Below are 54893 nucleotides of genomic sequence, written 5' to 3' on the forward strand. Positions count from 1 at the left end.
TTATTCATAGCAGTGATACCTTCGTTGTTATATTGGGTGGCGTGTTGTTAGGCGCGAGCAGTCAAGCGTTGAGTAATCAGCGACTCTAATGTTTGTTGGTCGCTGGCGAAGCGTCGGATCCCGTCAGCCAACATCTCGTTGGCCATTGCATCTTGGTTATGCTGCCAGCGAAAACCAGCTTCTGATAGCGGTGTGGATGGTTCATGGGTGACGGATGTCTGTTGGATTTTGGAGGCCGCTTCTCCCTCCATGCTATTAAGCTGCTCTAGCAGTGCGGGAGAGATGGTCAGGCGATGGCAGCCCGCCAACGCTAAGACCTGATCGGTGGTACGAAAACTCGCCCCCATAACGACTGTGTCGTAACTACCAGCGGCAGCCCTCTCGCAAATCCCTTTTACAAATAGCACGCCAGGATCTTCTTCTGGGGTGAACTGCTTACCTGTTGTTTTTTGGTACCAATCGCTAACGCGGCCAACGAAGGGGGAAATCAGATACACCCCTGCATCAAAGCAGGCCTGCGCCTGAGCATCGCTGAACAAGAGCGTTAAGTTGCAGTTGATACCTTCCCGCTCTAGTTGCTCGGCCGCACGGATCCCCTCCCAGGTAGACGCGAGCTTGATCAGCACACGGTTGCGGTTAATCCCCTGTTTTTCGTAGCGCTCAATCAACTCGTAGGCCTTGTGGATACTCGCTTGAGTGTCAAAAGAGAGGTGTGCGGACACTTCTGTCGATATTCGTCCAGGTATCACGTTGGAAATTTGCCCGCCGATGGCAACCGAAAGTTGGTCAACTATCCGGCTCGGGTCGCTCTCATCACGACATGTTTCAGCAAGCACTCTATCGATCATCTCTTGATAACGCGGCAGTTTGAAGGCCTTGAGAATCAAAGAGGGGTTAGTGGTGGCGTCCTGTGGTTGATAGCGCTTGATGGCATCCAAGTCGCCCGTGTCGGCCACGACCAGTGAGTGTTCGCGTAATCCATTCAGAAGCGACATTGTCTACTCTCCATAGAAATGAACATCGTGTGTTCAAATGATTGACCATTTTTATCGATTTAGTCAAATCTGCACGCCGATTGAATCGAATTTAAGGCCATTGCACAAAAGTATAATGCCCTCTGAGTAATGTTCTATTTTCAAATATTAATAATTTAATCAACTATTTATATTTAGAATCTGAATTTTTCGTCTTAATTCGCTCATAAAAAACAACATGATCTTATGATCGATGTGTTTACAAATGCTCGGTTGGTGATAGATTGAATAGCGTCAGTAGACGGCTGGCAACTGCGTAGTGGTGTTCGCCGTTGTTCGTCGTCCGCATTTCTATTGTCTGAAAAGGGAGAGCATGAATGTCTAATACGACGGCTTCTCTCAGAGTCGCCATTGGCGGTGATGAGGCCGCTTACGACTTGAAAGAGATTCTTATTGGTTATATCCGGGAGTTAGGCTACGAAGTTGAAGATTTCGGCACTTTTAATGCCCAACCGGTGCTGTACCCGGACATTGCCTTTGAGGTGGCCACGGCTATTAAGGAGGGGCGCTTCGACCGTGCAGTGCTGGTTTGTGGCACGGGGATCGGGGTAGCTATTTCTGCCAATAAGGTGCCCGGTATCCGCGCTGCGCAGGCACACGATACTTACTCAGCAGCTAAGGCGCGCACCAGCAATGATGCTCAGATTGTCACGCTGGGGGCGAGGGTGATTGGGCCTGAGTTGGCTAAATCAATAGTGGCAACCTTTTTGGGCAGCCACTTTGCGGGTGGTAATTCCGAATTAAAAATCGCAAAAATTGACGAATATGAGTCCCGGCTGAATACTCAGTGACCGTGGTGTCGCTAATATTCGTTAACGCTGATTAATAAGATCGCATTAAAAAAGCATTTATAACAATTCCATGCAAGCTGTAATACGCAGTTTGGCCTCACTCCAGAGGATATAATAATGACACGCCTATTTAATGACCCAAGTGATTTCCCTGAAGAAGCCCGTTTAGGCTTAGTCGCTGCACATCGCGATAAACTGATGGCTGTGCCGGGAGGTGTTGTGCGCAGTACGCGCAGTCAGGCAGGTACAGTTGCGGTTGTGATTGGTGGTGGTAGTGGCCATTACCCAACCTTTGCGGGATTGGTTGGGCAGGGGCTGGCCCATGGCGCAGTCATGGGAAATCTGTTTTGTTCGCCTTCTGCACAGCAAGTTTATTCCGTCGCCAAAGCTGCCAACAACGGCGGTGGTGTGCTGCTCTCTTTTGGGAATTATGCTGGGGACGTGCTGCATTTTGGCGAGGCGCGAGAGCGTTTGATCGCGGACGGTATTCCCTGTGAAATCGTGCTGGTCACTGATGATGTCGCCAGTGCACCCTTGGCGGAGATTGATAAGCGCCGCGGCATCGCAGGTGATCTAACGGTTTTTAAAGCCGCAGCTGCTGCCGCAGAAAAGGGATTATCACTGGAAGAAGTGGTTCAAGTGGCGCAGGAGGCAAATCGCTGTACGCGCTCTTTTGGGGTGGCGTTTGAAGGATGCATGTTACCAGGTGCAGCCGATTCGCTCTTTCATGTGCCTGAAGGTCGAATGGCCATAGGGCTGGGGATTCACGGCGAGCCGGGTATTAGTGAGACGAATATTCCTTCCGCAGATGGCTTGGCAGACATCCTCGTTACCCGATTATTGGAAGAAGTGCCAGAAGGTATCAATCTTAAAGGGGCCCGGGTGGCGCCGATACTCAATGGCTTGGGTACCGTTAAGTATGAAGAGCTGTTCGTTATTTATCGCAAGGTTGACGAGTTGCTGCAGGAAGCTGGATTAATCATTGTGGAGCCCGATGTGGGCGAGCTGGTGACCAGTCTTGATATGGCCGGGGTTTCGCTGACGTTGTTCTGGCTTGATAAAGGCATGGAACCGCTGTGGACTGCCGCTGCGGATGCGCCGGGCTATCGAAAAGGCAGCGTGACGCCCGCGCAGGCGCTGGATCCTGCCGAGGTAGAGGTGGTTGCTCAAGATGAGGTTCCCGAGGCGAGCGATGCCTCGCGGGCATTGGCGAGCGGCGTCGTTGAGGCGCTCGAAGTGCTCGCCAATACGGTCAATGAAAACTGCGAGATGCTGGGCCAGATTGATGCGGTGGCGGGCGATGGTGATCACGGTATTGGTATGCAGCGGGGTAGCAAGGCTGCGCTTGAAGCTGCCAAAGAGGCTTTCGATAGAGGGGCGGGTGCGGAGACAGTGCTGCAGTGGGCTGGGCAGCGCTGGTCTGATAAAGCGGGCGGCACCTCTGGCGCTATCTGGCGGGTTATCTTAAAAGCGATGGGTGAGTCGCTTGGCAATGAGCAGCCGCTCTCAGGGCAGCGTCTAGCGGCTGGTGTGGTCAATGCCCGCCAGCAAGTGATGGCATTCGGTAAGGCTGAGTTGGGCGATAAAACGCTTGTTGATGTGTTGGTGCCTTTTGCCGATGCCCTGTCCTGTGAGGCTGAGAAAGGCCAGGGAGCTTTGGCTTGCTGGGAATCCGCTGCACGCGTAGCGAGTGAGGCGGCTGAGGCAACCAGGCAATTAACTCCCCGTGTTGGCCGCGCACGCCCATTGGCTGAAAAAAGCGTAGGTACGCCTGATGCTGGTTCGGTTTCATTGGCGCTGATTATTCAAGCGCTGATTCCTGTGTTGAAAAAGTGTCAAGCAAGCTGACATGATACATGCCCTTCAACAACCCCTGGATGCCGAGGATGAATGGTCAAGACGCCGCAGATATAGACTTAATGACGGAGATTTCAACGCTCTACTATGTGCAGGGGGAAACGCAGGAGGCGATCGCAAATAGGCTCGGGCATTCGCGTGTGCGAATAGGGCGGCTGCTCAAGCGTGCACAGGCAGAAGGGATCGTGGATGTCCGAGTGCGCCTGCACCCCGCCGTTAGTGTTGAGATTGAGCAGGAGCTCAAACGGCGCTTTGGCCTGAAGCGAGCGTTGATTGCTCTGGATAATGCCGACCCGGATGTGCAGCGCTCGTCGGTTGCGAGTCTAGTGGCAGATCATCTGTCGCGTAGTTTGACCGATGGCCAGATCGTGGCCGTTGGCATGGGGCGTAACGTGGCCGCCGTAGCGGATAACGTTTTCCTGGCGGAATCGTTAAAGGTTTCATTTGTTTGCGCCATTGGCGGCTCGCTGCGCGCAGGCGAGCACATGAATCCTGACCATATTTGTCGACGTTTGGCGAGTCGGTTTGGCGGTGACAGTGAGACGCTTTATGCCCCTGCGCTGGTGCAGAATGGTGAGCTTAGGGATGCATTGTATGAAAACTCCACCGTGCGCCAGACACTAGACCGGGCTCGCCGTGCGGATACCGCTCTGATTGGTGTAGGCGATGTCAGTGAAGACAGTAATATGGTGCGTATGGGGTGGTTTTCCGCCCAGGAGATTGCTGAAGCACGGCTCTCTGGAACCGTGGGCGATATGATGGGGTATGACTTTATCGATATCCATGGAAAGCCTTCTGCCACGCAGATGCAGGGGCGTGTGGTGGGGCTTAATATCCAGGATCTCACGCGTATTCCCGACGTTATTGCTATCGCCAGTGAGAATACTAAAGCGGTCGGCATACTGGGGGCGCTGCGTACCGGGGTTATCGATACCTTGGCGACTAGTGTCACTAACGCGCACACCATTCTGCGTCTTGATGAAGCGACTGCCGGGTAAGTGCGCGCTTAATTTGTATTCAAAATCTAGGATTTCTCGGCATCTTAAGCTTAGGCCGGCCCAACTTTATCTGTTGCATTTATTGGCTTTCCTTAGGCATGTGGGCGCTCTTTAGCATGCCTGGTTTCTCCCTTGTCTCCCGCTCCGATGCCAGTGGTATTTGGCAGGTATTTGTACATTTGCGCGATGCTGGAACATATAGAATGGCTTAGAGCGATGTTTTCACATGGCTGAAATAATAAATAATTTCCATTTTTAAAATTTAAATATAAAAAACAAGCAATTATGTTATTGGTCTAAAGTATAAGATTAGAAAATTCCATTATGGATTGACTCAGCTATGCTTAAAGTAGTTAATTCATATGTACACAACAAGATCTTTTGTAAAGCGTGCGCCGCTAGCCAAGCAATACAAGATATATTAGGAGTGAATAATGCATAACGCCGATAACAACAATCACACCGAACTGCCACTAACCATGCAAGCCGTCGTAGCCTACGCGCCTGGTGATTATCGCCTTGAAGAGGTGGACGTGCCGCAAGCGGGAGAGGGTGAAGTACTGATTAAGGTCGAAGCATGCGGAATCTGCGCAGGCGATCTCAAAGCCTATGAAGGCGCCCCCAGCTTTTGGGGAGATGATACTCAGCCTGCTTATATCAAAGCGCCAATGATTCCAGGCCATGAGTTTATTGGCCATGTGATGGCTTTGGGAGAGGGCGTTAAAAACCTTGAGGTCGGTGATCGCGTTATTTCTGAGCAAATTGTACCTTGCTGGGGGTGTCGTTTCTGTCACCGTGGGCAGTACTGGATGTGCGAAAAGCACGATGTCTATGGGTTTCAGCATAACGTGAATGGCGGTATGGCCGAATATATGGTCTTCCCCAAAGAAGCCATTAATCACAAGTTGCCCGATGAGATTCCAATGGAAAAAGCGGTTCTTATTGAACCCTATGCGTGTTCGTTACACGCCGTTAAGCGTGCGCAGATTGAACTGGGCGATGTGGTTGTACTCTCCGGTGCAGGCACTTTAGGGCTAGGGATGATTGGCGCGATCAAAAAGTCCGGGCCTTCCAAGCTGGTCGTGCTGGATCTCAATAACAAGCGATTAGAGCTTGCTAAACAGTTTGGTGCTGACATTGTCCTGAATCCCGCTGAAGTCGATGTTATTGACTACGTTAAAGGCATAACGGAAGGCTATGGTTGCGATATCTATATTGAGGCGAGCGGTGCGGTACAGTCGGTAGAGCAAGGTCTTTATATGATCCGTAAATTGGGTCGCTTTGTCGAATTTAGTGTATTCAAAGAGCCAGTGACTGTTGATTGGAGCATTATTAGCGATCGTAAAGAGCTGGATGTACTGGGTGCGCATCTAGGCCCTTATTGTTACCCACCTGTCATTGAAGGCATTGGTAATGGTGATTTCCCAACGGATCATGTGGTGACCCATAAGCTGCCGTTAGCCGAATTTCATCAAGGGCTAGAGCTAATGCGCAATGACCCTGATGCGTTAAAGGTTGTGCTTATACCTGAAGGGAAGTAAGTGGCAGCCGTTTGTTATTTATAACTTTTTTATAACTACAATGATAACCGGAGTGATTATGTCGGCGACATTAAATTCGGTGCCCGGTGATAAGCGTATAAAGGTCTATGTGGCAGCTGCTTTTGCGTTAGTGCTGTTTGCACTCATGGCGTTTGATACCAAAGTCATTAGTCTTACTGAACTTGAGAGCGAGGTGGGGTTTTCACCCCAGCAATTTGCTCAGGAAGCATTTCCCGAGATTCAAGCCTATGTCGAGAATAACGCCGTAGATGCATCGGTATTGGCGCCAGAAGTGCTTCAAGATGCCAGCGCGGCAGGTGAGAGGTACGGTGTGGCTGCTGGCATTGGTCATATTGTCCCACTCTCTTTATCCGGAGTTGCCGTAGAAGGCCGGGGGGGCGTTTACACCCTTGAGGTTGCTGATGTGCCTTCAGATATCGTCATTCGTGTGCAAACAGGCCCAGCCATTAATGGCACTACGCTGAGAGATACAACCGGCAATATTCAATTTGGCGACTTTACCAATCAGATTGAGTACCAAGATGTCGGCGCAGCGCTCAATGACGAAATGAAGCGTCAAGTGCTGGCGGATATTTCCGGCCAAGATTTAGCCGGAAAAACGTTAGAAGTAGTCGGCTCCTTTACCATGATAAATCCCAAAAACTGGCTAATTACTCCTGTGAGTATAGCGATCATTGAGTGAGGGGCGGCTATGAGTATCGATACATCAACAGTGAAAATGGCTCCGCCCGAGGTGATTCTTTCTGCACACAATATCGAAAAACGTTTCGGTGCTGTGCAAGCTCTCAAAGAAGTGAACTTCGATATATATCGAGGACAGGTGACAACGCTGTTTGGCGAAAATGGCGCGGGTAAATCTACGCTGATGAAAATTTTGTCTGGCGTCATTGCTCAGACGGCTGGGGAGATTGTATTGGAAGGAGAGAGCGTCAGCTTTTCTTCGCCGTCGGATGCTGAAGTGCTGGGAATTACCATTATTCATCAGGAGTTGAGCTTGGCCCCTAACCTGAATGTGCGTGACAACATTTTTATGGGTCGTGAGCTGACTAAAGGAAGAGGCAGCGTCGACTATAAGGAAGAGGCACGTCAGGCTGAATTGTTAATGGAGGAGCTGGATGAACCGATCCACCCTCTCACCCTGGTTGAAGATCTGCGGGTGGGGCAGCAACAAATCGTTGAAATCGCTAGAGCTCTGTCCAAGAACTCCCGCATTTTGATTATGGATGAACCGACTTCCGCATTGAGTGCCACGGAAGTCGAGACGTTATTTAAAGTCGTCCAGGATCTCAAAAACAAGGGTGTGTCGATTGTTTATATTTCTCACCATTTGGAAGAGGCGCTGCAGATTACCGATCATGCTGTTGTTCTCCGCGATGGGGTCATGACTGCTTACGCTCCACGTAGTGATATCGACCTGCAGTGGATCGTCAGGCATATGGTAGGAGAGAGTTTCGATCTTGGCTCACCGCCCACCGGGTATGAGCAGGGCTCCACCGCGCTCTCTATCCAGAACCTTTACGTAAGCGACGATAAAGTGGCTGGTCGCTATGTTGTTGAGGATCTTTCTCTTGATGTGCGCGCTGGCGAGATTGTTTGTATTTATGGGCTAATGGGCGCTGGAAGAACTGAGTTATTGGAGTGTGTGGCAGGACGAACCCGGCAGTCCAAGGGAGATATCTTGCTCAACTCAACTGACGTATCCCATTACAACATTGCACAGCGAATCGAGAGAGGGTTGGTGTTAGTGCCTGAGGATCGCCAGCGTGATGGGCTAGTACCCACCCTGTCAGTCGGTAGAAATCTGTCGCTAGCCAGTATCCCTGCGTTTACTCGCAAGGGGCTTACTTCATCCAGCTTGGAGGCAGAAATGATTAATTCAGCTATCGATAAGGTGCACATTAAAACAGACGGTGGGGAGGCGGCCATTGGTTCACTGTCTGGCGGTAACCAGCAAAAAGTGGTGATCGGTAAGATGTTGGCTACTCATCCAGATGTCATCATGCTTGATGAACCAAGCCGTGGTATCGATGTGGGCGCCAAGGCCGAAGTGTTCAAGTTATTGAGCCAAGGGGCTCGGCGGGGGGTGGCGGTTGTCTTTACAACATCTGAAGTAAGCGAGTGCTTGAGTATTCCACACAGAGTACTGGTGATGAGCAAGGGACGAATCTCCGCTGAATTCAAACCGGGTGTAACGAAAGATGAAATTATGGCTGCTTCAGGCGAATCAGTGGCTGCATGATTATTCAATCGGATAGGTAATGACTATGTCTCATCACAACAATAGCGCGTTACAAGTTGAAAAAGGCAGTATCGATATCGTCAAGATTTTGCTGGAAGGGCGGGCTTTTTTTGCATTAATCGTGATCATTATTGTCTTTTCCATGCTCTCGCCTGTTTATTTTTCAACGGGTAATTTTTTAACCATGTCTTCGCATGTGGCTGTTTTTGGCTTGCTAGGCATCGGCATGCTGTTTGTCATTCTGACTGGCGGTATCGATTTATCGGTTGGCTCTACGTTGGCACTTTGCGGCGTGTTCGCGGGTATGTTGTTAGAAGGGGTGGAGATTAAAGCGTTTAATTTGGCTTTCTTTCCTTCAGTGTGGGTCGTCGTGGTACTTACCTGCTTACTGGGCGGCCTCGTGGGGGCTATCAATGGCGTATTAGTTGCCTACTTCAAAGTGCCTGCTTTCGTGGCCACGCTGGGCATGTTGTACGTCGCGCGCGGAGCCGCACTGCTGCTAACCGATGGGTTAACGTTCAATAGTTTAAGTGGTGACCCTACATTAGGTAATACTGGGTTTGAATGGCTTGGGTTTAATAAACTATTCGGTATTCCTGTAGGTGTTTTGATTCTCTTTTGTGCTGCGGTTATTTGCATGTTGGCGCTCAGTCGTACGCCGTTTGGCCGGTGGATTTACTCTACCGGTGGCAATGCGCGTGCTGCAGAGCTATCTGGGGTGCCCGTCAATCGCGTTAAACTCTCCGTCTACATTATTTCTGGCGTATGTGCTGCCATGGCTGGAATTGTGCTCGCCTCACAGTTGACGTCGGCTGGGCCTACCGCAGGTACTACCTATGAGCTGACAGCGATTGCTGCGGTTGTGATTGGGGGTGCTTCACTAATGGGGGGGCGCGGCACGGTTCGCAATACATTATTGGGTGCTTTTGTGATTGGTTTTCTAGCTGATGGTCTGGTCATCATCGGTGTGTCTGCCTACTGGCAGATGGTATTCACGGGCAGCGTTATCGTCTTCGCTGTCATGCTAAATAATGTCCAATACAGCGCTAAAAACAAGTCCTCGAAAAAAGCTGAGAAAGCTGCAGAAATTAAGCGCGAAGGTTCTAGGGCAAGCGCTACTTAACGTGGCATTGCTTAGAAGTGTGACCTGCTCAGGTCTACCTATTTAAAGACTAACAATCATAACGATGAGGTAATAATCATGATTCCAAAAAGTAAAAAAATGCTTTTTACAGCACTCGCCAGTGTCTCGATGCTCTTTAGTAGCTCTATAGTTGCTCAGGATAAGGGGATGATCTCAATTATTGTCAATGATATGTCAAACCCCTATTGGCAAACGGAAGGAACCATTGCTGAACGCACAGCAGAAGAGCTGGGCTATGACGCAAATGTAAGCTCCCATGTGGGTGATACCAACACTGAGAGTAATCAGGTCGATACGGCAATTACCAATGGTGCTAAAGCAATCATTCTCGATCCTGCTAATGCGGATGGTTCCATTGGCGCTGTGCGAAGAGCAATCGATGCGGGAATTCCGGTATTTATTATTAATGCTGAGATTAACCAGCAGGGCTTGGCCAAGGCGCAACTGGTTTCCAATAATGCACAGGGTGCCGCGCTAGGCGCGCAACAGTGGGCAATGCAACTAGATGGCGAGGGATCCTATATAGAGTTAAAGGGCCCACCTTCTGATAACAATGCAGCGACAAGGTCCAATGGCTATGAGACGGTGCTTAGCCAGTATCCCGACCTCACCCTGGCAGCATCTGATATCGCTAATTGGGATCGAACCGAAGGGCGCAATAAAATGCAGAGCATGCTCCGTTCTCATCCTGATATTCGAGGCGTTATCAGCGGTAACGACGAAATGGCCTTAGGCGCCATTGTGGCCCTAAAGCAGGAGGGGCGGCTAGACGATGTAATAGTAGGTGGTTTTGACGGTTCACCCGATGCTGTAGATGCGGTCCGTTCTGGGGAGTTGGCCTACACCGTGCTACAGCCGGTCGCCGTATTTGCAGAACATGCGGTAAAAATCGCTGATCATTACATCAACACTGGTGAAACGGGATTGGATAGTGAAAAGCAGCTTTATGACTGTATCCTTATTACGTCGGATAATGTTGATAATTATACCTCTCCTTTCGTTCTAGAAGAGTAGGTTTTAGAAGAGCAAGGATTTGAAAATCCTGATGAGAAGCCAGCCAGCGTTAACGCTGGCTGGCTTTTTGAATAAGAGGAAGTGGCAATGATATTTAATTTTGGTTCCATCAATATTGATCATACTTACCGCGTCCCCTATTTTGTTCGCCCTGGCGAAACGCTGGAAAGCAATCAATACAGTGTCGGCTTGGGTGGAAAAGGCGTCAATCAATCGCTGGCGATAGCGCGTGCCAAAGGAGCGGTGAGTCACTGGGGGCGAGTGTCATCGATAGATGCCTGGGTGGCCCATGAACTTAAGTCGGCGGGGGTCGGTGTAAAAGATATCGAATTGACCACAGAGCCAAGTGGGCATGCGATTATTCAAATTGATTCATCTGGTGAAAACGCGATTCTTTTATTCTCTGGCGCTAATCATGGTTTTACGCAGGAGAGAATGGTGGCGCTGATTGCGCAAACCGCGCCTGGCGACACACTACTTATTCAGAACGAATGTAACGGGCTTGATCAGCTTATCCCACTGGCAGTAAGCCATGGCTGCAAAGTGATATTTAACCCTGCGCCAATGACCGCCAAGGTAGAATCACTGCCTCTAGAGCAATGTGAACTACTTTTCTTTAACCGTACAGAGGCCGCCGTTTTATTACAAATGCCGGTAGAGTCGAGCGCTGCAGATTTGCTAAGACGTTGTAAAGAGACGCTTGACGATGTCGAAGTAGTGCTTACCTTAGGTAGCGAGGGGGCTTGGTATCAGCGCAGTAGCGAGACCCTTTTCCAACCGGCTTTAAAGGTAAAGGCCATTGATACAACGGCCGCAGGCGATACCTTTGTGGGTTACTTCCTTGCCGCTAGGCAAGCTGGCCTTAAACCTTCTCAGTGCTTGAAAAGAGCAACAGCGGCGGCTGCCCTGGCGGTTCAAAAGCGCGGTGCCGCTAGTAGCATCCCGATGGCGGAAGAGGTTGATAGGTTGATGTGCTGCCAACAGGAAGAGCTGTAGAGCTGGTTTTTTTGTAGCTTGCATGAGGCTGACGGCCACCACTCCCACTAGCTGGCATTGCACGGCCAGCATCTGACGAAGTCAGCGCTATTTGCGTATGCCTATATGCTTTTCCACTCCATTAGAATCCCGCCTTTTAAATAGCAGTGATTGACCGCCGTGTTTGGCGTTTTTTCTCGCTCGCTGCCTCATGTCCTGTTCAGTCTGCGTTATTCGCTAGGTCTGGTATGCCTCTATCGCTGCACAGCGGATAGGCGCGCTACTTCGTGCTGAAATCCTTTGAATTGGTCAACCATTTGGTTTTTGAAAAGGGTTTTTGTATCAGTTTTATCTTGATCTATAATATTTAAATATTGTTTTGCGGTATTTTATTTTTTGGCTTTTTATTTCATAAGTATTTGAATTATAATGTTAATTAATTGATTTTTGCATGTTTTTGGATTTCCCTATGGAGCGTTATTAAGCTGCTCATTTTTTCTTTAGACTAAAGTCACGTTTAAAAAACAGAAAATTATCTCTATCTTCAAATGGTCAACCATTTGGAGGTGACTGGAATGAATCAAACAGCTACCGCGTCGAGCGCTGGTGTTATTGAGGTGCTTCGGCAGCGGGCTTACAAAATTCGCCGCCATGCCCTGCGGATGGGTGAGGTGCAAGGGCAGGGATACGTTGGTCAAGCGCTCGGGATTGCCGATGTTTTGGCGGTGTCTTACTTCCATGCTCTAAAGCTGGATCCCAAGAACCCTGACTGGGAAGAACGAGATCGTTTTTTGCTTTCTATAGGGCATTACGCTATCGCGCTGTATGCCGCGCTGATTGAGGCTGGCGTTATTAGCGAGGAAGAGATCGAAGACTACGGCAGCGACGACAGTATTCTGCCCATGTCAGGTATGGCCGACTACACACCGGGCATGGAAATCACCGGTGGCTCGCTAGGTCACGGTCTGGGTATCGGCGTAGGAATGGCGCTGGGCCTCAAGCGCAAAGAGAGTACTTCACGGATTTTTAACCTGCTTTCAGATGGTGAGCTAAATGAAGGCTCGACCTGGGAAGCTGTCGCCTCCGCAGCCCACTGGAAGTTGGATAACCTGATTGCCATTGTCGATGTCAACGATCAGCAAGCCGACGACAGATCCTCCACCGTACTCAACTACGAGCCGATCGCTGATAAGTGGGTTGCGTTTGGGTGGGAAACCTACCGTGTTGATGGCAATGATCTTGAAGCGCTAGTCGAAGCCTTCGACAGTGCGCTAGCCAGTGACTCAAAGAAGCCCCGGGTGATTATCTGCGACACTCTGATGGGGCGCGGTGTGCCTTTCCTCGAAGAACGTGACAAGAACCACTTTATTCGTGTTGATGAGAATGAGTGGAGTGTGGCGCTCAAACAGCTTGATGACGTTTACGGTGTCCAGTAAGGAGGAAATGAAATGAGCGCCAAAAAGAAGCTAAAGACCTCGGCAATGATTGCGTCCATCGCGGGCGAAGACCAGCCAACGACCGCTGCGCCCTTCGGCCATGCATTGGTAGAGGCTGCTGGGAAAAATCCCAAGATTGTGGGTATGACGGCAGATCTGGGCAAATATACCGACCTGCACATCTTCGCCCAGGCCTACCCGGATCGCTACTACCAGATGGGCATGGCTGAGCAGCTACTCATGATGGCTGGTGCGGGTATGGCACGCGAAGGCTTTATCCCTTTCGTGACGACCTATAGCGTTTTCGCCTCACGCCGTGCTTACGACTTTATTTGCCTAGCGATTGCCGAAGAGAAACTCAACGTCAAAATTGTTAGCGCACTTCCCGGGCTTACCACGGGCTATGGCCCGAGCCACCAGGCTACCGAAGATATCGCTATCTTCCGCGGCATGCCGAACCTGACCATCATCGACCCTTGTGATGCGGTTGATATCGAGCAGTCAGTTCAAGCGATGGTCGATTTTGATGGCCCCGTCTACTTACGCCTACTGCGTGGCAAGGTGCCCCGTGTTTTAGATCGCTTTGAAGGTTACCAATTCGAGATCGGCAAGGCTAAAAGGCTGCTAGATGGAGAAGATACTCTAATCATCTCTTCTGGGCTGATGACGATGCGTGCGATTGAGGCTGCCGATGAGCTGAGAGAACAAGGCACCAACGTGGCGGTTTTACACTGCGCCACAATCAAGCCGCTAGATACCGATACCATTCTGGCGGAGGTTCGTCGCTATCCTGAACGTCCCGTCTTCGTGGCCGAAAACCACTCAATCATTGGTGGCCTGGGCGAAAGCATCGCATCGCTGCTGATGAAAGAGGGTGTATCCGTCAAATTTAATCAGATCGGCCTTCCTGATGAATTTCTGGATGCCGGTGCTTTACCCACTCTGCATGACCGTTACGGTATTTCCACCAAGGAGGTGATCAAAACGCTAAAGCAGCACGTTGCCTGAATAGACTAACTAAATCAAAAAACTAAGACTCCAGCTACGTTTGATAACCGCTATTTCTAACAACAAATATTTTAATAGAGAGAAACGTCATGAAAAAAACAGTCCTTGCTTCTGTCATTGCCAGCGCCTTTTTCATTAGTGGTAATGTCGCCGCTCAGCAAACCCTGCAACTCGCCCACAATGCGGCGGAAGGTAACCCCAAGTGGGATGCTTCAGAACTCTTCGCAGAGCTCGTCGAAGAAGGAACCAATGGGGAATTAATAGTCGATGTTGGTGGTAATGCGCAGTATGGCGACGATATGGAAGCCATCACTCAGATGAGAATGGGTACCTTGGCGTTTAGTACCAATAGCCAGGGCGCGACATCCAGCGTTGTGCCGCAGTTTTCCGTTCTGGGGCTACCGTTTCTGTTCAACTCTCTTCCCAACGCTTGGGAGGTTATGGACGGCGAAGTCGGCGATGAACTGAAAAGGCTTTCTGAAGAGAAGGGGCTTGTACTACTGGCGCTGTGGGATAATGGCATTCGTCATGTCAGCAATAATGTTCGCCCCATTGAGACCCCTGATGACCTGGAAGGCCTTAAGATTCGAACCCCTCCCGATGAGATGACGGTTGATATCTTTGAGGCGCTTGGCGCAAACCCCACCCCAATGAATTTCTCTGAACTCTATATTGCTCTTGAACAAGGGGTCGTTGATGGTCAGGAAAATCCATTAATGAATATTTACTCATCCAAGCTTCACGAGGTGCAGGACTATATTTCCTTAACCGGCCACAAGTATGAGTCAACCCCGCTACTTATGAGCAAGATGGTCTGGGATACGCTTTCATCCGAGTACCAAGAAGTGATTCAGCAAGCGGCCGTTGAGGCGGGGGAGTTCAATCGACAAGCGTCACTTGAGGCCGACGATGCGCTGAGAATTAAGATGGAAGAGACGGGTGTCGCTTTTAACGAAGTAAATCCTGAACCTTTCGTCGAAGCCACTTCATCCGTTTATGACCAGTGGGCAGAAGAGTACCCAGAATTGGTCGAGATGGTCGTCAATGCGGCTCAGCGTGAAGCGCAATAACGGAAGGGGCTTTTCATGACGCTCTCAATAGAGAGCCGCGACAGTGGAGTGGGCGGGCCCACTTCACTGTTAGCGAGCTCAAAGCGTGTGATTTATCACACCTTCAAATGGGTATCCATCGTCGCTGTTGTGGCTATCTTCGTGTCGCTATTACTGGGTGTGGGGGTTCGGTACCTTTTCTCTACTAACTTGGGCTGGGTAGCGGAAGTGCCCAACTTGGTTTTTCCCTGGTTAACCATGTGCGCCATCGTCGCCGCTGCGGCAAGGAACGAGCATATCGGCGTCGAGCTGGTCGTCGAAAAGCTGCCAAGACTACCGAAGAAGTTAGTGGTATTGGCCGTCAACCTAATAGCAATGATCGCTTTTAGCTTCATGGCCGTTAACGGGTTGGATGTCGTTGAAATTGCAGGCTCCCAGCGATTGCCGATAACCCGGATTGGTATGTCCTGGGCTTATTGGTCAGTCGTCGTTGGTTTTATGGGGTTAGCTGTTATTTCGTTCATCAACATCGCAATGGTGCTCACCGGGGGAGATCAATCCTCTGAACCTCAAGTTTCTCACGGGGAGGAAGGGATATGACGGCCCAGATGCTCATTGGCTTTGTCTTGTTGCTGTTAATGGCGATGCCGGTTGGTTACTCGCTGGTGATAAGCGGATGGGCGGCACTATCCGTTTTTGGCCCTATGCCATCCAGTATGGCAGTCATGAAGATCTTTCAACCGACGCAAAGCTTCCCTCTGCTGGCGATCCCCTTTTTTATACTCTCTGGTGGGCTGATGATGTCCGGCAAGCTAGGACAGAAGCTAGTGGGTTTAGCCTCCATGTTGGTGGGTAAATATCACGGCGGGCTTGGTCAGGTCACCGTGGTGGGTTCAACTGTCTTCGGTGGAGTCTCAGGGTCTTCGGTAGCAGAGGCGTCCGCACTGGGTTCCATGCTTATCCCTTGGCAAAAGAGAGAGGGGTATCCTGGCGCTTTCGGTGCTGCTGTTACCTCAGCCTCTTCTGTGATTGCTGGCCTGATGCCGCCTTCTATCCCACTCATCCTGTTTGCTACTGTCTCGAACACCTCCATCGCATCACTGTTCATTGCCGCTGTAATTCCAGCGTTAATGCTTGCGGGTGGCATGATGCTGGCCTGCAATATCATTGGCAGACGACGCGGGTTCCCACGTCTTACCCTCAAGTATACGGGCGCTGAAATAAGAAACACGCTGTTCTCAGCGCTCCCCGCGTTGCTGATGCCGGTATTTATCGTTGTGTTACTACGTGCGGGGATTGCCACACCCACAGAGGTGAGCGTCATCGCCGTTGCCTATGCCTTGGTAGTCAGCAGTGTTATCTACCGTGACCTGACGGCTGAGCGCGTCATGAGCGCGCTGACAAACACCGTGATCACCACGGGCATTGTGATGCTCATTATCGCGGCAGCCAACATTATTGCTTACATCCTGACGTCTGGCGGTGTCCCGCAGGCCGTCGCTCAATGGGCTGTCGAGTATCTAAAACACCCTATCTTGATCATTTTGGCGATCAACTTGCTGATGCTCTTTATCGGCATGTTCCTCGATTTGCCCGCTGCCATCTTGCTGTTAGGGCCAACGCTGGTCTCCATTGCCAACGCGATTGGGCTAGATCTGGTGCAGCTTGGCATCATCATGTGCGTGAACCTCAGCATTGGTCTGTTCACTCCCCCCATAGGCACCACTCTGTTTGTCTCTTCTGCTATTGCCCGTGAACGTATTGGTGCCGTGGTTAAGGAGCTGGGGCCTTTCTATTTGGTGGCCATTGTCGTGTTGCTGCTGGTGTCCTACGTGCCAGCGCTGATTATTTATTGAGGTGGTTATGCAAACTATTGCATTTGCAGGGCTGGGCGCCATGGGGTGGCCTATGGCAACCCGGTTGAAAGAAGGTGGTTTCCAGGTGCTAGGTATGGATGCCGTTGAGTCAACGGAAACGGCTTTCAACGACCAGGTGATGTCTTCCGAGCAAAAACAGCGCGGACTGACCCGTTGCGAAGCACTTTTTATCATGGTGGTCAATGCAGATCAGGTGCGTTCTGTACTGTTTGGTACCAACACTATTGAGTCGCTTAAGCAAGGTGCTTGTGTTGTCCAAATGTCGACCATTGCCCCGGACGATGCGGCGGCTATCTCACAAGAAGTCGCGGCGATGAGGCCTGACCTGCACTTCATCGATGCCCCGGTGTCAGGCGGAGTGGTAGGTGCCGAGGCGGGTGAACTCACGATTATGGCAGCGGGCACCCAAGACGCTTTGTCGAAATGCCGTCAAGCGTTTGAAGTGTTGAGCAAAGTTGTATTTGAAGCTGGGGAACGGCCGGGGCAAGGCGCGGCGATGAAGGCGGTCAATCAACTGCTATGCGGCGTGCACATTGCCGCCGCTGCAGAAGCGTTGGCACTGGCAGAGAAGAGCGGTATTGATGCCTCAACAATACTAACGCTGTTACAGGGATCATCAGCTTCCAGCTGGATGCTGAAGGATCGTGGCCCACGGATGATCGCTGAGCCCAGTGATATTACCAGTGTGATCGATATTTTCTGCAAAGACATGGGCATTGTCTGCGACTCAGCCAAGACCTCCAAGGCATTTACGCCACTGGCAGAAACCGCGCGTCAGCTATTTGTTTCCAGCGCTGAGCGAGGAGAGGGCAAGTTAGATGACAGCCAGCTGATTCGCACTTACCGACTGCTTAATGGAACGGCCTAAGGGGACACAATGCCCAGTTTTATATCTTTCAGTACCGCGGCTTACGACGGCTATGATTTCGATGTGATTCTGCCATCGCTAGCGCGGTGTGGCATAAGGAATGTGGAGTTTGCTTTTATCGATGGCTATGTAGAGGCCTTCACCGACAGCGATTTTACTGCTGCTTTCGCCGCTGAGCTAAAAAGTGAAATGCAACGCCATGGCCAGCAGTGCCGCTATTTTTCCGGCCATATTGATTTGGGCATTGAGAACGCAGCCGCCAGGCTTGAAGCACGCTGCCGTTTTGCTGCGTCTTTAGGGGCCTCCTGTGTAATTACTAACGCTGCCACGCGCGAGAGCGCAGACAACTTCTTTGCCCAGGCCGATACCCTGGCTGCGATTGCTCACAACTACGGTGTGCGCATTCTGCTGGAGAATCCCGGCAACGGCGTTCCCAACTTACTCGACCATGCCAGTGACGCGCCGGGCTTGCTTAAACAGCTGGACGCTCAGGCCTTCGGTATTAATTACGATATCGGCAATCTGTTAGCCCACTGCCCAGCTCGAGAACCGCTTGAAGATGCACGTGCGGCAATGGATATTGCCGACCATTTTCATCTTAAACCCTGTGTGCGCCGCGAGGATGGTATCGATTTCGTTCCATTGGGAGCAGGGGATGTGAATGACACTGCGCTAGCGGCGGAGCTTCTTCGCCAGAATAAGCCGTTTTCACTCGAGCTTCCATTCCGCCTTCATCGCGATGCCAATGCTCAACCTTGGCGCGATGAGCAACCACTGCCACTCGATGTCATCGAGTGGCGTATTTCCCGCTCTCTTATGGAGCTGGAGTCTCTTGACAAACAATTTACGACAAATCAATAAAAGGAGAACGTTATGCTACTTAAAGACAAGGTTTGTATCGTCACAGGCGCCGCAGGTGAGAAAGGCATTGGCTTGAGAACCGCGAAGCTCTTCTATGAACACGGAGCTTCAATCGTCATTTCCGATATCAATCAGCAGGCTTGCGATCAGGTGCGCAGCGAGTTTGACCCTGAGCGCTCGCTAGTAGTGGTTGGAAACGTAGCGAACCGTGATGATTGCTTCAATTTAGCGAAGGCAGTCACGGATAAATTTGGCCGCATTGATGTGCTCATCAATAACGCTGGTATTACTCAGCCGGTGAAGTTCGAAGAGATCTTACCCGAAGACTATGATCGCATTCTGGACGTTAACCTCCGGGGCATGCTCTATATGTCTCAGGCTGTCGTGCCACATATGAAAACGGCGAAGTCAGGCTCAATTATTAATACCTCTTCGGTTTCTGCGCAGCGGGGTGGCGGTATCTTTGGGGGCCCGCACTACAGTGCTGCCAAGGCAGGCATGTTAGGGCTGGGCAAGGCTATGGCACGCGAGCTTGGTGCTTTTGGTATTCGTATTAACTCCGTCACGCCGGGATTAATTGCTACCGATATTACTGCTGGCAAGCTAGACGACCAGATGAAAGCCAAGATTTTAGAGGGCATCCCGCTGGCACGAATGGGCACTCCTGAAGATGTAGCCAAGGCCTTCCTGTTCTTGGCGAGTGACCTTTCCAGCTACATTACAGGGGCCACCCTGGATGTTAACGGCGGTATGCACATTCATTGATTATGCTAAGCTGCCCCTATACTTACGATACGGTATAGGGGTGGCGCTTGGATGATGTTATGAGTCAGATCGATCCGAATCTTTTGGATAGACTTAAGGAGTTTGTGTCGGTCTCCGAACTGTCTAAAGATGGCCGGTTAAAGCTTCCGGCCGAAAGAGCGCTGTGTGAGCATTTTGATATGCATCGTTCGTCGGTTAGGAACGTCCTTTCTTTATTGCAAAGTCTTGGTTTCATCGAACGCAAGCAGGGGAGTGGTACTTTTCTTAAAATGCCCGAGCCTGTTTTTATCCAGCTCTATTTTGAGCTGGCGCTTAAGCTCAACTACATCTCCGTCGATCATCTTGAAACGGCACGCGAGATGTTTGAAAAAGAGATCGTGCAGGCTGCCGCGGTTAACCATCAGCCCCATGAGCTGAAAAGGCTTGAGTTACTCTGCGAAAAAATCGTGACGTCATCCGATGTTCTTGAAGGCATTCAGGCGGATTATGAATTCCATGAGCTGTTGGCCATTATGGCCAAAAATCCTGCCGTATTGATTATTTTCCAAGGGTTATCATCGGTACTGAAAAAAGTGCTTCATCAGCGCAGGATTTTGGCACGGCAATCTAAAGAAGCACACAAGAAAACCAACGAGACGCATATTGCGATTGTCGCTGCCGTCAAAACCCGTGACAGGGAGCTCGCGCGTCAAGCAATGCACGATCACTTTGAGACGTGGAATCAGCAGACGATGCGTAGCTTTCCGAAAGCCGAGGGGGCAGGCATGTTTGCCGAGTAAGTGCTGCTGTTCGGCAAGAATCCTAAGTGGCGATGCAGGCTTCAAAAACTTCTTGATTGAACTAGGTAGCGAGCAATCATTTAAACTGCCCGCTACCTAAGCGTATCCAGAGGTTAGGCAGTGACCTACCGTAGCCCTTGAATCTTTTTATGATTTTCCAGGGTCATGACCAACGCTTCGGCGGCTTCTTTGCCTTTGGCGCGGAAATGGCCATGGAAAAAATCATGGTGCGTGCTGTGTTCATGAAAATGATGAGGTGTCAGCACAACCGAAAGAATGGGGATTTCGGTTTCCAGTTGCGCTTGCATCATGCCTTCAATGACCGCTTGAGCAACGAATTCGTGCCGATAGATGCCGCCATCAATGACAAAGCCTGCCCCCACAATGGCGCTGTAACGGCCGGTTTTGGCGAGTAGTTTAGCCTGAAGCGGGATTTCGTAAGCCCCTGCAACTTGGAATATCTCTACTTGGTCAGCGGAAAAGCCATGCTCGCTGGCAAGTTGAGCAATAAATGCCTCTCGGGCTTGAGTGACTATATCGTGATGCCAAGACGCTTCGATAAAGGCAACGCGAACTGATGAGGAGTGTTGGGTCTGATTCATGGTCATCCTATGGGATTGTTTACCAGAACCAGGGCATGAGGCATCCAATAGCACAGCACCCGTATGCGTTGGAACGCTACGGGTAATATCACTAGGAAACCTTCTCTTTTATCCGGACTATGACCGTCGGCTCCGGAATCTCACCGAATCTGCTGTCCTCAACCGTCAAGTTATACCCGTCGGTTGAGCGCTCGTGGGCTTGTCCGCATCGACTGCGGCATCACCACCGGTGGGGACTTGCACCCCGCCCTGAGAAAGTTCGCCATTAATGGCGGAAGGCATTATACGCTGGCTGGATAGTAGATACAGACGGCGAGACAAATATTTTTAATTAGCACCCCGCGCTTGGAAAGGCGTGACGTCACCCCAGAACGACAGTTAATAGTGATAAACTGGCCATGACGCTTAGCAGGATAAGTACCCTGGCGCTTAGCCAAGGTTGACCATTGGAGGACCGTTTGAAGGGCTACCGTTTCAGTGCAGAGAGTGCAAAGTCGCTTGCGATTTCGCTGGGTATAGGCGCCGTGGGCGGTACGCTGTTTCAACTCACCGGTTTGCCCCTTGCCTGGATGCTGGGCCCGCTGATTGCCAACCTGCTGGCCTCTTCACAAGGCGTGAAGGTCTCGGTGCCCGAGCCGCTGCGTAATGTGTTTTTAGCGGTAATGGGCCTGGTGTTGGGTAGCCAGGTTACGCCGCAGTTGGCGCACCGTGTACTGGATTGGCCCGTTTCCGCCGCGCTACTATTGCTGGGGGTGGCCGCTTCCACCGCCGTGGCCGCTGCCTGGTATCGGCGCTGCGGGTTTGACCCGGTTAGCGCCTGGTTCGGTGCCTCGCCTGGTGCCATGACGGCGATGATCCTGCTAGGTGAAAAGTGCGGTGGCGACCCCCAACGCATTGCGGTGGCGCAGTCGCTGCGCATCATTTTAGTGATTCTTTTTTTACCGCCGCTATTTTGGGCCTATGAGGGCGGCGGCGAAGGTATTGGCCCTGTTCACAGTGGTTTGGAACATGCCTGGATGCTGCTGTTGATCCCGCTGTTATTGCCACTCGGCCGCTGGCTGCGAATGCCCAGCCCAGCACTGCTGGCACCGCTGCTAGCCGCTGCCCTATTATCCGGTGTTGATATTGCCAGTCTCGCTCTGCCGGAATGGGGCATGAACCTGATGCTGTGGGTACTGGGCAGTGCCATTGGTTCGCGTTTTCAGGGCATGACGCGACAGCTCTTTGGGCGTTATTTATGGCAGTCTGGCGTGGCGACACTGTTAGCACTGCTGGTGCTGGCGCTATTTGCCGAGCTGATTCACCAACTGCTCGGGGTAGGGCGCGATGTAGCGCTGCTGGCGCTGGCACCGGGCGGCATTGGCGAGATGGCAATTTTGGCCGTGGCGTTAAACATTGATCCGGTATTTGTCGCTTTTCATCACCTGTTGCGTATGGTGACGCTGATGATTATTGCACCGTTCTGGGCGCGTTGGCTGCTGCGTCACTCCAATTCTCCATAACATTTTAACGACATCTACACCCTACACACTCACGTATAACAAATTAAAGACCGTCAATACCAACGCCAGTAACGTAAGGAACCCTCATGCTATCGCGTGTTTTACAGCCGTTATTTCGTTACTTTGAAACGCGGGTTAACCCCTATCCAGAAGGTAGGGTGGAAACGCCGCCCAAAGGCTTAATGCCCTTTATTGTGCACTTCTCACGGCCGATGCTGCCGCTATTGCTGCTTATGACGCTGTTCACCGCGTTGGTGTCGGCGGCGGAAGTGGTCTTCTTCAGCTACATGGGCCAACTAGTGGATTGGCTGGGCAACGTTGAGCGGGCAGGCTTTTGGGCTGAAAACGGGCTGTGGCTAACAGGTCTGGGGCTATTGCTGCTGATCGGTTTGCCGCTGTTGGTGCTGTTGCAGTCGCTGGTCACCCATCAAAGCATTTTCGGTAACTACCCGATGATTGGCCGCTGGCTGTCCCACCGCCATATGCTGAGCCAGAGCCTGGCGTTTTATCAGGATGAGTTTGCCGGGCGGGTGTCGCAAAAGGTCATGCAAACCGCACTGGCGATCCGCGAAACTGTGACCAAGGTGATGGGGCTGCTGGTCTACGCCATTGTCTATTTCACCGGTGCGGCTTTCTTGCTGGGCCGAGCGGATCTGTTACTGCTGATACCGCTTGGGCTGTGGTTAGTAGGCTATCTCGCGATTATGCGCTTCTTCGTGCCGCGCCTGCGCGATGTCTCCATGGCCCAAGCGGACGCTCGAGCACAAATGACCGGTCGCGTGGTAGATAGCTACAGCAATATTCAGACCATCAAGCTGTTTGCCGATACCGAGCGTGAGCAGCGCTATGCTCGCGACGCTATGGAAGGCTTTATGGTGACTGTTCACCGCCAAATGCGGCTGGTGACTATCATGAGTGTGGGTTTGACGCTGCTGAACACTGCGCTGTTAGTGGGTACAGCGGCTATGGCCATCAGCGCCTGGTACATGGAAGCGATTTCCCTGGGCGTGCTGACGATCGCCATTGCGCTGGTTATGCGTATCCGCTTTATGTCCGACTGGATCTTATGGGAAGTCGCCGGGCTGTTTGAGAATATTGGCACCGTACAGGATGGCATGAATACCATTGCCCAGGAGCCAACGGTGCGCGATGCCCCGGCTGCAGAGCCGCTGAACGTCCCCGAAGGAGAGATCCGGTTTGACGCCATGCGGTTTGGCTATGCACAGGCTAAAGGCGAAAACAAAACCGTGTTTGATGGCTTAGATCTTACTATCGCCCCCGGCGAAAAAATCGGTTTGATTGGGCGTTCAGGGGCGGGTAAATCGACCCTCGCCAATTTGCTGCTGCGTTTTTACGACGTGCAGGGTGGGCGGATTTTGATTGATGGGCAAAACATTGCCGAGGTAACCCAGACCTCCTTGCGCCACCAGATTGGCATGGTCACCCAGGACACCTCGCTGCTGCACCGCTCGCTGCGCGATAATATCCGTTACGGCAGCCCCCACGCCAGTGATGAAGATGTTTGGAACGCGGTGTGCCGCGCCCATGCAGATACCTTTATCAATGACCTGGTCGACCCGAAAGGGCGCCGCGGGTTGGATGCTCATGTAGGTGAGCGCGGCGTTAAACTTTCCGGCGGTCAGCGCCAGCGGATTGCGATTGCCCGTGTGCTGCTCAAAAATGCCCCGATTCTGGTGCTGGATGAGGCGACCTCGGCGCTGGACTCAGAAGTAGAAGCCGCCATTCAAGAGCAGCTAGATACGCTGATGGAAGGCAAAACGGTTATCGCCATTGCCCATCGCCTTTCGACCATTGCTATGCTCGATCGGCTGATCGTGGTGGACGAAGGGCGCATCGTCGAAACCGGTTCGCATCAGGAGTTACTGGCGAAAGGGGGGATCTATGCCAGCCTTTGGCAGCGACAGTCGGGTGGTTTTTTAGGTCACGACCTTGATCTGGAAGAGAGTGCCCTCATCTCAAAATAGACCAGTCGTTTTTTAACGACATGCGTTCAATAGGAGGTAGTGATGCAAGCCATTCAGCTACGAGAGCCCGGCGGTTTAGACAAGCTAGAGGTCGTTGAGCTAGCGGCCCCAGGAGAGCCTGGTCCTGGTGAAATTAAAGTACGCCTGCACGCCAGCTCGCTGAATTTCCACGACTACGCCGTGGTCGCCGGGATGATCCCGACGGAAGACCAGCGTATTCCCATGTCTGATGGCGCGGGCGTGGTTGAAGCGATCGGTGAAAGTGTCAGCGAATTCGCCGTTGGCGACCACGTGGTCTCAACTTTCTTCCCGCATTGGCTCGAAGGCCCGGCCAGAGTGGGTGATTTTCGCACTACGCCGGGTGACGGCGTAGATGGCTATGCCCGCGAACTGGTTGTGCGCCCGTACGAGTGGTTTACTCATCAGCCCAAGGGCTATAGCCACGCAGAGTCCGCTACGTTAACCACCGCTGGCTTAACTGCTTGGCGTGCGCTCGTTGTTGATGGCGGTATCAAAGCGGGGGATAGCGTGCTGGTGCTGGGCACCGGTGGAGTATCGATTTTTGCCCTGCAGTTTGCCCGCCTGATGGGCGCGCGGGTGATCGCCACCTCATCATCGAATGAAAAGCTGGCGCGGCTGCGCGAGTTGGGCGCCGAGCACACCATCAATTACAAAGAGACGCCTGATTGGGGGAAGCGCGTGAAAGAGCTGACCAATGGCGAAGGCGTTGATCACGTTGTTGAGGTGGGCGGTTCTGGCACGTTGCCGCAGTCCATCGATGCGGTAAAAATTGGTGGGCATATCGCCTTGATTGGCATACTCACGGGCCGTGAAGGTGAGGTACCAACGGCTAAGCTAATGGCTAAACAGGCCAGCTTAAAAGGCTTGATTGTGGGTAGCCGTCGCCATCAGATCGAGATGATCCGCGCCCTTGAAACCTTCGATATGCATCCGATCATTGATCGTGAATTCCCGCTGACCGAGATCGCCGACGCTTTCCGCCATCAGGAATCTGGTCAGCACTTCGGCAAGATTTGCCTGACGTTTTAAATCGGTTGGCTTACTTTCAACTGGTTTACTTGCAATGAAGTGAGCCATAGATAACCCGCTTGCACGCCTTGCTCACTTGCCGGGCGTGCAAGTGCAGGTTAATCCGGCAAGCGGCTGTAGACCACACCTTTTACTTCCAATTCCAGTATTTCATCGTAGGGAACCGTAACCCCTTCCACGTCACCCGGCGTGCGATGGCTGTTTTTAATCTCGGTTTCAGGTATCACCTTTACGCCGACCAGCCCGACGTGCTGAATTCGGGCACTAAAGCGATTGCCTTCATGCTCGATCAGTAACCGCTCACCGGCAATACACTTCTCAAGCTTGGCGTGCAGCTCTTCTTCGCTAACGTGGACAACACTCATCGCTTTCTCCTTTAGCTTTCGCCATTGCTTGGCAATAAAACATAATAGTCCGTTAAGCGCGCTAACTACTGTCTGTAAAGACTTTATTTTAGACCATAAGTTCGTATTTGAGGTTAGCAACTGGGAGCGCCGTGCTAAAGTGAGCGCCTAACGCCAGCCATAAGGACAACCGTCATGGGGGAGCAACCATCATCGGCCGACACGCCGTTGTGGGCGGTCGTTGAGCTAGACCAATTTCGTACCCCTGAGCAGACCCAGGCGAGCCAGTGGCGACGCTCGTTGCGTTCGGCTTCGACGTGGCTGGTAGGCAAAAACAGCGCTGAGCAGCAGGTAAAAGAAGAGCATGAACTGCGTGCGTTACCCGAGGTTAAGCTAGCGCATTTAGTGCCGCCCATCGATTGGGCGCCCGCCGCAAGGGCTTTGGCGCAGCAGCTAAAAGGCCAGCAAGCGCCGGTTACGTTTTTTATTACCCCGCCGCACAGCGGCCATGTTTCTGTGGTGAGTCAGTGGGCGGAACAGCACCACTTTGCCTGTTTGCCGCCACCCACGCTCAGCGAGCTTGCCGAAGGCGACACTCAGTGGGTAGAGCGTTGTGCCAATCAACGCGAGTGGGCTGTTCCCGCATTAGAACGCTACTTTTTACGCCACACTCAGGGTATTCAGGGCGTACGTGAATTTCTTGAGCGTGCCTTAAGTGGCCGCTTGGGGCAGGGTGTGATTGGCTGTGACAGCTGGGCGTATGCCTACCTACAAGAAGTGGTCGGTATCGAGGGCGCGCCGGTGTTTACCCTTCAAGCCATGGAGGGCGAACAGCTGTCGCAGTACTTTGCGAAGATTGCGACCCATGAGGGGCAGTCTCCGTTGGTCTACAGCACGCGAACCGGTAAGCCAGTATTGACTGAATCAGCAACCCAGCATGGCGACAAAGCCCCTAACAAAGAGCTACAGCGCTTAGCTGCTCACTGTCGTGGTCATATAGGTCTTGCTTGGCACTACTGGCGCGAGCGGCTGCGTGAGCCAACAGCAGACGATGAAGAGGCGCTGTGGCTGGTCGATGCCCTCGCCGAGGCAGAACTCTCCACAGATACCGGGGATATCGCCACGCTGGTGCTGCATGCGTTATTGGTTCATGGCGGTCTGGATGACCACTCCCTCGGGCAGGTGTTGCCGTTTTCACACCACGAGGCACTCAATGCCCGGTTAGCTTTGCAGCGCAAAGGGATTGTTTCAAGCAGCGAAGGGCGTTGGCAGATCACACCGTTAAGCTACGCAAGCGTTCGCCAGCTATTGGAATCGCGCAATTATCTGGTTGATCCCCTTTAAGTCGCCGCGCTAACAGCGACAGGCCTGCGGAGGGCACCCATGGACGAACAACAAAAGTACGCACGATTGTTTAACGATATTGATAGCCAAGCGATGATTACCCTTGGGGTGGTGCTGCTATCGACCATTGTGCTGATTATTGTCAGCCAGCGGGGGCTTAACTGGCTGGCCACTCGGTTACACGGGCAAGTGCGTTTCCGCATTTTTGCCTTGGTGCCTCTAACGCGCCTACTGATTTTGATTACTGCACTGGCCATCATCGTACCGATTATTATCGAGCCATCGCTACGTAATATGGCCACGTTGCTGGGAGCACTTGGCTTAGCCATTGGTTTTGCCATGAAGGACTACGTAAGCAGCTTGATTGCGGGTGTTGTTTCGGCGATTGAACTGCCTTATCGCCCTGGGGACTGGGTTAATATTGAAGGCACTTACGGCGAGGTTAAGCACGTCGGTTTGCGCACGGTAGATATTCAGACGCCCGACGATGATTTAGTCGCCGTGCCGCACTTAAAGTTGTGGGATCACGCCGTTTACAACGCTAATAATGGCGGTACCAGCCTGCAGTGCGTGGCGAGTTTTTACCTTCACCCCGAGCACGAAGCAGGCTGGGTACGTAAAGCGCTGCGCGATGTGGCGTTAACCAGCGCCTATCTGAAGTTCGATAAGCCAATTATTGTGGTGGCCGAAGAGAAACCCTGGGGCACCCACTACCGCATACGCGCTTACCCGGTGGATCCGCGCCAGCAGTTTCTGTTTATTACCGATCTAACTGTACGCGGTAAAACAGTGCTGAGTGCCGCAGGCGTACAGTCAGCGATGTTGCCACCGGATGCTGCCCTGGATGCACGCAACGCGGCAGAATCTTCTTACTAACAGGCCTTAGGCGTCTGTAGACTCGGGCAGCTCACCGCTGTGATAGACGTTTTGCACATCGTCCAGTTCGTTGAGCATGCCTAGGAATTTTTCGAACATCGCTACGTCATCGCCTTCCACCGGGGTGGTGGTTTGCGGCAGGAACTGAATCTCGTCTGCCTCAAAGTCAATCTCACCGAAGGCATCTAATAATGCCTGTTTGGCTTTGGCGTAGTCGGTATGTGGGGCAAAAACGGTGATCCGCTCACCCTCTTGCTCAATATCGGTGACATCCACATCGGCTTCCATTAATGCTTCAAGCACGGCCTCTTCATCGCTTCCGGCGAAGGAAAAAATCGCGCAGTGATCGAACATATGGCTAACGCTGCCGGGGGTGCCGATTTTGCTCTTGGTTTTGGTAAAGCAGCCGCGCACATCGCCAAAGGTACGGTTGGGGTTGTCGGTAAGGCAGTCGACAATCACCATCACATTGCCAGGGCCGAAGCCTTCGTAACGGGCTGCGGAGAAATCTTCGCCACCGGCACCACTGGCTTTGTCGAGTGCTTTATCGATCACGTGAGAAGGTACCTGGTCTTTCTTGGCCCGTTCCATTAAACCGCGCAGCGCCAGATTGCCATTGGGGTCAGTGCCGCCCGCTTTAGCGCAAACGTAAATCTCGCGTCCATATTTGCTGTAGACCTTGGTCTTGGCATCGGCCGTTTTGGCCATGGATTCCTTACGGTTCTGAAAAGCCCTACCCATGTTGCCGTCCTATGTTTTCTATACGCCCCGCGCATTGGGCGGCGGGGCGGTTGTTTTAAAAAAGAGAAAAAGTGCAAAGAAAAAAGTGAGAGAGCAAATTTTACCCAACAGCGTACCATGCTAACAGCGTTATTTAAGGCGCTTGCCGAAGTGTTGCTTGGCTTGGCGTATACTGGCCGCCAGACGCCACATCGTGAATCTCGACCCTCAAGGAGGAACAGGCATGCCGTTGACACTCTGGCTATCACTCGCCGCGATTTGTGCCATGGGGGCTATGTCGCCGGGGCCGAGTTTGGCACTGGTGCTGCGCCATACGTTAGGCGGCGGGCGTTTTACTGGGGTGACCGCGGCCATCTTCCATGCCTTCGGGGTGGGCTTCTATGCGCTATTGACTGTTTGGGGGCTAGGCGCGTTAATCGCCGGTTTTCCGCTGCTGTTCCAACTGATTACCTGGTGCGGCGCGGCTTATTTGGCGTGGCTAGGAGTTAAAGCGCTGCGCGCCGGCAAAGCGGGTGCTTTAGAACCTAATGCGATTGTGACTAGCCGGGGCCAGGCCGCTAAAGAAGGCGTGCTGGTGGCATTAGGTAACCCGAAGCTGATCCTGTTTTTTGTCGCTCTGCTAAGCCAGTTTGTTACCCCCGAAATGAGTGGGCTGGCCAAAGCGATCATTGTGTTAACGGCGATGATTATTGACGGGGGGTGGTACGTGCTGGTCGCGGTGGTGCTTTCTCATTCACACATTCTGCCCTGGCTACAACAGCGTGCCCACTGGATAAACCGCATTACCGGGGTGTTGTTAATCGCACTGGCGTTACGCGTGGTAGCTGGACCACTGGTGTAAAAAGCATAGCCGTGGCATGGTGATACCCATGCCGTTTGGGGTTTTGTAGGGCGAAGTGATGCAAATTTACGACCAAGACTGCTATACCCACCAAGGGCTGCCGTTCAATCTACGCGTGCTGCGCGGTCAGGTGTTGCTGGTGGTCAATGTCGCCAGCCAGTGTGGTTTTACCCCGCAGTTAAGCGAGTTAGAGTCGCTCTATCAGCGCTATCGGGATCGTGGCTTCACCGTGCTTGGTTTCCCGTGCAATCAGTTTGGCCGTCAGTCGCCGGAAAGCGCCCAAGCGTTTTGTCAATTTGGCGAGCAGCAATTCGGCGTCAGTTTTCCATTGCTGGAGAAGGTTAAGGTCAACGGCAGTGATGCCCACCCATTGTTTGTGCTGCTCAAGCGTGAGGCGCCTGGAGTCCTAGGCACACAACTGATCAAATGGAATTTTACCAAGTTCCTGGTGGGTCGTGATGGCAAGGTGATAGCCCGATTTGGGCCGCGCTATCATGGGCGACCGCTACGTCTGGCATTAGAAGAAGCGCTAGATCAAAGCTATCCCTAACGCCATCTAAATCTGTTCGCCACGGGCAACGGCTACGCGACTCATGAGCGCGTTCCAGCGGTGTCGCACCATCATGGTGGTTAGCCCTGAAAACAGCGCCCAGCTTTTGCGCCGCCAGCCTTTCAACCTCAGGTTGTGGCTTACCAACTGTTTCATCAACTTATAGTCATCAAATTGCCGCCACTCGCTGGCGATCGAGAGCTGGTGCCGGGACATCACCGGGGCCATTTCCAGGCGAAACATCCACTCAAGCTCGTTAAGGGACATATCATAGCGCTCCACGACCTCGACCATGCGCGCGTAATCGCGCTCGCTGGGTTCACGATCCAGCCACAGCGGGGCTAGCGCCAGCCATAAATCGCCGCGTTCATCTACTAGCTGCTGTGCATTCATGATCGCCTCATGGGAAGTCGTTGCTAACGTAAGTGCTTGCCTAAGTATTTATCATCAGTACTTGTCATAAGTACTTGCCATCAGTACCGACATAATAACTTAGGCGGCTATCGTGACGCGAAAGCGCTTCTAGCTCAAGGGCAGACTATCGCTTAAGGATGGACAATCGCTCAAGAGCGGACAGGGCGCCCAGAGACCGCTAGAATACCCTCACTGAATCATGACATTGCTATGGCAAACGCTATTGCAAAACGATGTTGCTAGTTATGATGTCAAAAGCAAAATCAATCCGATAACGAGGTTCGATGTGATTATTAAACCCAAAGTGCGCGGCTTTATTTGTACCACTACTCATCCCATCGGCTGCGAGCAGAATGTTCGCGAACAGATTGAAGCGACCCGTGCTCGTGGTTTGGATAAGCAGGCTGGCCCAAAAAAAGTGCTCGTCATTGGGGCTTCAAGTGGCTACGGATTAGCCGCGCGTATTACCGCGGCGTTTGGCTACGGCGCCGACACGCTGGGCGTGTTCTTTGAAAAGCCCGCCACCGATAAAAAGCCGGGCACCGCAGGTTGGTACAACAGCGCAGCGTTCGATAAATTGGCCAAGCAGGAAGGGCTGTATAGCAAGTCGATTAACGGCGATGCGTTCTCCCATGAAGCGCGGGAAAAAGCGATTGAGTTGATTAAGCAGGACATGGGCGAGATTGACCTGGTGGTCTACTCGCTGGCATCACCCGTTCGGAAGCTGCCGGATAGCGGCGAACTGAAACGCTCAAGCCTTAAGCCAATTGGCGAGACTTACCGCGCCACCGCTATCGATACCAATAAAGACGCCATTATCGAAGCGGAAGTAGAACCTGCCACCCAGCAGGAGATCGACGACACCATCACCGTGATGGGCGGCGAAGATTGGGAACTGTGGATGAGCGCGCTAGACGAAGCCGGTGTGCTGGCCAAAGGCGCGCGCAGCGTGGCGTTTAGCTATATCGGTACCGAAATCACCTGGCCGATTTACTGGCATGGCGCTTTGGGTAAAGCCAAAGAAGACCTTGACCGCGCCGCAGCGGCTATCGATACCAAACTGAAAGAGAGCGGTGGTGGTGCCAATGTGGCGGTGCTCAAATCGGTGGTCACCCAGGCCAGCGCAGCCATTCCAGTGATGCCGCTTTACATCGCCATGGTCTACCGCATCATGAAAGAGCAGGGCCTGCACGAAGGCACTATCGATCAGTTGAACCGTCTATTCGGCGAGCAGCTCTACTCGGCTGAGGGGCTACGCGGTGAGTTCACCACCGACGAAGTTGGACGCCTACGTCTGGATGACTGGGAATTGCGTGACGATGTTCAGCAAGCGTGCCAGGACCTTTGGCCGGAAGTGACGACGGAAAACTTATTCGAAATTACCGACTATGCTGGTTATAAGCACGAATTCTTGAAGCTGTTTGGCTTTGAGCGTGACGATGTCGATTACGATGCCGACGTCAATCCTGAGGTTAAGTTTGATGTCGTGAATCTGTAAGCCATCCATTGGGGCGGTAGCGCCGCCCAATTCGACCGGAACGCGGGAGGTGTTTATGGATACTAGGGAAAGCAAAACTCCGGAAGAAGAGAAGCAGCACATTATTAATGAGCGGATACCTGAGGATTATGAAACCTCAAAACCGCATCTACAGCCGGAAGCCAAGAAGCGACCCGATGGGTTGTACAAGCTGCTCCCGCTAGTGGTGATCATTCTCGGCGTAATTGTGGTCAGTATCGTCGTGTTAGGTATTATTAATCGGGGCAACTAGTGCTTAACTAGGCTTTAATTTGCCGGGCTTTGGCCCGGCAAATTGCATTCATGCGTCACGTTTTTGCTGCAGTGGTCATAACGCTGCCATCCGCTACGCAATTGGGTAAGATGGTGGCTTCCCTAGGCCGATGGCGGTTTTTCATGCAGCGTTTCATGCAGTTTTTTATGCAGCTCAGTCAGTTATCATGCTGCCCAACCCGTTAACCTCTCACACAGGCATTACCCGTCGGCGTGTGGCATTTCTGCTGTTGCCGGGGTTTTCGTTATTGACCCACGCCAGTGCGCTAGAACCGCTGCAAATGGCTAACCAACTAAGTGGTCAAATGCTTTACCAAACCGTCACGTTAAGCCTTAACGACGAGCCCGTGCGCAGTGGTGCCCAGCTTTCGCTAATCGCGCAGCATGAGCTAAGTACTGCTCTAGGCCCACTAGACCTGTTGTTCATATGTGCACCGACGCCGCTGCCCTATACGCTTCCTGCCAAGCTGAATGAGTGGCTGCGGGGGCACCAGGGCCATGGCGTAGCGCTGGGTGGTTTGGCTGGGGGCACCGAGGTATTGGCGCGCTGTGGTTTGCTTGAAGGTTATCGGGCGACGCTGCCCTGGCAGCGTTTTGAGGCCTTTTCCCAGGCCTATCCGCAGGTGACGCTTTCTCAACAATTGTTTGAAATTGACCGTGACAGGTTGACCTGCGCGGGCGGTACTGCCGCCATGGACTTAATGCTCACGCTGATTGGTCAGCATCACGGTGCTCGCTTGGCGGAGCAAGTGTCGGAGCAGTTTGCCTGCGATCGCATTCGCTTGGCGGACGAGCGCCAGCACGTGCCGCTGCGAAGCCGCCTGGGCCACGCGCCGCAGAGCCTGGTGGATGCCGTGACACTGATGGAAGCCAATATTGAGGAGCCGCTCTCAACTCTGGAACTGGCCGAGCACCTAGGGATTTCCCGGCGTCAGTTGGAGCGGCTATTTAAGAAGTATCTGCAGGCGGTGCCCAGCCGCTACTATCTCGATTTGCGCTTGCAGGAAGCCCGCAAGCAGCTGCGCGAGAGTGACCGGCCGGTAGGCGATATTGCCTTTGCCACGGGATTTTCCTCAGGCGCCCACTTTTCTACCGCCTACCGTCACCATTTCGGCATGACACCGAGGGAAGAGCGCCTGGGTTAGAAGGATAAGATTAGAGGGATTAGGTTAGCGTATCCACAATGCCGCCTTCCACGCGCAGTGCCGCCCCGGTGGTGGCACTGGCCTGGGGCGATGCAGCGTAAACGCTCATGTTTGCGACCTCTTCGGGTGTCGCCAAGCGCTGAATGATTGAAGAGGGGCGGTTCTCCTGCACGAAGCGTGCTTCCACTTCCTGCTGAGAAATACCCTCTTTCTCTGCCATGTCGCCAAGCATTTTGAGGACACCCTCGGAACGTGTCGGCCCGGGGAGAATGGCATTCACGGTAACCTGGGTGCCACTGAGTACCTTGGCCAGCCCGCGGGAAACTGATAGCAGTGCCGATTTGGTCATGCCGTAATGCACCATTTCACTAGGGATGTTGATCCCCGACTCGCTGGAGATAAACTGAATACGCCCCCAGTCGCGCTCGCGCATGCCCTGAGCGTAGTGACGGGAAAGCCTCACCGCGCTCATCACGTTGACATCAAAAAATTGCTGCCAGGTAGCGTCATCGACTTCAAAAAAGTCCTGTGGGCCGAAAATGCCGACGTTGTTGATCAGGATATCCGTGCTGGGCTGCTGTTTAATAAGCGTTTGGCAGCCTTCAGCGGTGCCGAGATCAGCCGCTACGCCTTCTACATTGGCATTGGGGGTAGCGTTTTTAAGCGCCGCGATGGCCTCCTCAACCCGCGCCTGGGTGCGTCCTGTCACCACCACGTTAGCGCCAGCATTGGCGAGTCCTTGAGCAATCGCAAAACCAATGCCTGCCGTCGAGCCGGTGATAATGGCGTGCTTGCCGCTTAGATCAATATGCATACGTTGGTCTCCTCTCGTCCTGAGTGTCGGTGCTCATCACTATGCAACGCAGCTCAGCGAATAACCGCATAGCTTGCTAATTAGTATGCGGCTCTTTTAGTCTTCTTCAAGGGGAAGGTCTTCAATCGACCAGGTGTTCAGTCGCTTGCTGAGCACTGAGCCAGTAAAAAAGGGGCCTTGCGACCGTGCCCTGCCGCTCAGGCAGCTTAGCAACATCAGTGATGCTCCGGTTTACGCTGCTCCTAATGCGCCGCCGCTAAATGTTATCTCTAGCCCAACACCCGCTTATGACTCGGCATTCGGCGGCATCACCACCCACTCAGGCTCCTCGAATTCGCCGATCAGGCGGATCTCGCAGCAGGGGGCCGCACGGCGGATGACCTCCTTTATCTCCGGGTTGGGCTGGGCTTCCATGGCGTCGCGGCTGGCCTTGCTGTCCCAGTGGGCGATGGCGATCAGGGTGTTGGGGTCGCCGATCTTACGATGCAGTTCAGTGCCGCGTGCCCCTGGCGCCTGCTGGATGAGTTGGCTGGCGCGGACCCAGGCGTCGGCGTAGTCCTCGGCACGGTAGCCGTCGCGGATATGCACTTCGAAGATATATTTCATGGCGCTTCTCCCTGTTACTGCTGCTGAAGCTTTCGATCCTGGGCCATTGTATCCCGCCCCGTCCTGATCCAGCTGCCTCTTTTCTCGCGCCGTTAGTCGAGCGTGATGCTCAGCGTCTGCCGGGCCTCGCAGGGGTAGCCGTGGCGCAGGTGCAGGGTGCGCTTGTCGAGGGCCATCACCACCGCGAACAGGGTCTCCATGCGCTCGGCCTCGGGCAGGTCGACGTCAGTGTGCTTGCAGATCGACATAGGCGCATTGTGGTGGTCGCTCAGTACGTCGAACAGCGCGCTGACGCTGGCCTTGGGCGGTGGGTCTAGCAGCTCATCGAGGCGGTGCAGGCGTACATGGGAGTCGGGCTTGGGGAAGTCGGTGACACAGGCGGTGGCGGCCGCGGCGTAGAGGTGGTTGGTATGGGTCACCCGCCCGCCGCTGGGCTCGAGTACCCCCGGTGGCCCGGGCTGGACCTCGAAGCCGGCGGTCTGGCCTGCAGCGCTGGCGACCAGAAAGTGCGCCGGCGAGGCGACGCGGTCTTCCGCGACGATGCGCTGGGCGCTGGTGAAGCCGTCGCTCTCGAGAAGCTTGCGCAGGGCGATGTGGATCGGCAGGCCCTCGCCGCAGGTCTGCGAGCGGATGGCGTTGAGACACACGCCGAGGCCGTGGGCGTTGAGGCCGATCTTGGCCAGCATCCCGGCCTCGCCGACGCTGACCAGCGGCGGGGCGTCGTCCCCCTCTATGTGTAGTACCACCACGTTGTCGAGCTGGTCGAGGCGCCAGTCCCAGTTCTGGGCCAGCCATTGGCGACCCTGCTGGTAGAGTGAGAAGGCAGAACAGCCGCCGCTGGCTTGGGTTAGCGAGATCTCGCTGCGGCAGTTGAGGGTGAGGATATCGTCGCGCTGCAGGTCGGCGCCCTCGGCAATGCCCTCGAGCTCATCCAGGATCGCCGGAAAGCCGCGTTCGATCGCCGGTATAAAGCGGCGGGCCTCCTGCCGGGCTGCGGCCCAGTCGAGGCCTACAAAGTCTTGAAATAGCCGGTCATAGACCTCAATGCTGCGCTGAATCTGTGCGGCGTGGCGTTGGCCATGGGCCACGCCAATGGCATGGCGGCTACCACGCAGATGGGTTACGTCGAGCATGCGGAGTGCTCCTCGGGGAGGGGATTTACTCAAGCCTACCGCGAACAGCGTTGAAGTGCAGGTGGGTGTTTTGGATATGCAGCGAATAATAGTTTGCTTTATTCAACGTTTGAGGAAATTTTGACGCTGACAGCTACCAAAGGGCATCAGGCGTCCCCAAACGATAAAAAGCAGGCCTAAATACGTCACTGATACCGTGCGGTGCACAAGGACGGATATAGAGTGTTACAAAAGGGGGAGGGTACTCCAGTTAAATGCCGCTATTCATAATTTGCCGTCCCATTGCTGAAAGCAGGTAACCTAGCTAGGCCTTTATACTGTTTTCATTCCTTTCCTCCATTGGAGATAGCGTGCCATGAGCCATACCCCAAGCCGTCAAGATTACGACCACTACATGACGCCTAACTACTCCCCGCAGCAGGTCATTCCAGTGCGCGGTGAAGGCAGCCGCTTGTGGGATCAACAGGGCCGGGAATATATCGATTTCGCCGGGGGCATTGCGGTGAACTCCCTGGGGCACTGTCATCCGGTGCTGGTCAACGCGCTGAAAGAGCAGGGCGAAAAGCTGTGGCACCTCTCTAACGTGTTCACCAATGAACCGGCGCTGAACCTAGCCAAAGCGCTGGTCGAGCGCACCTTCGCTGATAAGGTGTTCTTGTGCTCCTCCGGCGGTGAAGCCAACGAAGCCGCGCTTAAGCTGGCGCGCCGCTGGGCAGTGGATCACCACGGTGAGCATAAAGATAAGATCATCTCATTTTATCAATCTTTCCATGGCCGCACCTTCTTCACCGTTAGCGTTGGTGGTCAGCCCAAGTACTCCCAAGGCTTTGGCCCGGTGCCTGGTGGCATCCTGCATGCTGACTACAATGATCTGGAAAGCGTGCGCAAGCTGGTCGGTGACGACACCTGCGCGATTATGGTCGAACCCATGCAGGGTGAGGGCGGCATCGTGCCCGGCACGCAAGCGTTTCTTCAGGGCCTGCGCGACCTATGCGACGAGCACAATGCGCTGCTGATCTTTGATGAAGTGCAAACCGGCGTTGGTCGTAGCGGCGAACTCTACGCTTATAAGAACTACGGCATCACCCCGGATATCCTCACCAGCGCTAAATCCCTGGGCGGCGGTTTCCCCATTGGCGCCATGCTGGCAATCGACTCGGTGGCTAAATCGTTGGTCATCGGTACCCACGGCTCTACTTATGGCGGCAATGCGTTGGCATCTGCTGTGGCCTTAGCGGCGGTTGAGTTTATCGACACCCCTGAGGTGCTCGAAGGCGTTAAGCGTCGTCACGATCTGTTCCGTGAACACCTGGAAACCATCAACCGCAAGTACGGCGTGTTTAAAGAGATTCGTGGTATGGGCCTGCTGATGGGCGCCCAGATGTCGGATGCCTATGAGGGCCGCGCCAAAGATATTCTGCCGTTGGCGATTGAAGAGGGCCTGATGGCGCTTATCGCCGGGCCGAACGTACTGCGCATGGCGCCTTCCCTGGTCATTCCTGAAGCAGATATCGCCGAAGGCATGGCTCGCTTAGAGCGCGCGATTGAGCGGTTAGTTGCGGCCGCATGAGTGAACAACAGGCTGCGTCAAGCGTGTCAACGGAACAGGGGGCGTCGAGAATGCTAGTCGTTCGACCCGTTAAAGCGTCTGATCTCATGGCGCTGGAGCAATTAGCCGAGCATGCAGTGCCTAGGCTGACCAACTTGCCTGCTAACCGTGAGCGGCTTCAGGAGCGCATTGCGCGCTCCCAGGAAGCCTTTAACGGCGACGTTGAGTTTCCAGAAGATGAGCACTATACGTTTGTGCTGGCGGACGATACACGCGAGGAAGTGCTGGGCACGGCCACTATCCGTGCCCAGGCAGGCGCCAACGAGGCCTATTACACCTATCGTCAGGAAACGCTGATTCACGCTTCACAGCAGCTCAATGTTCGCCGTGAAGTGCAGACGCTGGCGCTCTCCCATGAAGTCTCGGACGCTACCCTGCTGTGCGCCTTTTCGCTTAACCCTCGCTACAAAGGCACCAGCGCGGAGAGCCTGTTACGCCGGGCGCGGTTGATGTTTATCGCCCAGTACCCGGAACGCTTTTCACGCATTCTGGCGGTGGCGTTCCCTGGCTACTTGGATACCCGCAGCGAATCGCCGTTTTGGGAAAGCGTGGGGCGGCACTTTTTTGCTCGCAGTTTCCAGGATATTAACCACATTGCCGGGGTACGCTCGAAAAGTTTTATCGCCGAAGTAATGCCCCAGTTTCCGCTCTATTTGCCGCTGCTAACGCCCCAGGCGCGGGCGGCAATAGGTCGTGAGCACCCCGCCCACGAAGAGGCGCTGGAAGAGATGCTGGCGGAGGGCTTTGTGCGTTCGCGGCATGTGGATATTTTCGACGCCGGGCCGATTGTCAAGGCTGAGCGCGAGCGGTTGGTAACCTTCCGCAGTGCCGCCTGGCACCCGGTACGCATTCGTCCTGAACACGCGTTGCCCGATGCCGAACCGGCGTTGGTCGCCAATCAAAAGCTGGGTGAGTTTCGTTGTATCGTCGCCCGCTACGCGCTGTCGCCCACGGGCCAGTTAATGCTTTCTCCCGAACATGCCGAGCGATTGGGCGTTACCGAAGGGCGAGCGGTACTGGCCGCACCGCTGACGCTACCCACCGCGGTAGACGCGCTTGATGAAGGAGAGATGTAATGCGCATTCGACCCATTGCCCGTGATGATTTGGATGGGCTTCAGGCGCTTGCGCAGCAGGCGGGCGTTGGCTTTACCTCGCTACCCGATAACCGCGAGTTTTTAGCCGGTAAGATTGAAGCGGCCGCCAGTGCTTTTGAAGAGCGCACCCCAGCGGATGACCGCCTCTACTTCTTTGTGCTGGAAGATGAAACAAGCGGCGAACTCGCTGGTTGCTGCGCTATAGAGGGCCAGGTGGGCCGCGAAGTGCCGTTCTATAACTACCGGCTGGGCACCTTGGCACACTCGTCGGTACAGCTGGACCTGCACCGCACCATCGACACGCTGTTTTTAAGCTCCGACCACACCGGTGACGCTGAAGTGTGCTCGCTGTTTTTGCGTCCAGAATACCGCGGCGAAGCCAACAAACATTTGCGCAACGGCGCGCTGCTCTCCAAAGCACGCTGGCTGTTTATCGCCCAGTTCCGTGACCGCTTCCCGGATAAAGTGCTGGCCGAAATGCGCGGCGTGTTCGACGAAAATAACACCAGCCCTTTCTGGGAGAGCCTGGGCAAACACTTCTTCCCTATGGATTTCAGCGAGGCTGACCGCCTAACCGGCCTGGGGCAGAAGAGCTTTATTGGCGAGCTGATGCCCAAGTTTCCCATTTACACCACCTTTATGGCCGAAGAAGCGCGGGCTTGTATTGGTCAGGTGCATCGCCACACCCGCCCGGCGCTGGAGATGCTTAAGAAAGAGGGACTGCGCTGGGAAGGCTATATCGATATTTTCGATGGTGGCCCGACGGTCGAGGCGTACATTGACGACGTGCGTGCCATCCGTAACTCACGGCTCTGCCAAGTGGAAGTATCCAATAGCGCAGCAGAAGAGAGCGTCAGCCGCTGGCTGGCCGCCACCACCCATATGCTCAGCTTTACCGCCAGTTGGGTCGGCCGTGCTCCCAGCGATGACAACACTATCGTTCTGAGCGCACAAGAAGCGCAGCGCTTAGGCGTTTCCACCGGCGATACCCTACGGCTACTCGAAACCTAGGCGACGTTTACAGGAGAGTTTTATGCACGCCCAACAGCAGCAACTGATCAATGGCGCCTGGGTCGCAGGCGACGCCGAGCCGTTGAGCAAGCGCGACCCCGTTTCTGGTAAGTCGCTATGGCAAGCAGCAACGGCTAGCGCTGAACAGGTCACGGCCGCCGTGAAAGCCGCCCGCGGTGCCTTCCCCGGCTGGGCGCGCACACCTTTTGCCGAGCGCCAAGCGCTGGTCGAGCGGTTTGCCGAGGTGCTGAAAGCACGCAGTGAAGACCTAGCTGTAGCGATTGCCTCTGAAACCGGCAAACCGCTCTGGGAAGCGCGCACCGAAGCAGGTGCCATGGTGGGCAAGGTGGCGCTGTCGATTAAAGCGTATAACGAACGCACCGGTGAGCGGGAAAAAGCCGTTGGCAGTGCAAAAGCCGTGCTGCGCCATCGCCCCCACGGCGTGATGGCAGTGTTTGGCCCCTATAACTTCCCCGGCCACTTGCCTAACGGCCATATGGTGCCCGCGCTATTGGCGGGTAACTGTGTGGTCTTTAAGCCCAGCGACCAAACCCCGCTTACCGCCGATTTAACCCTCCAGTGCTGGTTGGAAGCCGGGCTTCCTGCTGGGGTTATCAATCTGGTACAAGGTGGTGTATCAGTAGGCCAAGCGTTGGCAGGCAATCCTGATATTGATGGCCTGCTGTTTACCGGGAGCGCCAAAGTAGGCGGTATGCTGCATCAACAGTTTGCCGGACAGTTGGATAAAATCCTGGCGCTGGAACTGGGTGGCAATAACCCCCTGATAGTGAAAGATGTCGACGACGAGCGCGCCGCGGTATTGACCATTCTGCAGTCGGCGTATCTCTCCGGCGGCCAGCGCTGCACCTGCGCGCGACGCTTAATGGTGCCGGAGGGCGCAGTAGGCGATCGCTTGATTGATGCGCTTTCAGAGGGGATCACCAAGCTACAAGTGGCGGGGCAGTTCGAAGAAAATCCTGCGCCGTTTTATGGCGGTTTGGTCAGCGTGGCGGCGGCAGACGGCTTACTGAAAGCCCAAGAAGAGTTGGAAACCATGGGTGGCACGGTGATCAACCGCATGCGGCGTTTGCAAGATAACACCAGCCTGTTAAGCCCCGCGTTGATCGACGTGACGGGATTGGAGGTGCCTGACGAGGAGCATTTCGGCCCGCTGCTGAAAATCCACCGCTATAGCGATTGGGATGAAGCGCTACAGCTCGCCAACAACACCCGCTACGGGCTCTCCGCCGGTTTAATTGGCGGCGAACAAGCCGATTGGGATGACTTCTTGCTACGTATTCGCGCCGGGATCGTCAACTGGAACCGCCAAACTACCGGTGCCTCCGGCGATGCACCTTTCGGCGGCGTGGGTGACAGCGGTAACCACCGCCCCAGCGCTTTCTATGCGGCGGACTACTGCGCCTACCCGGTGGCCTCCATGGAAGCCGACAGCCTGGAGATGCCCGAGACCCTGCCGCCGGGAGTGAGCCTATGAGTGCCGCCGATATCAGCAGCGTCAGGGAAGTCAATTTTGATGGTTTAGTCGGCCCAACCCATAACTACTCGGGGCTGGCGGTAGGTAATGTGGCGTCTATGAGCCACGGCGGGTTAGTGTCCAACCCCAAAGAGGGCGCGTTGCAGGGTCTTCTCAAGATGAAGTCGCTGATGGACGCGGGCTACGCTCAAGGCGTTCTGCCACCCCAACAGCGCCCCGATATTGGCGCACTGCGCGATTTAGGTTTTAGCGGTAGTAATGGTGAGGTGCTGGCTCGTGCTTCTAAAGAAGCGCCGCAGCTGCTTCGGGCGGTGTGCTCGGCTTCGAGTATGTGGACGGCTAACGCGGGCACTATTACCCCCAGCATGGATGCACCCGATCGCCGGGTACACTTCACACCAGCGAATCTACAATCCAGCTTTCACCGCTATTTAGAACCGCAAACCACCGGTCGCGTGCTGCAGGCAATTTTCCGCGACGAACAGCACTTCGCCCACCATCCGGTGCTGCCTGCAACGCCTGCCTTTTCCGATGAAGGTGCGGCCAATCACACCCGTCTATGCGGTGAGCACGGCGAACCCGGCGTTCACCTGTTTGTATATGGCCGCCAGGCGTTTGGGGGCGAGCGCGCACCCCAGCGCTATCCCGCCCGGCAAACGCTGGAAGCCAGCCAGGCGATCGCCCGCCAGCATGGGCTTACGGAAGCGCAAACGGTGTTCGCCCAGCAGCACCCGGATGCCATCGACGCGGGCGTCTTCCATAATGACGTTATTGCAGTCGGCAACGGCCCCGTGCTGCTCTACCACGAAATGGCCTTTCTGGATGAAGAGGGCACGCTGGACGAACTTCGCGCCAAAATGACCAGCCCGCTGATTCCGGTGCGCGTGCCCTTGGAAGCGGTGAGCATGGAAGACGCGGTAGCGTCATATCTCTTCAATTCGCAGTTGCTCTCCAACCCGGACGGCACCATGACCCTGGTAGTGCCCGGCGAATGCCAGGAACGCGAAGCGGTATGGAACACCATCCAAAATCACCTGCTAGCAGGTAATAACCCGATTAGTGAAGTGATCGTCAAAGACGTTAAGCAGAGCATGCGCAACGGCGGCGGCCCAGCCTGCCTGCGCCTGCGCGTGGTGCTAACGGAGGCCGAACGTGCAGCGCTCTCTGGCCGCGTGCTGCTCACCGATGCGCTTTATGATGAGCTGACCGCATGGGTGGAGCGCCACTATCGCGACCGCCTTGCTGTGGACGACCTCAAAGACCCGCAGTTGGCTGAAGAGTCGCTAGTAGCACTGGATGCGCTAACCCAGTTGCTAAACATTGGATCTGTTTACCCGTTTCAGTTGGGGTAGGGGATACGCTAAGCAGTAAAATAAAACGCCAAGGCCATGCCTTGACGTTAATCGTATAGGGGGGAGCCGATACATCGCTCAAAGATTAACTCTAAAGGACGGTAGTCGCAGTAATAGCCTGCTATATTGGCTTCTATCCATTCATTGCGTTCAAGAGGGTGCCATGAAAGGTGATAACCACAATTTATGATCAAATGTTCAAAAAACATTCGTTGCGCTCGTCCATTACCTTCGCGGAAGGGGTGAACGACATTTAAATCACCATATAGCTCTGCACATGAGGGTATAAGATCTACTTTTTCGAGCTGAGTGAAGTGGTTTAGCCCAGCAAGCTTATTGAATAGCTTTTCAGCCTCGGGAACGATTCGATTTACGTTGCAAAATCGCGTGTCGCCTTTGGCTATATCAATCGTTCGTACTTCTCCAGCCCAGTCATACAGGTCATAAAATAGCTGATGATGAAGGCGCTTGAGATATGCAAAATCGTAGGGAGGCAGCGAGAGTTCAATGTAATCAGCATTAATGAGCGACAACTCGCGTTCTGCCTCCTCTAACGCTACTGCATCAAAAATATCCAGCTTATTACGCAGTACACATGTACCTGGATAGCAGTACGGATCCTGCTCCGTGCCGTACTTATCCATTAGCGAATTTTGTGCCTCTGATATTTAGCCATTACATCTGCTTTGCTGGCTTTTGGCGCTTGAGAGTCAACAGTGATCCCTTCAAGCGCCATGCTCGCTTGGTAATTGGAGCGTCGTACCTTCGCGTAATAGCGGCGCTTTGTTTCCAAAGAAACGTTGTTCATACTGCCTCCTTAGCTATTTTGCCCAGTATAGCGGAATATTGATGCAGATCTCATCCCCTCCGTGGGCCGATGAAGTGTAAAGCCTACCGAGGTTGCCTCACGAATATCTCAGCTTACACCTCCAGATTGCGCGCCCTGCTGGAGTATCCAAGGATGCTATAATTTGTGTTAACTATTAACACATGGTTCAGGTCATGCCCAGATCATCATCCAGAACAACGAGCGTAACTATCGGTGCGCCACTAGGCGACTTTGTGAGGAAGTTGGTTGCGTCTGGTCGTTATGGCTCAACCAGTGAAGTCGTGCGTTCAGCATTGAGGCTGCTTGAACGCCAGGAAAATCAAATGGCCGCGCTGAGAAGTGCTGTGGAAGCCGGGGAGCGGAGCGGGGAGAGTGATTTGCCTTTGCGCGATATAGCCGCCCAGGTAAAACAAAAACGCCATGTATAAGCTGGCGCGACAGAATATTTCGTATCTATCTATACACTGCTTAACTTCGGCATTCTCCAGGCTGATGATGACACCGACAGCCTTGATGGCACCTTGTGTCTCCTGTCGAGTTCTCCATTAATGGTAAGCAGCAATGAGACAGTACATTTTGACCTTGATGACGGGAGTATTGTTAGCAATGTCTACAGAAACAAGTGCTAACGGCTTAGATTTCGAGGTGTTAATTTCTGAGCAGGGCGCAGTGAGCCAATTACCATCACTACAGCGCTTTGACGCTCGCGATGGAACAGCACTGGCGTATCGGCATTATCCCAGTGAATCGTCTACTGCACTTATTGTTCTTCATGGGTCAGGAACGGACAGCAAATATTTGGCCACCTTTGCCCAGGCGTTAGCTGAAGCAGGCGCCGCCGTTGTGTATACGCCTGATGTGCGGGGCCATGGGCCTTCTCCGCAACGGCGCGGTGATATCGACTATATCGGTCAGCTTGAGGATGATCTTGCTGATTTTATTGATCATATCAAAGTGGAAAATTCAGCACTATCCAGCATAGTGGTGGGTGGGCATTCGTCAGGCGGAGGGCTTGCGGTGCGCTTTGCTGGTGGGGAATACGGGGACCTTGCTTCTGCATATCTTTTTTTGGCCCCCTATCTTGGGCACGATGCCCCTATCGTGCGTAATAATTCGGGGGGATGGGCCGAGCCGAGTGTGGCGAAAATCATTGCGCTATCTCTTCTCAACAGGCTTGGCGTAAAAGGCTTGAATAGCACGACCGTGCTGCGATTTAACTTACCTCCTGAGTACCGGGATGGGTCAGAGACACTGGCTTATTCTTATCGGATGATGACGGGGTTTAATCCTGCTAACTACCGGGATGATCTTCGTTCTATCAATGTGCCGAGCCTTTTCCTGACCGGCGCCGAGGATGAGGCCTTTTTCGCAGATCGTTTTGAGTCTACCGTTCGACCGCATGTCCCAGACGCAGAGGTCGTCACTGTCCCAGACACATCGCACTTGGGGCTGTTAGTGAATGAAGAGAGCATTGAATTAGTGCGGCAGTGGCTTCAAGGGCGATAAGTGTGCTGCTGTCGGCTTTGGTTTCACCCAGGGTGGAAAACCGCCAAACTTGAACATCAACTGCATGCGGAGCGGCCCCGAAAAGCCTTGCTGGCGGCCTCTAAAGACAGCTTTTCTTAGCCGGTTCATGGGCGGTAGTGACCATAAAGACTTACTCCTTCACTGTAGCCACCACTCCGGCCATATCACTCACTTCTAAACCATCCTCCCGGATGAGTTTTGTTTCAACACGCAGGCCATCCTCTGTTTGTAGTTGAAGGCGAAGGGGGGTGTTACTCGGTTCTAAATGCTCCCCGCCCCACTCGCGAAGGGCGATGACGACGGGAAGCAGTGCGCGCCCTTTCTCGGTCAGGGTATAGCCTTTGCGGGCTCGTTGCCCTGAATCACGGTATTGATAGCGCTCCAAGATACCTTCTCGCACCAGTCTGGCGAGGCGGTTGGACAACACCGAGCGAGTAATGCCCAGGTCTTCCCTAATTTGGTCGAAGCGCTCAGCACCACATATGACCTCTCGTAGTATCAGCAGCGTCCACGTGTCCCCAACGACCCGGATCGCCTTGGCCAGCGAGCATTCGGAAACGGGAACTCGGGTGTGGGAAGTGGATGTTTGGGCATGATTTTTCATATGCACATGATAGCAAAGTTTGAAAATAGGACTAAGCGAGGCTAATCTGAGTCTCTATTGAAGACTCAGGTGGCCAATATGTCACAAACTGATTTTTTCCCCGAGCGCGACCATTCAGCGTTCAAAGCTGACCTTCTCACCCTCGCTGCGCTTGCTTTGGTACCGGCTATTGGACTAGGAATTGCCCGATTTTCTTATGCACTGCTGCTACCCTCCATGCGCGCCGGGCTAGGGTGGAGTTATGCCGATGCGGGTTGGATGACCTCGATTAATGCAGCAGGATATCTTATTGCCGCGCTACTTTCGGCTCGCGCTATTGGGTTTGTTGGAGCCAATCGAGTGATGCGAGTCGGGGTTGCCGCGTGTGTGATCGCGCTGATCATGATGGGTGTATTTCGTCACACGGTATTGCTCAACGTATCCTGGTTTTTGGCTGGGTTTGGCGGCGCTAGCGCTTTTGTGGCGGGCGGGGTGATTGCAGCTCAAGTATCCCAGCGTCATCCGGCGCGGGCGTCTTTTCTACTCGGTATCTTCTATGCAGGGCCTGGTCTAGGTATCGTCCTTTCGGGGCTAGTCGTGCCTTGGGTGTTGGGGCAATGGGGCACGATGGCATGGTCGGCTGCTTGGTTAGTACTGGCGGCCATAGCAGTGATGCTGGCGCTCGGCGTGATGAGGGGTGTTCGCGTCAAACCACAGCGTCGAGATCAGGAATATACGTCGGCACCATTAGGTTCCATGGGATGGATGCTGGTGGGCTATAGTTTTTTTGGGGCTGGCTATATTACATATATGACGTTCATGATCGCTTGGATACAGGCTCATGGTGAGAGTGCTGCTTTTCAATCACTATTTTGGGTCGTGCTGGGCTTGGCTGTTGCACTGTTTCCTTGGCTTTGGGCGGGCGTGCTGAAGAATCAGCGACATGGTCGCGCCTTTGCGCTACTTAATGGAGTGACCTTAGTTGGCGCTGTATTACCGCTCATATCAAATGCTTGGCCTGTTCTACTGGCGTCGGCAGCAATATTCGGGTGTGCCTTTTTTGGTGTAGTAGCCTCTACCACCGCTTTTGTGCGCAGAAATTGCGGTGTTTCGGCATGGGCATCGGGTATTGGGGCAATGACGGTTGCGTTTAGCGTCGGTCAGACGCTGGGGCCAACACTAAGTGGTTGGCTGAATGATCTTACCGGGGGCCTATCGGTGGGTTTATTAACCTCAGCCGTTTTTTTAGTCGCCGCAGCGCTGGTAGGTTTATTGCAAACAGATTCCAGAGCAACCAATGCGATGTCGGCCTCTCCCTGAGATAGCAGCGAATAAATGCTGTTATTAGATGCGGTGAGTATTTCGTGCCAAACTTTGAATATATCCAACCATAAGCGAGGCATAGGTTGTTGAATCATAATGGCTATTTTAAAAAGGATCGATGCAAGGGAGATTGATGATTTGAGAAAAGTATTAATCAGCGCCTGCCTGTTGGGGAAAAAGGTTCGCTACGATGGTGGCGCTCTTTCCGTGGATGATCAGATCGTTGAGCGATGGCGTTCGGAAGGACGAATTGTTTCTGTCTGCCCTGAAGTTGAGGCGGGAATGAGTATTCCCAGGCAGCCCGCGGAGATTTTCCAAGGCAGTGGTGAGGGCGTTTTAAACGGTGAGGTTGATGTTATCGAAAACGATGGAGGCAAGGTGACCAATGAATTTTTAGCAGGTGCCTCTATCGCCTTGAACTTGTGTCATAAATTCAATATCGATATTGCAATACTTGCTGAGTTCAGCCCTTCATGCGGGAGCACCGCTATTTATGACGGCACTTTCTCTGGTCAAAAAGTACCCGGTATGGGAGTAACAGCTGCACTGCTCCGCGAACATGGCGTTCAAGTATTTAATCAGTATGAAATAGCCCGAGCCAACAATGTGCTTCTTGCTAGAGACTCGTGAAAGCAGCACTAGGAATCGAGATATGACGCCTATCATTCGGCCGACTAACGACAAGGCGTTCGCGGAAAATATCATTATTCAGAATATGTCAGCCTACTACAAGCAACTGGATATGCGCTGGGATACAGCTTTGTTTGATAAACAGTGGGGTGAGTTAGACAGCTATGAGTTAGTCATAAACGCTTCACGAGTGGGGCTGCTATGCATAAACCACGATGAAGCCGCTTACTATATTCGAGAGCTACAAATTGACCAGAAGTGGCAGCGTCAAGGCTTAGGTACAGCGGCAATCCGCTACACGGAGAAAATTGTTAAACAAGCAGGCATTCCCTTACTTCGGTTACGTGTATTTTGTATCAACCCTGCAAGCGCTTTGTACGAGCGAATGGGATTTCACGTGCGTAAAACCGAGGGCGGGACTCACTATATGGAGCGGCGCATTTTTAGTGATAAAAATGACACCGATTAATACTGCTATAGAGCTCTTTTACGCTAGCCCATTAGTAGGCCAATACTGCTTTTGCTAACTCGGCTAGTTGCGTTAAATGCCACGGGCTTTACTCCATTGCTTTGATTGGTTTCCTGGAAAACGGTTTGGCTTTGCCAATATTAAGCAGGGCAATACCGGCACCAATTAACAGGGTGCCTAGCAGTAAGCCCTCGGGGGCGGTTTCTCCCTGCAACACTATGGCGACCGGAACGCCTACCACGGCGCCAACGGAACCCAGCAGGCTTAGAAACACCGGGCCGCCACTTTTTTGTAGCAGGAAGAGCAGTAAGAACTGGCCTGCGAAGACCATTGCCTGGAGTGCAATTAGCAAGAACGGTAGGGAGCGTTCTGTCGGAACGTTCAGTGAGAAGCCCGGCAGAACCCCCACACTGAGTAAAATGATGGCCGCGGCGATAAGCATCCCCGGCGCCAGCGCATCGCTCGAGACGCCTTCTGGCCAGCGCAAGGTTCTGTAAAGATTACCGATGGCCAGCAGTACGGGGCCGATTAAGGCAAGGAAAATCCAGAGATAATTGGCATCCGGCGCGGAAAGCTTATGGAAAGCCAGGGTGACGGCCCCCGCCAGGGCTGATATTACCCCCGCTGCGCGCAACACCTGAAACCGTTCCATTTTTAACGCTAATGCGCCGACGTAGGTGAGTAGCGGTGGCAGGGTGATGATTAATGCCACGAACCCCGCACCTACATGGGGGATAGCTGAGAAAAAAAGCAGGTTGGCACCCGCTACGCCAAGCAGCCCGGAAATAGCGTAATACTCAATGGTGCGAGCGTTAACTGGCGGTAGATTTCGGCGGAAGGCGGCGAGAACCAATAAAATAAGCGCCGCTCCTGAAATCGACCAGAACAGAAAAGCGAGCGCTGACAGCTGAATATCACCGGCAAGTTTCGCCAAATTAGTCGATAGGCCCAACAAGGCGCCACCGGCTAGCAGGTATATCAGTGGGGCAAGCCAAGTTCTTTTAGGTGAGTATGTTGTGCGGGCAGTGCTTGATAGCGTCATTGGTGAAGTTCTCATTGGTACCGTTTTTGAAAGTATCTTGATATCAAGTTATGTGCGATTAATCTTGACGTCAAGCTAATTAGGCGCAAAATAGGCTCATGGATCATGTAGACAACATTCTTAAGCAGTGGCGGCTGGAGAGGCCTGACCTTGACGTTGCGCCGATGGGTACCATCGGGCGGGTTAAACGGCTGAACCACACTTTAATGCGCGCAATGGAGAAGACCTGGGCGGAATACGGCCTGACGGACGCCAGCTTTGACGTTCTGGCCACCCTACGGCGAGAGGGGGAGCCCTACGCGCTATCGCCGGGGGATTTGATGGCATCCACCATGGTGACATCGGGCACCATGACCCACCGTATCAATCAACTGGAAAAGGCGGGGTTGATTGAGCGGGTTAAAAATCCTGACGATGGCCGCGGTTTTCTAATCTCTCTGTCCCAGCGTGGGTTTGATTTAATCGACGAAGCGGTGGCCGCCCATGTGGAAACCCAGGCGCAGCTGGTAAGTGGCCTGAGTAAAGAGCAACTAGACCAACTCGATGATCTGCTTAAGCAGTTTTTGGCGGGGTTTGAGCAGAAGTGAGGTGCGCCTTAGCGGCAAGCTAGTCACTATTTAATCCGCACATTTAACATTAAGTGGTGAGATTCCTGCCTCGAACCCCCACCGTCATCGCCTCCATAAACGTGCGGACTCTGGCCACATGGCGAAGATCCGGGTGAGTGAGCAGCCAGAGTTGGGTGGTGAGTGCTTCAATGGGCTCGCTTAGCCTGAGTAGTGCTGCATCGGCATCGCCAAGATAGCAGGGCAGTACCGCAATACCCGTCCCGTGGCGTACCGCTGATTGCATGCCCAGCATGCTGTCCACCCGGTAGGCGGCGCTTTTATCCATCATCCACTTTTCAAGCGTTGCGTCGCCCAGATGAACATCTGGGCCGATCCAGCTTTCTGTTGGCAGTGACGCTGTGCCTAGCGGTAGTGGGGCGTTTTGCCAAAGCGCCTTTTGGCCATAAATTGCCTGGTTAATATCGCCTATCTTGCGGCCTACCAGAGTTTCGGGTGGCTTTTTAGTTGGGCGGATCGCGATATCGGCCTCCCGCCGCGACAAACTTTGCAGCTGATTGGAGATAACCACTTCCAGCGTGATTTCCGGATAGCGCTGGCGAAAGCTTGCCAGTAGCGGCGAGACCAGCCCCGCGAAAAGTGTATCAGTGGTGGTGATTCGCAAGCTGCCGGTAAGGGTTAAATCCTGCCCGATGAGGCGGCGTTCAGCACCGTTGATTTCGCTCTGTACGCGCTTGGCCGAAGCCGCCAGATCATCCCCTGCCGGGGTTGGTGTATAACCCGTGCGGCTGCGCTCAAAAAGGGTAACCCCCAGCCCTTGCTCCATCTCACTTAAACGTCTAAATACCGTGGCATGGCTGATACGCAGCGCTCGACTGGCGCCGGATAGCGAGCCCGCCTCGGCAATCGCTAGCACAATTTGAAGATCATCCCACCGTATCTGCTGTTCATTCATGCAAGCTTGGTTCTCATTTTTAGCCAATGTTTAAGCGCATATGAACAGGTTAGCCTGTCGTCAAACCAATCGATAGGGGAGGCGTCGTATGAATGTGTTGATTGTCTTGGCTCATCCTGAACGCAAGTCGTTTAATGGCGGCCTAGTGGATGTGGCAGTAAAACAGCTGGTGGACGCGGGCCATTCAGTTGAGGTGGATGAGCTCTATGCTGAGCAGTTTGATCCAGTGGAGCGCGCCGAGCACTATCCGTATCAAGTTGATGCTGTGGAATACTTTTATCCTCTCAATGAGCAACGGGCTCACTACCAGCAAAACGCTTTACCGCAGGATGTTCAGCGGGAGTTGGCGCGGCTGGAGTGGGCTGACTTGGTGATCTTCCAGTTTCCATTATGGTGGCACGCCCAGCCCGCCATTTTGAAAGGCTGGTTTGATCGGGTGCTGGTGTATGGCGGGCGCTATACAAGCCGCATGCGTTACGACCGGGGCTACTATAGCGGTAAACAGGCGATGCTTTCCGTCACCACGGGCTCGCCGGAGATGGCGTTTCAGCCCTTTGGTCGCGCTGGCAATATGGTTCACTGGCTATGGCCTATACACGCATCGCTGTACTACGTTGGCTATGAGGTGCTGGCCCCACAGGTGAGCTACGGCATTCAGGGCGGCGGTATTCGCTATCAAGAGGAGACTGCCCTCATTGACCATCTGGAGGCCTGCAAAGCGGCCTGGGCATCTCGACTAGTGAGCTTGAGTGGCGAACGACCCATCCCTTTTACAGGTTGGGACGACTGGGACGAAGAGGGCGTCTTACGTCAGACAAACCCGTTGCGATGGCGGCTGGGCTAAGCTCGTGTAGACTCTTCACTGTCTACACAATCGATCAGCAAAAGGCCCGACCAGCGCCATGACTACCTCGAACCACCGTTTTTCCGATGCTGAGCGGCGTGGGCTATACCGCGCCATACATGAACGGCGCGATGTGCGCTCGCAGTTTCTGCCTGACCGGATTCCCCCTGAAGTGCTGAACCGCCTTTTGGAGGCCGCGCATCATGCGCCCTCGGTGGGGTTTATGCAGCCCTGGGATTTCATTGTGATTGAAAGTCGCGAGGTCAGGGAGACGGTGCTAGCGATGTTCGAACAGGAGAACCAGAAGGCCGCCGAGCGCTTTGAAGGCGAGCGTAAAGAGCATTATCGCAGCCTTAAGCTGCAAGGGATTATGGAAAGTCCGCTTAATCTCTGCATTACCTGCGACCGAAGCCGGGGCGGCCCCCATGTGCTGGGCCGTAATAGCATTGTAGAAACCGACCTGTTTAGCACCTGTTTGGCGGTGCAAAACCTCTGGCTGGCAGCGCGAGTGGAAGGCATCGGCGTTGGCTGGGTGAGTATTCTTGACCAAGAGCAGCTAAGCGCTGCCTTGAATCTGCCTGAACACGTTTATCCGCTGGCATATCTTTGCCTTGGCTATGTCAGCGAGTTTTTAGACCAGCCGGAGCTTGAAGCCAAAGGCTGGCGTTCTCGTCTGCCATTAAGTGACTTGGTGCATGGTGATAGGTGGGGGCAGCCGCTTGCCGCTACCTTGTTTGACGCGCTATAGCGCTACACCTTATTTGTGGCTAATGTATTCGCTTGTGCTAAACAAGGTATGGGGCGATACATGCGGGGCGATATAATCATTGAGCGGCTCAGCGCCGAAGATTCAAATGTTGCGCTAGTTGCGGACTGGACATTTGAATCCTGGGGGCATTTGCACCCGGGGCTAACGCTGGAAAAGGCTATTGAATGGTTAAAGGCCGAATGTGGCCAGGGCGGTGTGCCTTCAATCTTTGTGGCGATACAAGGCGAAACCCCTGTGGGAACCGCCAGCCTCATTGCTGATGATATGAGTATCCGCCGCGAATTTACCCCCTGGCTGGCCTCCGTATTCGTCGTGCCCGAATGGCGGGGGCAGGGTATTGCCTCTGCGTTGGTACGCCGGGTAGAAGCCGAAGCAGCTGCGCATGGCTTTGAGCGTTTCTATCTCTATACCCCTGATCAACAGGCGCTTTATCGACGGCTGGGTTGGCAGGATAAGGAGGATGTTGAGTATCGGAAAGAGCACGTTACGGTGATGGCGCGGCAGCTAGATAAGCCACAAAACTGAGAGGCACTTATGATCAGTGGCCGTGCATTGCGCTACTTCGATACCGTGGCTCGCTGCCGTTCTTTACGTCAGGCTGCGGCGCAGCTGCATATCGCCCCCACGGCGATTAGCCGACAGATCGATTTATTGGAACATCAGCTTGGCGCACCGCTAATCGAACGCGGCCCCAATGGTATTAGCCTCACCGCCGCGGGGGAACTGTTAGCCGCCCAAGCTCAGCGTACCCTCCGTGATCTTGAGCGGGTGCAGGAGCATATTGCCGACCTTAAAGGTTTACGCACTGGCCGGGTCAGTTTGCAGGTGGCGGAAGGTGTTGTGGCTGGCCTGTTAGCCCCAGCGTTAGCCAAGATGGGGCAGGGCTATCCTCATTTGAGTTTTGATATCGGCATCGCCAGCGCTAGCCAAATGGTGGAGGCACTGCGCCGAGGCGATGCAGATATTGGTCTGTCATTCTTTATGCCCCGCCATGATGACATTGTGCCCTTTGCGAGTGCCGAGTTGCATCACCATGCAGTGATGGCCCCAGGCCATCCTTTGGCCGCGGCTTCTGAGGTGAGTCTTCACACCTTGGCAGAGCACCGGCTGATCCTACCTGATGAATCCTATGGCGCTCGCCAAGCGCTGGAGCGCGCCGCTCATCAGGCCGGGATAGTGCTGGCTCCCACCTTCAAAACTGCTTCACTGGAAACCCAAAAAGCACTCGCCCTTAACGGCGCAGGCGTGCTGGTATTGCCGCCGATGGCGGTAGCTCGAGAGTGTCAGTTAGGCGACCTCGTCAGCATTCCCTTATCTCCTTTAGAGCTCGAAGCAGCGCGGATTGATCTCTGCGTTTATCGCCATCGCCAGCGCAGCTTTGCCACCGAGGCATGCCTTTCGCTGCTGGCGAGTGCACTGCAAACCCGGCAAGACCCGCCATCCTGAAAGGGCTTGAGCCTGAGAGATCTTGAACCTGAAAGATCTCGAAAGAGTGGAGTGCACACAAAAAGTGGACACGCTGCGGTCAATATTGAAATAGCAGAGGGCGCTGTGTGGGTTCATGCTGAGCTTATTGGTAACGACTGCCTGATAACAGCCGTCTGACAACAACAGCAAAAGGTGATGTGATGCCTGAACTATACCAACTAACCGCCACGCAGCTGCTAGCGGGCTACCGAGACCATACGTTCTCGCCAAGTGAGGTAGCAGGCGCCCTGGTTGAGCATATCAACAGCTGGGAGCCGCACATTAACGCGCTGTATGCCTATCAGCCCGATGCCTTCATTAAAGCTGCAGAAGCGTCTACCCAACGCTGGGCAAAAGGCGAGCCAAGCGGTGGTTTGGATGGTGTCCCGGTCACCCTTAAAGAGTTGATTGCCACTAAAGGGATGCCGGTGCCGGTGGGCACGGGGCTGGGTGAGCAAGCACCTGCTACGGAGGACGCACCCCCGGCTGCGCGCCTAGCGGAAGACAATGCCCTGCTGTTGGCAAAAACCACCTGCCCTGATTTTGGCATGCTCTCATCCGGGCTTTCTTCTTTTCATGGCCTAACCCGCAATCCGTGGGATTTGACCTGCAATACCGGTGGTTCAAGCGCGGGAGCGGGCGCGGCGGCCGCCGCTGGGCTTGGGCCGCTGCATGTGGGTACCGATATTGGTGGCTCGGTACGCCTGCCAGCGGCGTGGTGCGGGGTGGTCGGTTTTAAGCCTACGCTGGGCCGGGTACCCATAGATCCGTATTATGTGGGCCGCTGTGCCGGGCCCATGACCCGCAGCGTCGGGGATGCCGCGCTTATGATGACGGCGCTTGCCCGCACGGATCGGCGCGACGCGATGCGCCTGCCGCCCGAAGAGATCGACTGGATGAACCTAGCGCTAGACATAAAAGGCCTGCGGATTGGCGTGATGATGGAGGCGGGCTGTGGGCTGGCGTTGGATGATGAGATTCGCCAACATGTCGAGCAGGCTGCCAAGCAGTTAGAAGCCGCCGGGGCAACGCTAGTGCCCTTGGCACCCGTGCTGACCCGTGAAATGCTGGATGGGCTGGATCACTTCTGGCAGGCCCGCCAGTGGAGCGAGTTGTTAAAGCTCTCGCCAGAAGAGCGTGAGCAGGTATTGCCCGCCATTTTAGCCTGGGCCGACGGCGGCGCACGCTTAAGTGGCGTAGACGCGGTGCAAGGTTTCCAGCAAACCATGATGATGCGACGCGCTACCGAAAGCGTATTTGATGAGGTCGATGCGGTGATTTCACCCACCACCCCCAATATCGCCTTTCCGGCCGAGTGGCCATCGCCGACTAA

Annotated in this window: 57 protein-coding genes and 1 riboswitch (1 of these 58 running past the window's edge); of the genes, 44 read left to right on the forward strand and 13 right to left on the reverse strand. The window is 53.8% G+C overall.

From position 1 onward, the window contains the following. Positions 1 to 47: 47 nt before the first annotated feature. The gene (tal, locus tag ACT3UM_RS12175; RefSeq protein ID WP_498899111.1) at positions 48 to 995 is read right to left on the reverse strand and encodes a transaldolase; all 948 of its coding nucleotides are present in this window, start codon (positions 993 to 995) and stop codon (positions 48 to 50) included. A 356-nt stretch (positions 996 to 1351) separates the two neighbouring features. Here tal and ACT3UM_RS12180 point away from each other — a divergent pair, with 356 nt between their 5' ends. The 18 genes from ACT3UM_RS12180 to ACT3UM_RS12265 all read left to right on the forward strand — a co-directional run bounded on the left by ACT3UM_RS12180 (position 1352) and on the right by ACT3UM_RS12265 (position 20257). Next, positions 1352 to 1825, forward strand: coding sequence for an RpiB/LacA/LacB family sugar-phosphate isomerase (locus ACT3UM_RS12180; RefSeq protein WP_342584879.1), 474 nt, complete (start codon positions 1352 to 1354; stop codon positions 1823 to 1825). Between the two features lie 117 nt (positions 1826 to 1942). Next, positions 1943 to 3673 carry a dihydroxyacetone kinase family protein gene (locus ACT3UM_RS12185; RefSeq protein ID WP_498899114.1) on the forward strand — a complete coding sequence of 577 codons (1731 nt, stop codon included), beginning with the start codon at positions 1943 to 1945 and terminating at the stop codon, positions 3671 to 3673. Positions 3674 to 3711: 38 nt separating this feature from the next. Then, entirely contained in the window at positions 3712 to 4680 is a 969-nt protein-coding gene (locus ACT3UM_RS12190) for a sugar-binding transcriptional regulator (RefSeq protein ID WP_498899115.1), read from the forward strand. A 434-nt stretch (positions 4681 to 5114) separates the two neighbouring features. Continuing rightward, the gene (locus ACT3UM_RS12195) at positions 5115 to 6221 is read left to right on the forward strand and encodes an MDR/zinc-dependent alcohol dehydrogenase-like family protein (RefSeq protein WP_498899117.1); all 1107 of its coding nucleotides are present in this window, start codon (positions 5115 to 5117) and stop codon (positions 6219 to 6221) included. A 58-nt stretch (positions 6222 to 6279) separates the two neighbouring features. Continuing rightward, entirely contained in the window at positions 6280 to 6924 is a 645-nt protein-coding gene (locus ACT3UM_RS12200; RefSeq protein ID WP_498899119.1) for a DUF2291 family protein, read from the forward strand. A 9-nt stretch (positions 6925 to 6933) separates the two neighbouring features. Beyond that, a complete protein-coding gene (locus tag ACT3UM_RS12205; RefSeq protein ID WP_498899121.1) occupies positions 6934 to 8481 on the forward strand; it encodes a sugar ABC transporter ATP-binding protein in 1548 nt (515 codons plus the stop codon). Between the two features lie 25 nt (positions 8482 to 8506). Then, on the forward strand, positions 8507 to 9604 hold the full coding sequence (locus ACT3UM_RS12210; RefSeq protein WP_498899123.1) for an ABC transporter permease: 1098 nt from the start codon (positions 8507 to 8509) through the stop codon (positions 9602 to 9604). Positions 9605 to 9682: 78 nt separating this feature from the next. Then, positions 9683 to 10639 carry a D-ribose ABC transporter substrate-binding protein gene (locus ACT3UM_RS12215; RefSeq protein WP_498899125.1) on the forward strand — a complete coding sequence of 319 codons (957 nt, stop codon included), beginning with the start codon at positions 9683 to 9685 and terminating at the stop codon, positions 10637 to 10639. 87 nt (positions 10640 to 10726) lie between these two features. Then, the gene (locus tag ACT3UM_RS12220) at positions 10727 to 11635 is read left to right on the forward strand and encodes a ribokinase (RefSeq protein ID WP_498899127.1); all 909 of its coding nucleotides are present in this window, start codon (positions 10727 to 10729) and stop codon (positions 11633 to 11635) included. Between the two features lie 554 nt (positions 11636 to 12189). Beyond that, positions 12190 to 13050 (forward strand): transketolase, encoded by an 861-nt coding sequence (locus tag ACT3UM_RS12225; protein ID WP_498899129.1) that lies wholly within the window; start codon positions 12190 to 12192, stop codon positions 13048 to 13050. A gap of 12 nt (positions 13051 to 13062) precedes the next feature. After that, positions 13063 to 14058 carry a transketolase family protein gene (locus ACT3UM_RS12230; RefSeq protein ID WP_498899131.1) on the forward strand — a complete coding sequence of 332 codons (996 nt, stop codon included), beginning with the start codon at positions 13063 to 13065 and terminating at the stop codon, positions 14056 to 14058. A gap of 89 nt (positions 14059 to 14147) precedes the next feature. Beyond that, positions 14148 to 15128 carry a TRAP transporter substrate-binding protein gene (locus ACT3UM_RS12235; RefSeq protein ID WP_498899133.1) on the forward strand — a complete coding sequence of 327 codons (981 nt, stop codon included), beginning with the start codon at positions 14148 to 14150 and terminating at the stop codon, positions 15126 to 15128. A gap of 15 nt (positions 15129 to 15143) precedes the next feature. Further along, the gene (locus ACT3UM_RS12240) at positions 15144 to 15707 is read left to right on the forward strand and encodes a TRAP transporter small permease (protein ID WP_498899135.1); all 564 of its coding nucleotides are present in this window, start codon (positions 15144 to 15146) and stop codon (positions 15705 to 15707) included. Further along, positions 15704 to 16963 (forward strand): TRAP transporter large permease, encoded by a 1260-nt coding sequence (locus ACT3UM_RS12245; protein ID WP_498899137.1) that lies wholly within the window; start codon positions 15704 to 15706, stop codon positions 16961 to 16963. The genes ACT3UM_RS12240 and ACT3UM_RS12245 overlap by 4 nt, the downstream gene beginning before the upstream one ends. A gap of 7 nt (positions 16964 to 16970) precedes the next feature. Next, positions 16971 to 17852 carry an NAD(P)-dependent oxidoreductase gene (locus tag ACT3UM_RS12250; RefSeq protein WP_498899139.1) on the forward strand — a complete coding sequence of 294 codons (882 nt, stop codon included), beginning with the start codon at positions 16971 to 16973 and terminating at the stop codon, positions 17850 to 17852. 9 nt (positions 17853 to 17861) lie between these two features. Further along, positions 17862 to 18713 carry a sugar phosphate isomerase/epimerase family protein gene (locus ACT3UM_RS12255; protein ID WP_498899141.1) on the forward strand — a complete coding sequence of 284 codons (852 nt, stop codon included), beginning with the start codon at positions 17862 to 17864 and terminating at the stop codon, positions 18711 to 18713. A gap of 12 nt (positions 18714 to 18725) precedes the next feature. Next, positions 18726 to 19478, forward strand: coding sequence for an SDR family NAD(P)-dependent oxidoreductase (locus ACT3UM_RS12260; protein ID WP_144811013.1), 753 nt, complete (start codon positions 18726 to 18728; stop codon positions 19476 to 19478). Between the two features lie 59 nt (positions 19479 to 19537). Next, positions 19538 to 20257: a FadR/GntR family transcriptional regulator gene (locus tag ACT3UM_RS12265; RefSeq protein ID WP_088699142.1), complete on the forward strand. Its 720-nt coding sequence runs from the start codon at positions 19538 to 19540 to the stop codon at positions 20255 to 20257. A 125-nt stretch (positions 20258 to 20382) separates the two neighbouring features. On the opposite strand, the gene ACT3UM_RS12270 is transcribed toward ACT3UM_RS12265, so the two are convergent. Then, positions 20383 to 20859 carry a 6,7-dimethyl-8-ribityllumazine synthase gene (locus ACT3UM_RS12270; protein WP_035584817.1) on the reverse strand — a complete coding sequence of 159 codons (477 nt, stop codon included), beginning with the start codon at positions 20857 to 20859 and terminating at the stop codon, positions 20383 to 20385. Positions 20860 to 20955: 96 nt separating this feature from the next. Beyond that, a riboswitch (FMN riboswitch) is annotated at positions 20956 to 21120 on the reverse strand. 197 nt (positions 21121 to 21317) lie between these two features. Here ACT3UM_RS12270 and ACT3UM_RS12275 point away from each other — a divergent pair. The 3 genes from ACT3UM_RS12275 (at position 21318) to ACT3UM_RS12285 (ending at position 25396) form a co-directional block, all read left to right on the forward strand. Beyond that, positions 21318 to 22361 carry an AbrB family transcriptional regulator gene (locus ACT3UM_RS12275; protein ID WP_498899144.1) on the forward strand — a complete coding sequence of 348 codons (1044 nt, stop codon included), beginning with the start codon at positions 21318 to 21320 and terminating at the stop codon, positions 22359 to 22361. Between the two features lie 86 nt (positions 22362 to 22447). Continuing rightward, positions 22448 to 24346, forward strand: a complete 1899-nt coding sequence (locus ACT3UM_RS12280; RefSeq protein WP_498899146.1) for an ABC transporter ATP-binding protein — start codon at positions 22448 to 22450, stop codon at positions 24344 to 24346. Between the two features lie 42 nt (positions 24347 to 24388). Continuing rightward, complete coding sequence (locus ACT3UM_RS12285; protein WP_498899148.1) at positions 24389 to 25396, forward strand: zinc-dependent alcohol dehydrogenase family protein; 1008 nt, start codon at positions 24389 to 24391, stop codon at positions 25394 to 25396. 98 nt (positions 25397 to 25494) lie between these two features. On the opposite strand, the gene ACT3UM_RS12290 is transcribed toward ACT3UM_RS12285, so the two are convergent. Beyond that, complete coding sequence (locus ACT3UM_RS12290) at positions 25495 to 25761, reverse strand: hypothetical protein (RefSeq protein ID WP_035584805.1); 267 nt, start codon at positions 25759 to 25761, stop codon at positions 25495 to 25497. Between the two features lie 174 nt (positions 25762 to 25935). Between ACT3UM_RS12290 and ACT3UM_RS12295 the strand changes: the two genes are divergently transcribed. Both ACT3UM_RS12295 and ACT3UM_RS12300 read left to right on the forward strand, forming a co-directional pair. After that, on the forward strand, positions 25936 to 27084 hold the full coding sequence (locus tag ACT3UM_RS12295) for a hypothetical protein (RefSeq protein ID WP_498899151.1): 1149 nt from the start codon (positions 25936 to 25938) through the stop codon (positions 27082 to 27084). 39 nt (positions 27085 to 27123) lie between these two features. Next, positions 27124 to 27960 carry a mechanosensitive ion channel family protein gene (locus ACT3UM_RS12300; RefSeq protein ID WP_498899153.1) on the forward strand — a complete coding sequence of 279 codons (837 nt, stop codon included), beginning with the start codon at positions 27124 to 27126 and terminating at the stop codon, positions 27958 to 27960. 6 nt (positions 27961 to 27966) lie between these two features. Here the strand turns inward: ACT3UM_RS12300 and ACT3UM_RS12305 are convergent, their stop codons facing one another. Then, entirely contained in the window at positions 27967 to 28701 is a 735-nt protein-coding gene (locus ACT3UM_RS12305) for a YebC/PmpR family DNA-binding transcriptional regulator (RefSeq protein WP_035584796.1), read from the reverse strand. 223 nt (positions 28702 to 28924) lie between these two features. Between ACT3UM_RS12305 and ACT3UM_RS12310 the strand changes: the two genes are divergently transcribed. Together ACT3UM_RS12310 and ACT3UM_RS12315 are read left to right on the forward strand one after the other, a co-directional pair. Beyond that, positions 28925 to 29542, forward strand: a complete 618-nt coding sequence (locus ACT3UM_RS12310; RefSeq protein WP_498899156.1) for a LysE family translocator — start codon at positions 28925 to 28927, stop codon at positions 29540 to 29542. A gap of 58 nt (positions 29543 to 29600) precedes the next feature. After that, complete coding sequence (locus ACT3UM_RS12315) at positions 29601 to 30092, forward strand: glutathione peroxidase (protein WP_498899158.1); 492 nt, start codon at positions 29601 to 29603, stop codon at positions 30090 to 30092. 6 nt (positions 30093 to 30098) lie between these two features. Here the strand turns inward: ACT3UM_RS12315 and ACT3UM_RS12320 are convergent, their stop codons facing one another. Continuing rightward, positions 30099 to 30485: a DUF7079 family protein gene (locus ACT3UM_RS12320; protein ID WP_498899160.1), complete on the reverse strand. Its 387-nt coding sequence runs from the start codon at positions 30483 to 30485 to the stop codon at positions 30099 to 30101. Positions 30486 to 30792: 307 nt separating this feature from the next. On the opposite strand from ACT3UM_RS12320, the gene fabV reads away from it, so the two are divergent. The 3 genes from fabV (at position 30793) to ACT3UM_RS12335 (ending at position 33440) form a co-directional block, all read left to right on the forward strand. Further along, positions 30793 to 32004 (forward strand): enoyl-ACP reductase FabV, encoded by a 1212-nt coding sequence (fabV, locus tag ACT3UM_RS12325; protein WP_144810997.1) that lies wholly within the window; start codon positions 30793 to 30795, stop codon positions 32002 to 32004. Between the two features lie 55 nt (positions 32005 to 32059). Next, positions 32060 to 32275 (forward strand): hypothetical protein, encoded by a 216-nt coding sequence (locus tag ACT3UM_RS12330; protein ID WP_035584784.1) that lies wholly within the window; start codon positions 32060 to 32062, stop codon positions 32273 to 32275. Positions 32276 to 32462: 187 nt separating this feature from the next. Next, a complete protein-coding gene (locus ACT3UM_RS12335) occupies positions 32463 to 33440 on the forward strand; it encodes a GlxA family transcriptional regulator (protein WP_172821661.1) in 978 nt (325 codons plus the stop codon). 19 nt (positions 33441 to 33459) lie between these two features. Here ACT3UM_RS12335 and ACT3UM_RS12340 read toward each other — a convergent pair whose 3' ends face one another. The 3 genes from ACT3UM_RS12340 to ACT3UM_RS12350 form a co-directional block, all read right to left on the reverse strand. Continuing rightward, the gene (locus tag ACT3UM_RS12340) at positions 33460 to 34254 is read right to left on the reverse strand and encodes an SDR family NAD(P)-dependent oxidoreductase (RefSeq protein ID WP_498899164.1); all 795 of its coding nucleotides are present in this window, start codon (positions 34252 to 34254) and stop codon (positions 33460 to 33462) included. Positions 34255 to 34539: 285 nt separating this feature from the next. Then, complete coding sequence (locus tag ACT3UM_RS12345; RefSeq protein ID WP_035584777.1) at positions 34540 to 34860, reverse strand: antibiotic biosynthesis monooxygenase family protein; 321 nt, start codon at positions 34858 to 34860, stop codon at positions 34540 to 34542. Positions 34861 to 34952: 92 nt separating this feature from the next. After that, entirely contained in the window at positions 34953 to 35993 is a 1041-nt protein-coding gene (locus ACT3UM_RS12350; RefSeq protein WP_498899166.1) for a C45 family autoproteolytic acyltransferase/hydrolase, read from the reverse strand. A 355-nt stretch (positions 35994 to 36348) separates the two neighbouring features. Between ACT3UM_RS12350 and ACT3UM_RS12355 the strand changes: the two genes are divergently transcribed. The 5 genes from ACT3UM_RS12355 to astB are packed head-to-tail and all read left to right on the forward strand — an operon-like array spanning position 36349 to position 42556. Next, on the forward strand, positions 36349 to 37563 hold the full coding sequence (locus ACT3UM_RS12355) for an aspartate aminotransferase family protein (protein WP_498899168.1): 1215 nt from the start codon (positions 36349 to 36351) through the stop codon (positions 37561 to 37563). A 50-nt stretch (positions 37564 to 37613) separates the two neighbouring features. After that, on the forward strand, positions 37614 to 38678 hold the full coding sequence (locus ACT3UM_RS12360; RefSeq protein WP_498899170.1) for an arginine N-succinyltransferase: 1065 nt from the start codon (positions 37614 to 37616) through the stop codon (positions 38676 to 38678). Further along, the gene (astA, locus tag ACT3UM_RS12365) at positions 38678 to 39709 is read left to right on the forward strand and encodes an arginine N-succinyltransferase (protein ID WP_035584765.1); all 1032 of its coding nucleotides are present in this window, start codon (positions 38678 to 38680) and stop codon (positions 39707 to 39709) included. Before ACT3UM_RS12360 ends, astA begins: the two co-directional genes overlap by 1 nt. A gap of 22 nt (positions 39710 to 39731) precedes the next feature. Further along, complete coding sequence (gene astD, locus ACT3UM_RS12370) at positions 39732 to 41204, forward strand: succinylglutamate-semialdehyde dehydrogenase (RefSeq protein WP_498899172.1); 1473 nt, start codon at positions 39732 to 39734, stop codon at positions 41202 to 41204. Further along, complete coding sequence (gene astB, locus ACT3UM_RS12375) at positions 41201 to 42556, forward strand: N-succinylarginine dihydrolase (protein ID WP_498899174.1); 1356 nt, start codon at positions 41201 to 41203, stop codon at positions 42554 to 42556. The genes astD and astB overlap by 4 nt, the downstream gene beginning before the upstream one ends. Positions 42557 to 42603: 47 nt before the next feature. Here astB and ACT3UM_RS12380 read toward each other — a convergent pair whose 3' ends face one another. Continuing rightward, positions 42604 to 43200 carry a putative adenosine monophosphate-protein transferase Fic gene (locus tag ACT3UM_RS12380; protein ID WP_498899176.1) on the reverse strand — a complete coding sequence of 199 codons (597 nt, stop codon included), beginning with the start codon at positions 43198 to 43200 and terminating at the stop codon, positions 42604 to 42606. After that, positions 43200 to 43364 (reverse strand): YhfG family protein, encoded by a 165-nt coding sequence (locus ACT3UM_RS12385; RefSeq protein WP_498899178.1) that lies wholly within the window; start codon positions 43362 to 43364, stop codon positions 43200 to 43202. The genes ACT3UM_RS12380 and ACT3UM_RS12385 overlap by 1 nt, the downstream gene beginning before the upstream one ends. Before the next feature lie 194 nt (positions 43365 to 43558). On the opposite strand from ACT3UM_RS12385, the gene ACT3UM_RS12390 reads away from it, so the two are divergent. After that, positions 43559 to 43813 (forward strand): type II toxin-antitoxin system ParD family antitoxin, encoded by a 255-nt coding sequence (locus ACT3UM_RS12390; RefSeq protein ID WP_498899180.1) that lies wholly within the window; start codon positions 43559 to 43561, stop codon positions 43811 to 43813. A 133-nt stretch (positions 43814 to 43946) separates the two neighbouring features. Beyond that, complete coding sequence (locus tag ACT3UM_RS12395) at positions 43947 to 44891, forward strand: alpha/beta fold hydrolase (protein WP_498899182.1); 945 nt, start codon at positions 43947 to 43949, stop codon at positions 44889 to 44891. Positions 44892 to 45042: 151 nt separating this feature from the next. On the opposite strand, the gene ACT3UM_RS12400 is transcribed toward ACT3UM_RS12395, so the two are convergent. Further along, on the reverse strand, positions 45043 to 45516 hold the full coding sequence (locus tag ACT3UM_RS12400) for a winged helix-turn-helix transcriptional regulator (protein ID WP_498899184.1): 474 nt from the start codon (positions 45514 to 45516) through the stop codon (positions 45043 to 45045). Positions 45517 to 45594: 78 nt separating this feature from the next. On the opposite strand from ACT3UM_RS12400, the gene ACT3UM_RS12405 reads away from it, so the two are divergent. The 3 genes from ACT3UM_RS12405 to ACT3UM_RS12415 all read left to right on the forward strand — a co-directional run bounded on the left by ACT3UM_RS12405 (position 45595) and on the right by ACT3UM_RS12415 (position 47917). Beyond that, positions 45595 to 46815: a YbfB/YjiJ family MFS transporter gene (locus ACT3UM_RS12405; RefSeq protein WP_498899186.1), complete on the forward strand. Its 1221-nt coding sequence runs from the start codon at positions 45595 to 45597 to the stop codon at positions 46813 to 46815. A gap of 99 nt (positions 46816 to 46914) precedes the next feature. Next, positions 46915 to 47448 (forward strand): 2-thiouracil desulfurase family protein, encoded by a 534-nt coding sequence (locus ACT3UM_RS12410; protein ID WP_498899188.1) that lies wholly within the window; start codon positions 46915 to 46917, stop codon positions 47446 to 47448. Positions 47449 to 47470: 22 nt separating this feature from the next. After that, positions 47471 to 47917, forward strand: a complete 447-nt coding sequence (locus tag ACT3UM_RS12415) for a GNAT family N-acetyltransferase (protein ID WP_498899190.1) — start codon at positions 47471 to 47473, stop codon at positions 47915 to 47917. 88 nt (positions 47918 to 48005) lie between these two features. Here ACT3UM_RS12415 and ACT3UM_RS12420 read toward each other — a convergent pair whose 3' ends face one another. Next, positions 48006 to 48959, reverse strand: coding sequence for a DMT family transporter (locus ACT3UM_RS12420; RefSeq protein WP_498899192.1), 954 nt, complete (start codon positions 48957 to 48959; stop codon positions 48006 to 48008). 98 nt (positions 48960 to 49057) lie between these two features. On the opposite strand from ACT3UM_RS12420, the gene ACT3UM_RS12425 reads away from it, so the two are divergent. After that, a complete protein-coding gene (locus ACT3UM_RS12425; RefSeq protein WP_498899194.1) occupies positions 49058 to 49546 on the forward strand; it encodes a MarR family winged helix-turn-helix transcriptional regulator in 489 nt (162 codons plus the stop codon). Positions 49547 to 49595: 49 nt separating this feature from the next. Here ACT3UM_RS12425 and ACT3UM_RS12430 read toward each other — a convergent pair whose 3' ends face one another. Then, on the reverse strand, positions 49596 to 50480 hold the full coding sequence (locus ACT3UM_RS12430; protein ID WP_498899196.1) for a LysR family transcriptional regulator: 885 nt from the start codon (positions 50478 to 50480) through the stop codon (positions 49596 to 49598). 88 nt (positions 50481 to 50568) lie between these two features. Here ACT3UM_RS12430 and ACT3UM_RS12435 point away from each other — a divergent pair, with 88 nt between their 5' ends. From ACT3UM_RS12435 to ACT3UM_RS12455, 5 genes are all read left to right on the forward strand, one after another. Further along, positions 50569 to 51324, forward strand: a complete 756-nt coding sequence (locus tag ACT3UM_RS12435) for an NAD(P)H-dependent oxidoreductase (RefSeq protein ID WP_498899198.1) — start codon at positions 50569 to 50571, stop codon at positions 51322 to 51324. 58 nt (positions 51325 to 51382) lie between these two features. After that, a complete protein-coding gene (gene bluB, locus ACT3UM_RS12440) occupies positions 51383 to 52072 on the forward strand; it encodes a 5,6-dimethylbenzimidazole synthase (RefSeq protein WP_498899200.1) in 690 nt (229 codons plus the stop codon). A 60-nt stretch (positions 52073 to 52132) separates the two neighbouring features. After that, positions 52133 to 52618, forward strand: a complete 486-nt coding sequence (locus ACT3UM_RS12445; protein WP_498899202.1) for a GNAT family N-acetyltransferase — start codon at positions 52133 to 52135, stop codon at positions 52616 to 52618. Positions 52619 to 52627: 9 nt separating this feature from the next. Beyond that, positions 52628 to 53539 carry a LysR family transcriptional regulator gene (locus ACT3UM_RS12450; protein WP_498899204.1) on the forward strand — a complete coding sequence of 304 codons (912 nt, stop codon included), beginning with the start codon at positions 52628 to 52630 and terminating at the stop codon, positions 53537 to 53539. A gap of 182 nt (positions 53540 to 53721) precedes the next feature. Beyond that, on the forward strand, positions 53722 to 54893 hold the 5' portion of the coding sequence (locus ACT3UM_RS12455; protein WP_498899206.1) for an amidase. The gene runs 238 nt beyond the window's last position; only the first 1172 of its 1410 coding nucleotides appear in the window; it begins with the start codon at positions 53722 to 53724; its stop codon lies off the right edge, out of view.

It is taken from the genome of Halomonas sp. AOP13-D3-9 (genome assembly GCF_052379125.1).
GTDB lineage: Bacteria > Pseudomonadota > Gammaproteobacteria > Pseudomonadales > Halomonadaceae > Vreelandella.

Excerpts from the sequence above, each read along its gene's own strand:
- tal (WP_498899111.1), bottom strand. The coding sequence starts at position 995 with ATGTCGCTTCTGAATGGATTACGCGAACACTCACTGGTCGTGGCCGAC.
- ACT3UM_RS12180 (WP_342584879.1), top strand. The coding sequence starts at position 1,352 with ATGTCTAATACGACGGCTTCTCTCAGAGTCGCCATTGGCGGTGATGAG.
- ACT3UM_RS12185 (WP_498899114.1), top strand. The coding sequence starts at position 1,943 with ATGACACGCCTATTTAATGACCCAAGTGATTTCCCTGAAGAAGCCCGT.
- ACT3UM_RS12190 (WP_498899115.1), top strand. The coding sequence starts at position 3,712 with ATGAATGGTCAAGACGCCGCAGATATAGACTTAATGACGGAGATTTCA.
- ACT3UM_RS12195 (WP_498899117.1), top strand. The coding sequence starts at position 5,115 with ATGCATAACGCCGATAACAACAATCACACCGAACTGCCACTAACCATG.
- ACT3UM_RS12200 (WP_498899119.1), top strand. The coding sequence starts at position 6,280 with ATGTCGGCGACATTAAATTCGGTGCCCGGTGATAAGCGTATAAAGGTC.
- ACT3UM_RS12205 (WP_498899121.1), top strand. The coding sequence starts at position 6,934 with ATGAGTATCGATACATCAACAGTGAAAATGGCTCCGCCCGAGGTGATT.
- ACT3UM_RS12210 (WP_498899123.1), top strand. The coding sequence starts at position 8,507 with ATGTCTCATCACAACAATAGCGCGTTACAAGTTGAAAAAGGCAGTATC.
- ACT3UM_RS12215 (WP_498899125.1), top strand. The coding sequence starts at position 9,683 with ATGATTCCAAAAAGTAAAAAAATGCTTTTTACAGCACTCGCCAGTGTC.
- ACT3UM_RS12220 (WP_498899127.1), top strand. The coding sequence starts at position 10,727 with ATGATATTTAATTTTGGTTCCATCAATATTGATCATACTTACCGCGTC.
- ACT3UM_RS12225 (WP_498899129.1), top strand. The coding sequence starts at position 12,190 with ATGAATCAAACAGCTACCGCGTCGAGCGCTGGTGTTATTGAGGTGCTT.
- ACT3UM_RS12230 (WP_498899131.1), top strand. The coding sequence starts at position 13,063 with ATGAGCGCCAAAAAGAAGCTAAAGACCTCGGCAATGATTGCGTCCATC.
- ACT3UM_RS12235 (WP_498899133.1), top strand. The coding sequence starts at position 14,148 with ATGAAAAAAACAGTCCTTGCTTCTGTCATTGCCAGCGCCTTTTTCATT.
- ACT3UM_RS12240 (WP_498899135.1), top strand. The coding sequence starts at position 15,144 with ATGACGCTCTCAATAGAGAGCCGCGACAGTGGAGTGGGCGGGCCCACT.
- ACT3UM_RS12245 (WP_498899137.1), top strand. The coding sequence starts at position 15,704 with ATGACGGCCCAGATGCTCATTGGCTTTGTCTTGTTGCTGTTAATGGCG.
- ACT3UM_RS12250 (WP_498899139.1), top strand. The coding sequence starts at position 16,971 with ATGCAAACTATTGCATTTGCAGGGCTGGGCGCCATGGGGTGGCCTATG.
- ACT3UM_RS12255 (WP_498899141.1), top strand. The coding sequence starts at position 17,862 with ATGCCCAGTTTTATATCTTTCAGTACCGCGGCTTACGACGGCTATGAT.
- ACT3UM_RS12260 (WP_144811013.1), top strand. The coding sequence starts at position 18,726 with ATGCTACTTAAAGACAAGGTTTGTATCGTCACAGGCGCCGCAGGTGAG.
- ACT3UM_RS12265 (WP_088699142.1), top strand. The coding sequence starts at position 19,538 with ATGAGTCAGATCGATCCGAATCTTTTGGATAGACTTAAGGAGTTTGTG.
- ACT3UM_RS12270 (WP_035584817.1), bottom strand. The coding sequence starts at position 20,859 with ATGAATCAGACCCAACACTCCTCATCAGTTCGCGTTGCCTTTATCGAA.
- ACT3UM_RS12280 (WP_498899146.1), top strand. The coding sequence starts at position 22,448 with ATGCTATCGCGTGTTTTACAGCCGTTATTTCGTTACTTTGAAACGCGG.
- ACT3UM_RS12285 (WP_498899148.1), top strand. The coding sequence starts at position 24,389 with ATGCAAGCCATTCAGCTACGAGAGCCCGGCGGTTTAGACAAGCTAGAG.
- ACT3UM_RS12290 (WP_035584805.1), bottom strand. The coding sequence starts at position 25,761 with ATGAGTGTTGTCCACGTTAGCGAAGAAGAGCTGCACGCCAAGCTTGAG.
- ACT3UM_RS12295 (WP_498899151.1), top strand. The coding sequence starts at position 25,936 with ATGGGGGAGCAACCATCATCGGCCGACACGCCGTTGTGGGCGGTCGTT.
- ACT3UM_RS12300 (WP_498899153.1), top strand. The coding sequence starts at position 27,124 with ATGGACGAACAACAAAAGTACGCACGATTGTTTAACGATATTGATAGC.
- ACT3UM_RS12305 (WP_035584796.1), bottom strand. The coding sequence starts at position 28,701 with ATGGGTAGGGCTTTTCAGAACCGTAAGGAATCCATGGCCAAAACGGCC.
- ACT3UM_RS12310 (WP_498899156.1), top strand. The coding sequence starts at position 28,925 with ATGCCGTTGACACTCTGGCTATCACTCGCCGCGATTTGTGCCATGGGG.
- ACT3UM_RS12315 (WP_498899158.1), top strand. The coding sequence starts at position 29,601 with ATGCAAATTTACGACCAAGACTGCTATACCCACCAAGGGCTGCCGTTC.
- ACT3UM_RS12320 (WP_498899160.1), bottom strand. The coding sequence starts at position 30,485 with ATGAATGCACAGCAGCTAGTAGATGAACGCGGCGATTTATGGCTGGCG.
- ACT3UM_RS12330 (WP_035584784.1), top strand. The coding sequence starts at position 32,060 with ATGGATACTAGGGAAAGCAAAACTCCGGAAGAAGAGAAGCAGCACATT.
- ACT3UM_RS12335 (WP_172821661.1), top strand. The coding sequence starts at position 32,463 with ATGCTGCCCAACCCGTTAACCTCTCACACAGGCATTACCCGTCGGCGT.
- ACT3UM_RS12340 (WP_498899164.1), bottom strand. The coding sequence starts at position 34,254 with ATGCATATTGATCTAAGCGGCAAGCACGCCATTATCACCGGCTCGACG.
- ACT3UM_RS12345 (WP_035584777.1), bottom strand. The coding sequence starts at position 34,860 with ATGAAATATATCTTCGAAGTGCATATCCGCGACGGCTACCGTGCCGAG.
- ACT3UM_RS12350 (WP_498899166.1), bottom strand. The coding sequence starts at position 35,993 with ATGCTCGACGTAACCCATCTGCGTGGTAGCCGCCATGCCATTGGCGTG.
- ACT3UM_RS12355 (WP_498899168.1), top strand. The coding sequence starts at position 36,349 with ATGAGCCATACCCCAAGCCGTCAAGATTACGACCACTACATGACGCCT.
- ACT3UM_RS12360 (WP_498899170.1), top strand. The coding sequence starts at position 37,614 with ATGCTAGTCGTTCGACCCGTTAAAGCGTCTGATCTCATGGCGCTGGAG.
- astA (WP_035584765.1), top strand. The coding sequence starts at position 38,678 with ATGCGCATTCGACCCATTGCCCGTGATGATTTGGATGGGCTTCAGGCG.
- astD (WP_498899172.1), top strand. The coding sequence starts at position 39,732 with ATGCACGCCCAACAGCAGCAACTGATCAATGGCGCCTGGGTCGCAGGC.
- astB (WP_498899174.1), top strand. The coding sequence starts at position 41,201 with ATGAGTGCCGCCGATATCAGCAGCGTCAGGGAAGTCAATTTTGATGGT.
- ACT3UM_RS12380 (WP_498899176.1), bottom strand. The coding sequence starts at position 43,200 with ATGGATAAGTACGGCACGGAGCAGGATCCGTACTGCTATCCAGGTACA.
- ACT3UM_RS12385 (WP_498899178.1), bottom strand. The coding sequence starts at position 43,364 with ATGAACAACGTTTCTTTGGAAACAAAGCGCCGCTATTACGCGAAGGTA.
- ACT3UM_RS12390 (WP_498899180.1), top strand. The coding sequence starts at position 43,559 with ATGCCCAGATCATCATCCAGAACAACGAGCGTAACTATCGGTGCGCCA.
- ACT3UM_RS12395 (WP_498899182.1), top strand. The coding sequence starts at position 43,947 with ATGAGACAGTACATTTTGACCTTGATGACGGGAGTATTGTTAGCAATG.
- ACT3UM_RS12400 (WP_498899184.1), bottom strand. The coding sequence starts at position 45,516 with ATGAAAAATCATGCCCAAACATCCACTTCCCACACCCGAGTTCCCGTT.
- ACT3UM_RS12405 (WP_498899186.1), top strand. The coding sequence starts at position 45,595 with ATGTCACAAACTGATTTTTTCCCCGAGCGCGACCATTCAGCGTTCAAA.
- ACT3UM_RS12410 (WP_498899188.1), top strand. The coding sequence starts at position 46,915 with ATGGCTATTTTAAAAAGGATCGATGCAAGGGAGATTGATGATTTGAGA.
- ACT3UM_RS12415 (WP_498899190.1), top strand. The coding sequence starts at position 47,471 with ATGACGCCTATCATTCGGCCGACTAACGACAAGGCGTTCGCGGAAAAT.
- ACT3UM_RS12420 (WP_498899192.1), bottom strand. The coding sequence starts at position 48,959 with ATGACGCTATCAAGCACTGCCCGCACAACATACTCACCTAAAAGAACT.
- ACT3UM_RS12425 (WP_498899194.1), top strand. The coding sequence starts at position 49,058 with ATGGATCATGTAGACAACATTCTTAAGCAGTGGCGGCTGGAGAGGCCT.
- ACT3UM_RS12430 (WP_498899196.1), bottom strand. The coding sequence starts at position 50,480 with ATGAATGAACAGCAGATACGGTGGGATGATCTTCAAATTGTGCTAGCG.
- ACT3UM_RS12435 (WP_498899198.1), top strand. The coding sequence starts at position 50,569 with ATGAATGTGTTGATTGTCTTGGCTCATCCTGAACGCAAGTCGTTTAAT.
- bluB (WP_498899200.1), top strand. The coding sequence starts at position 51,383 with ATGACTACCTCGAACCACCGTTTTTCCGATGCTGAGCGGCGTGGGCTA.
- ACT3UM_RS12445 (WP_498899202.1), top strand. The coding sequence starts at position 52,133 with ATGCGGGGCGATATAATCATTGAGCGGCTCAGCGCCGAAGATTCAAAT.
- ACT3UM_RS12450 (WP_498899204.1), top strand. The coding sequence starts at position 52,628 with ATGATCAGTGGCCGTGCATTGCGCTACTTCGATACCGTGGCTCGCTGC.